The 57,671-nt window shown below is 47.2% G+C and carries 54 protein-coding genes (2 of these 54 running past the window's edge); 43 read left to right on the plus strand and 11 right to left on the minus strand.

The features are described 5' to 3' along the window. Positions 1 to 1,214: the 5' portion of an oxidoreductase gene (locus tag DXD02_RS07670; RefSeq protein ID WP_118666659.1), read on the minus strand. 808 nt of this gene lie to the left of the window's left edge; 1,214 of the gene's 2,022 nt are visible here — the first part of the coding sequence; the start codon lies at positions 1,212 to 1,214; the stop codon falls past the left edge of the window. A 71-nt stretch (positions 1,215 to 1,285) separates the two neighbouring features. Continuing rightward, positions 1,286 to 2,233 (minus strand): LysR family transcriptional regulator, encoded by a 948-nt coding sequence (locus DXD02_RS07675; protein ID WP_118666660.1) that lies wholly within the window; start codon positions 2,231 to 2,233, stop codon positions 1,286 to 1,288. Positions 2,234 to 2,514: 281 nt separating this feature from the next. Between DXD02_RS07675 and DXD02_RS07680 the strand changes: the two genes are divergently transcribed. From DXD02_RS07680 to DXD02_RS07720, 9 genes are all read left to right on the plus strand, one after another. Beyond that, positions 2,515 to 3,729 carry an MFS transporter gene (locus DXD02_RS07680; protein ID WP_118666661.1) on the plus strand — a complete coding sequence of 405 codons (1,215 nt, stop codon included), beginning with the start codon at positions 2,515 to 2,517 and terminating at the stop codon, positions 3,727 to 3,729. A 109-nt stretch (positions 3,730 to 3,838) separates the two neighbouring features. Further along, positions 3,839 to 4,600, plus strand: a complete 762-nt coding sequence (gene aroD, locus DXD02_RS07685; RefSeq protein WP_118666662.1) for a type I 3-dehydroquinate dehydratase — start codon at positions 3,839 to 3,841, stop codon at positions 4,598 to 4,600. Between the two features lie 104 nt (positions 4,601 to 4,704). Beyond that, on the plus strand, positions 4,705 to 5,337 hold the full coding sequence (locus tag DXD02_RS07690; protein ID WP_117761874.1) for a TRAP transporter small permease: 633 nt from the start codon (positions 4,705 to 4,707) through the stop codon (positions 5,335 to 5,337). Beyond that, positions 5,337 to 6,626 carry a TRAP transporter large permease gene (locus tag DXD02_RS07695; RefSeq protein WP_118666663.1) on the plus strand — a complete coding sequence of 430 codons (1,290 nt, stop codon included), beginning with the start codon at positions 5,337 to 5,339 and terminating at the stop codon, positions 6,624 to 6,626. Before DXD02_RS07690 ends, DXD02_RS07695 begins: the two co-directional genes overlap by 1 nt. Before the next feature lie 16 nt (positions 6,627 to 6,642). Then, positions 6,643 to 7,674, plus strand: coding sequence for a TRAP transporter substrate-binding protein (locus DXD02_RS07700; RefSeq protein ID WP_243106468.1), 1,032 nt, complete (start codon positions 6,643 to 6,645; stop codon positions 7,672 to 7,674). Positions 7,675 to 7,915: 241 nt separating this feature from the next. After that, entirely contained in the window at positions 7,916 to 9,277 is a 1,362-nt protein-coding gene (locus DXD02_RS07705; protein ID WP_118666664.1) for an IS4 family transposase, read from the plus strand. A 2-nt stretch (positions 9,278 to 9,279) separates the two neighbouring features. Further along, a complete protein-coding gene (locus tag DXD02_RS07710; RefSeq protein ID WP_243106470.1) occupies positions 9,280 to 9,660 on the plus strand; it encodes a GNAT family N-acetyltransferase in 381 nt (126 codons plus the stop codon). 124 nt (positions 9,661 to 9,784) lie between these two features. After that, positions 9,785 to 10,555 (plus strand): carbon-nitrogen hydrolase family protein, encoded by a 771-nt coding sequence (locus tag DXD02_RS07715; protein WP_015567951.1) that lies wholly within the window; start codon positions 9,785 to 9,787, stop codon positions 10,553 to 10,555. A gap of 229 nt (positions 10,556 to 10,784) precedes the next feature. Further along, the gene (locus tag DXD02_RS07720) at positions 10,785 to 11,453 is read left to right on the plus strand and encodes an SGNH/GDSL hydrolase family protein (RefSeq protein ID WP_118666690.1); all 669 of its coding nucleotides are present in this window, start codon (positions 10,785 to 10,787) and stop codon (positions 11,451 to 11,453) included. Here DXD02_RS07720 and DXD02_RS16375 read toward each other — a convergent pair. Further along, entirely contained in the window at positions 11,432 to 11,506 is a 75-nt protein-coding gene (locus DXD02_RS16375) for a DUF6783 domain-containing protein (RefSeq protein WP_442859396.1), read from the minus strand. The two genes, DXD02_RS07720 and DXD02_RS16375, sit on opposite strands and share 22 nt — an antisense overlap. Positions 11,507 to 11,903: 397 nt before the next feature. Between DXD02_RS16375 and DXD02_RS07725 the strand changes: the two genes are divergently transcribed. The 3 genes from DXD02_RS07725 (at position 11,904) to DXD02_RS07735 (ending at position 15,721) form a co-directional block, all read left to right on the plus strand. Then, on the plus strand, positions 11,904 to 13,586 hold the full coding sequence (locus tag DXD02_RS07725; RefSeq protein WP_118666665.1) for a phospho-sugar mutase: 1,683 nt from the start codon (positions 11,904 to 11,906) through the stop codon (positions 13,584 to 13,586). A 123-nt stretch (positions 13,587 to 13,709) separates the two neighbouring features. Further along, positions 13,710 to 14,270 (plus strand): RNA polymerase sigma factor, encoded by a 561-nt coding sequence (locus DXD02_RS07730; protein WP_118666666.1) that lies wholly within the window; start codon positions 13,710 to 13,712, stop codon positions 14,268 to 14,270. After that, a complete protein-coding gene (locus DXD02_RS07735; protein ID WP_118666667.1) occupies positions 14,267 to 15,721 on the plus strand; it encodes a serpin family protein in 1,455 nt (484 codons plus the stop codon). Before DXD02_RS07730 ends, DXD02_RS07735 begins: the two co-directional genes overlap by 4 nt. Before the next feature lie 62 nt (positions 15,722 to 15,783). On the opposite strand, the gene DXD02_RS07740 is transcribed toward DXD02_RS07735, so the two are convergent. Further along, positions 15,784 to 16,968, minus strand: coding sequence for an MFS transporter (locus DXD02_RS07740; RefSeq protein ID WP_022461454.1), 1,185 nt, complete (start codon positions 16,966 to 16,968; stop codon positions 15,784 to 15,786). 207 nt (positions 16,969 to 17,175) lie between these two features. Between DXD02_RS07740 and DXD02_RS07745 the strand changes: the two genes are divergently transcribed. Continuing rightward, entirely contained in the window at positions 17,176 to 18,114 is a 939-nt protein-coding gene (locus tag DXD02_RS07745; RefSeq protein ID WP_118666668.1) for an AraC family transcriptional regulator, read from the plus strand. Positions 18,115 to 18,188: 74 nt separating this feature from the next. Here the strand turns inward: DXD02_RS07745 and DXD02_RS07750 are convergent, their stop codons facing one another. Further along, positions 18,189 to 18,884 carry a hypothetical protein gene (locus DXD02_RS07750; RefSeq protein WP_118666669.1) on the minus strand — a complete coding sequence of 232 codons (696 nt, stop codon included), beginning with the start codon at positions 18,882 to 18,884 and terminating at the stop codon, positions 18,189 to 18,191. A gap of 201 nt (positions 18,885 to 19,085) precedes the next feature. Between DXD02_RS07750 and DXD02_RS07755 the strand changes: the two genes are divergently transcribed. The 10 genes from DXD02_RS07755 to DXD02_RS07800 all read left to right on the plus strand — a co-directional run bounded on the left by DXD02_RS07755 (position 19,086) and on the right by DXD02_RS07800 (position 33,900). Further along, positions 19,086 to 19,532, plus strand: coding sequence for a MarR family winged helix-turn-helix transcriptional regulator (locus DXD02_RS07755; protein ID WP_118666670.1), 447 nt, complete (start codon positions 19,086 to 19,088; stop codon positions 19,530 to 19,532). Between the two features lie 45 nt (positions 19,533 to 19,577). Continuing rightward, on the plus strand, positions 19,578 to 21,899 hold the full coding sequence (locus DXD02_RS07760; protein ID WP_118666671.1) for an ABC transporter ATP-binding protein: 2,322 nt from the start codon (positions 19,578 to 19,580) through the stop codon (positions 21,897 to 21,899). Further along, complete coding sequence (locus DXD02_RS07765; RefSeq protein ID WP_118595787.1) at positions 21,892 to 23,745, plus strand: ABC transporter ATP-binding protein; 1,854 nt, start codon at positions 21,892 to 21,894, stop codon at positions 23,743 to 23,745. The genes DXD02_RS07760 and DXD02_RS07765 overlap by 8 nt, the downstream gene beginning before the upstream one ends. A gap of 236 nt (positions 23,746 to 23,981) precedes the next feature. Then, positions 23,982 to 24,281, plus strand: a complete 300-nt coding sequence (locus tag DXD02_RS07770) for a cupin domain-containing protein (RefSeq protein ID WP_118666672.1) — start codon at positions 23,982 to 23,984, stop codon at positions 24,279 to 24,281. A 15-nt stretch (positions 24,282 to 24,296) separates the two neighbouring features. Beyond that, positions 24,297 to 25,238 (plus strand): AraC family transcriptional regulator, encoded by a 942-nt coding sequence (locus tag DXD02_RS07775; protein WP_243001870.1) that lies wholly within the window; start codon positions 24,297 to 24,299, stop codon positions 25,236 to 25,238. Between the two features lie 203 nt (positions 25,239 to 25,441). Further along, positions 25,442 to 26,818 carry an ABC transporter substrate-binding protein gene (locus DXD02_RS07780; RefSeq protein WP_118666673.1) on the plus strand — a complete coding sequence of 459 codons (1,377 nt, stop codon included), beginning with the start codon at positions 25,442 to 25,444 and terminating at the stop codon, positions 26,816 to 26,818. A gap of 212 nt (positions 26,819 to 27,030) precedes the next feature. Further along, positions 27,031 to 27,894: a carbohydrate ABC transporter permease gene (locus DXD02_RS07785; RefSeq protein ID WP_243105421.1), complete on the plus strand. Its 864-nt coding sequence runs from the start codon at positions 27,031 to 27,033 to the stop codon at positions 27,892 to 27,894. Continuing rightward, positions 27,894 to 28,700, plus strand: coding sequence for a carbohydrate ABC transporter permease (locus tag DXD02_RS07790; RefSeq protein ID WP_243026074.1), 807 nt, complete (start codon positions 27,894 to 27,896; stop codon positions 28,698 to 28,700). The genes DXD02_RS07785 and DXD02_RS07790 overlap by 1 nt, the downstream gene beginning before the upstream one ends. Before the next feature lie 97 nt (positions 28,701 to 28,797). Further along, a complete protein-coding gene (locus DXD02_RS07795) occupies positions 28,798 to 31,836 on the plus strand; it encodes a glycoside hydrolase family 2 TIM barrel-domain containing protein (protein WP_118666674.1) in 3,039 nt (1,012 codons plus the stop codon). Between the two features lie 18 nt (positions 31,837 to 31,854). Next, positions 31,855 to 33,900 (plus strand): beta-galactosidase, encoded by a 2,046-nt coding sequence (locus tag DXD02_RS07800; RefSeq protein ID WP_118666675.1) that lies wholly within the window; start codon positions 31,855 to 31,857, stop codon positions 33,898 to 33,900. A gap of 67 nt (positions 33,901 to 33,967) precedes the next feature. Here the strand turns inward: DXD02_RS07800 and DXD02_RS07805 are convergent, their stop codons facing one another. After that, positions 33,968 to 34,336: a winged helix-turn-helix transcriptional regulator gene (locus DXD02_RS07805; protein ID WP_117801881.1), complete on the minus strand. Its 369-nt coding sequence runs from the start codon at positions 34,334 to 34,336 to the stop codon at positions 33,968 to 33,970. Positions 34,337 to 34,601: 265 nt separating this feature from the next. Between DXD02_RS07805 and DXD02_RS07810 the strand changes: the two genes are divergently transcribed. The 5 genes from DXD02_RS07810 (at position 34,602) to DXD02_RS07830 (ending at position 37,801) form a co-directional block, all read left to right on the plus strand. After that, complete coding sequence (locus DXD02_RS07810) at positions 34,602 to 34,997, plus strand: pyridoxamine 5'-phosphate oxidase family protein (RefSeq protein WP_117801882.1); 396 nt, start codon at positions 34,602 to 34,604, stop codon at positions 34,995 to 34,997. Between the two features lie 46 nt (positions 34,998 to 35,043). Next, positions 35,044 to 35,655 (plus strand): pyridoxamine 5'-phosphate oxidase family protein, encoded by a 612-nt coding sequence (locus DXD02_RS07815; RefSeq protein ID WP_117801883.1) that lies wholly within the window; start codon positions 35,044 to 35,046, stop codon positions 35,653 to 35,655. 79 nt (positions 35,656 to 35,734) lie between these two features. Continuing rightward, complete coding sequence (locus DXD02_RS07820; RefSeq protein WP_118601282.1) at positions 35,735 to 36,517, plus strand: protein-ADP-ribose hydrolase; 783 nt, start codon at positions 35,735 to 35,737, stop codon at positions 36,515 to 36,517. 52 nt (positions 36,518 to 36,569) lie between these two features. Continuing rightward, entirely contained in the window at positions 36,570 to 37,475 is a 906-nt protein-coding gene (locus DXD02_RS07825; RefSeq protein ID WP_243106590.1) for an SIR2 family NAD-dependent protein deacylase, read from the plus strand. A 62-nt stretch (positions 37,476 to 37,537) separates the two neighbouring features. Then, the gene (locus DXD02_RS07830; protein ID WP_118666676.1) at positions 37,538 to 37,801 is read left to right on the plus strand and encodes a hypothetical protein; all 264 of its coding nucleotides are present in this window, start codon (positions 37,538 to 37,540) and stop codon (positions 37,799 to 37,801) included. A gap of 44 nt (positions 37,802 to 37,845) precedes the next feature. On the opposite strand, the gene DXD02_RS07835 is transcribed toward DXD02_RS07830, so the two are convergent. The 3 genes from DXD02_RS07835 to DXD02_RS07845 form a co-directional block, all read right to left on the minus strand. Further along, a complete protein-coding gene (locus DXD02_RS07835) occupies positions 37,846 to 38,265 on the minus strand; it encodes a MerR family transcriptional regulator (protein WP_238046113.1) in 420 nt (139 codons plus the stop codon). 85 nt (positions 38,266 to 38,350) lie between these two features. After that, positions 38,351 to 38,893 carry an EAL domain-containing protein gene (locus tag DXD02_RS07840; RefSeq protein ID WP_118666677.1) on the minus strand — a complete coding sequence of 181 codons (543 nt, stop codon included), beginning with the start codon at positions 38,891 to 38,893 and terminating at the stop codon, positions 38,351 to 38,353. Next, complete coding sequence (locus tag DXD02_RS07845; RefSeq protein ID WP_118660577.1) at positions 38,893 to 39,075, minus strand: FeoA family protein; 183 nt, start codon at positions 39,073 to 39,075, stop codon at positions 38,893 to 38,895. Before DXD02_RS07845 ends, DXD02_RS07840 begins: the two co-directional genes overlap by 1 nt. Positions 39,076 to 39,300: 225 nt before the next feature. On the opposite strand from DXD02_RS07845, the gene DXD02_RS07850 reads away from it, so the two are divergent. The 11 genes from DXD02_RS07850 to DXD02_RS07900 all read left to right on the plus strand — a co-directional run bounded on the left by DXD02_RS07850 (position 39,301) and on the right by DXD02_RS07900 (position 51,440). Continuing rightward, positions 39,301 to 39,774, plus strand: a complete 474-nt coding sequence (locus tag DXD02_RS07850) for a hypothetical protein (RefSeq protein WP_117510953.1) — start codon at positions 39,301 to 39,303, stop codon at positions 39,772 to 39,774. A 219-nt stretch (positions 39,775 to 39,993) separates the two neighbouring features. After that, entirely contained in the window at positions 39,994 to 41,595 is a 1,602-nt protein-coding gene (locus tag DXD02_RS07855) for an ABC transporter substrate-binding protein (RefSeq protein ID WP_199691640.1), read from the plus strand. Between the two features lie 64 nt (positions 41,596 to 41,659). Beyond that, on the plus strand, positions 41,660 to 42,676 hold the full coding sequence (locus tag DXD02_RS07860) for an ABC transporter ATP-binding protein (RefSeq protein ID WP_118666695.1): 1,017 nt from the start codon (positions 41,660 to 41,662) through the stop codon (positions 42,674 to 42,676). Beyond that, positions 42,666 to 43,571, plus strand: a complete 906-nt coding sequence (locus DXD02_RS07865; protein WP_117801889.1) for an ATP-binding cassette domain-containing protein — start codon at positions 42,666 to 42,668, stop codon at positions 43,569 to 43,571. Before DXD02_RS07860 ends, DXD02_RS07865 begins: the two co-directional genes overlap by 11 nt. After that, the gene (locus tag DXD02_RS07870) at positions 43,568 to 44,575 is read left to right on the plus strand and encodes an ABC transporter permease (RefSeq protein ID WP_118666679.1); all 1,008 of its coding nucleotides are present in this window, start codon (positions 43,568 to 43,570) and stop codon (positions 44,573 to 44,575) included. The genes DXD02_RS07865 and DXD02_RS07870 overlap by 4 nt, the downstream gene beginning before the upstream one ends. Continuing rightward, positions 44,572 to 45,465 carry an ABC transporter permease gene (locus tag DXD02_RS07875; protein ID WP_330415444.1) on the plus strand — a complete coding sequence of 298 codons (894 nt, stop codon included), beginning with the start codon at positions 44,572 to 44,574 and terminating at the stop codon, positions 45,463 to 45,465. The genes DXD02_RS07870 and DXD02_RS07875 overlap by 4 nt, the downstream gene beginning before the upstream one ends. Positions 45,466 to 45,604: 139 nt before the next feature. Next, positions 45,605 to 47,347, plus strand: coding sequence for a dihydroxy-acid dehydratase (gene ilvD / locus DXD02_RS07880; protein WP_118666680.1), 1,743 nt, complete (start codon positions 45,605 to 45,607; stop codon positions 47,345 to 47,347). Positions 47,348 to 47,520: 173 nt separating this feature from the next. Further along, entirely contained in the window at positions 47,521 to 48,099 is a 579-nt protein-coding gene (locus tag DXD02_RS07885; protein WP_147399066.1) for a hypothetical protein, read from the plus strand. 35 nt (positions 48,100 to 48,134) lie between these two features. Further along, positions 48,135 to 48,896 (plus strand): endonuclease/exonuclease/phosphatase family protein, encoded by a 762-nt coding sequence (locus DXD02_RS07890; protein WP_117801891.1) that lies wholly within the window; start codon positions 48,135 to 48,137, stop codon positions 48,894 to 48,896. A gap of 200 nt (positions 48,897 to 49,096) precedes the next feature. After that, entirely contained in the window at positions 49,097 to 50,275 is a 1,179-nt protein-coding gene (locus tag DXD02_RS07895) for a trans-sulfuration enzyme family protein (RefSeq protein WP_117510969.1), read from the plus strand. Beyond that, a complete protein-coding gene (locus DXD02_RS07900) occupies positions 50,256 to 51,440 on the plus strand; it encodes a MalY/PatB family protein (protein ID WP_117510972.1) in 1,185 nt (394 codons plus the stop codon). Before DXD02_RS07895 ends, DXD02_RS07900 begins: the two co-directional genes overlap by 20 nt. A 76-nt stretch (positions 51,441 to 51,516) precedes the next feature. Here the strand turns inward: DXD02_RS07900 and DXD02_RS07905 are convergent, their stop codons facing one another. After that, on the minus strand, positions 51,517 to 52,245 hold the full coding sequence (locus DXD02_RS07905; protein WP_022462534.1) for a hypothetical protein: 729 nt from the start codon (positions 52,243 to 52,245) through the stop codon (positions 51,517 to 51,519). Positions 52,246 to 52,527: 282 nt separating this feature from the next. Next, the gene (locus DXD02_RS07910) at positions 52,528 to 53,268 is read right to left on the minus strand and encodes a hypothetical protein (RefSeq protein ID WP_022462533.1); all 741 of its coding nucleotides are present in this window, start codon (positions 53,266 to 53,268) and stop codon (positions 52,528 to 52,530) included. 389 nt (positions 53,269 to 53,657) lie between these two features. Between DXD02_RS07910 and thrH the strand changes: the two genes are divergently transcribed. The 4 genes from thrH to DXD02_RS07930 form a co-directional block, all read left to right on the plus strand. Next, the gene (thrH, locus tag DXD02_RS07915) at positions 53,658 to 54,266 is read left to right on the plus strand and encodes a bifunctional phosphoserine phosphatase/homoserine phosphotransferase ThrH (protein ID WP_055227856.1); all 609 of its coding nucleotides are present in this window, start codon (positions 53,658 to 53,660) and stop codon (positions 54,264 to 54,266) included. Positions 54,267 to 54,338: 72 nt separating this feature from the next. Further along, complete coding sequence (locus DXD02_RS07920; protein ID WP_118666682.1) at positions 54,339 to 55,181, plus strand: alpha/beta hydrolase; 843 nt, start codon at positions 54,339 to 54,341, stop codon at positions 55,179 to 55,181. 168 nt (positions 55,182 to 55,349) lie between these two features. Further along, complete coding sequence (locus tag DXD02_RS07925) at positions 55,350 to 56,936, plus strand: AAA family ATPase (protein WP_118666683.1); 1,587 nt, start codon at positions 55,350 to 55,352, stop codon at positions 56,934 to 56,936. Positions 56,937 to 57,165: 229 nt separating this feature from the next. After that, positions 57,166 to 57,671 carry the 5' portion of an aldo/keto reductase gene (locus tag DXD02_RS07930; protein WP_330425998.1) on the plus strand. The gene runs 337 nt beyond the window's last position, so 506 of the gene's 843 nt are visible here — the first part of the coding sequence; the start codon lies at positions 57,166 to 57,168; its stop codon lies off the right edge, out of view.

A 57,671-nucleotide genomic window follows, 5' to 3' on the forward strand; every position in this document is an offset into this window, starting at 1 on the left:
ACTTCTGCTGCGGTGCAGGCTGCTTCCATACCGGCAGTACCGGCGCCGACAACAACAACGTTGCAGTTTTTGTTTACTTTCAGTGCTTTGTAAATATCGCCTTCCGGAACAGCCGGGTTTACGGTACAGCGGATCGGGCGGTTGACGCCGATACGGTTTCCAGCACATCCAACGTTACAGGAGATACATTTCCGAAGAAGATCTTCCTCGCCGTTTTCAACTTTTTTCACCCAGTTCGGCTCAGCGATCAGGCCGCGTCCCATGCCGACGATATCCACATCGCCGCTTTCGAGAACTTTTTCAACGACCTTCGGATCACGGTAGTTACCAGCATTGATAACCGGTTTTTTGAATTTATCTTTTACGGCTCTTGCCATGTAGGAACGCCATCCATCCGGCAGGAAGTTGGAGTCAATCTGATACTGCAGGGATGGGTTGAGGCCGCAGGATACGTCATACATATCTACGAACTCATCCAGGTACTCGAGGTACTCGAGGGTATCTTCCAGAGTATTTCCTCCCGGAACACGCTCCTCAGCAGAGATACGAACGATGATCGGGAACCACGGTCCGACGTTTTTGCGTACTTCTTCGAGAACCATACGCGGGAAGCGCAGGCGGTTTTCTACAGAACCACCGAATTCATCGGTTCTTTTATTGTAATACGGGGAGATGAACTGGCTCATCAGGTAGGAGTGGCCGCAGTGGATTTCAATGGCATCAAAGCCGATGGCCTGCACACGTTTTGCAGCCTCGCCGTATTTTTTCACGGTTGTCATGATTTCTTCTTTTGTCATCGGGCGAGGGGTTTCTCCGCCGGCTTTTGTCGGGATGTTGGAAGAAGAAACGGTTTCCATACCGGTTCTTGCGGAAGATGCGGAAGCTCCGGCGTGGTTGATCTGAATTGCTACGGTAGCACCGTTTTTATGAAGGTTTTCGACTAACTGATAGTAGCGCGGCATAAAGCTGTCGTGGTCGATACGGATCTGGCTGGTTCCGTTGGAACCGACCGGGTACTCGATGTTGGCGTTCTCCAGAATAATAAGACCAACGCCGCCTTTTGCGCGGAGAGAGTAGTAGTTCATATGACGGTTACTCATTTCACCGCTTGTCTCACCGTAGTTGGTTCCCATCGGGGTCATTGCAATACGGTTTTTAATCGTTGTTCGTTTGATGGTAATTGGCTCGAAAATTTTTGGGTAAGCACTCTTCATGAAAATTTCTCCTTATTCATTACATGAGCGGTAATCCTCTGTTTGTGACAAATCCATCATAACTCTTTCGACTAAAAATTAACAATATCTTTCAGATAAACTTTCGATACGTTTTCGCTATCATTTTCGGTCTCTTCAATAATGTCAGCGTGCTGTTTCATATATTCGGTAAACCGTTCGACAGCCGGAAGCCGGTAGCGGTTCTTCATCCAGAACATAAAGGTCTGATGATAAATCTCGAGACCGTTCAGTGTGTGGATGCGGATGCCGTCTGCCTGTTCCAGAATATCGGTTCGCGGCATAAGCGCGATGCCGAAGTTTTCGCGTACCAGTGCCACAATCGAATATTCATCCGGACATTCCATGATAATATTCGGATGAAGCTGATATTTCCGGTAGAGATGATCGGTGTAGACACCGAGCCAGGAGGTGCGGTCGTAGCCGATCACCGGATAACGGGTAAGCTTTACAAGCGGAACTTCCGGTTCATCGGCAATCGGATGATGTTCCGGGGACACGATGACAAGCGGCTGCTGGATCAACGGAAAAAACTCCATGTCGTCGCGCTTTAAAAAGCCGCCAAACCCAAGATCGAGTTCACCGGATTTCACCTTCTGTGCAATGGCAGGGGTATGGTTCTGCCAGAAGCTAAAGGCAACGTTTTTATTTTCTTCTTTGTCCAGAAAAGTGCGGACATTGTGCGGAATATAATGTCCTGCAAGTGGAAAAATATAACCGATGTTGATTTTACCGCCACCGGAGGCGAGCTCTTTCATTTTACCTGTCGCAATATCACAGTCACCTGCGATCCGGTCTGCATGCTCCAGAAAAAGGCGGCCGGCATTGGTAAGGACAACACCGCGCCCTTTCTTTTCAAACAGTGTGATCCCAAGCTCGCTTTCAAGGGCGGCCATGGAACGGCTCAGGGATGGCTGGGAAATATAAAGCTCCTCCGCTGCCTGGTGATAATTTTCCAGCCGGGCAACCTTTCGGAAATAGAGAATCTGATTCAGTGTCATGTGGTTTTTCCTCCTGAAAAAATGGTTCCGTAAGAAAGTCTTTGCTTCCTCTTATTATCATGACTCAAGTATACCACATCAATGCATTCAATGCATTGGTTTTTTCCTTTAAAAGCATTAGACCGTACACGCTTTCACTGCTAAAATAAAGACAAATGTTATTTTTTTAACATTCACGAAACTGGTAATCTGTTGTTTGTGACAAAACAAAAGGATGAACCGAACAGAGGAAAAAGACAATTTGACCTCAACACATGATCTATTTAAAAAGGAGAGAAACCATGAACAAGAAATACCTGCCAAGTGCATTAATTTTGTACTTGAACTACTTTATCCACGGTGTTGGATGCTCTATTCTGGGCCAGGCAGTCATCAAAGAGGCTCTGGCAGCAGCATGGGGAGTGGAAGCAATGGCAATCACTGCTATTTCTGCAGCACTCGGACTTGGACGTCTGATCGCACTGCCATTTGCAGGTCCTCTGTCCGATAAACTCGGACGCCGCATTTCCACTGCAATCGGAAGTGCTTCCTATGCAATTTATCTGATCGGCCTTGCTCTTGCATTTCATGCAGGAACACACGGTGGTTATACCATCGCTTACGTATGCGCCATTATCGGCGGTATCGCAAACTCCTTCCTGGATACCGGTATTTACCCGGCAGTATCCGAGATTATTTACAAAGCTCCTGGCGTTGCTACCATGGGAATCAAATTCTTCATCGCAATCGCTCAGATGCTGCTTCCATTTGTTCTTGGTGTAGCGGTTACTTCTACCGCAGCCGGCCTTACCTCCTACAATCCGTTATTCTATGGATGCGGAATTGCGTATATCGTACTTTTTGTACTGGTATTCCTGTTCCCGCTGCCAGACGCTGACCAGAAAGCATCCGGCAAAAAAGAGGGCCTGATCGACAGTCTGAAACATACACATTTCTCCTTCGAGTCCATCGCTATGATCCTGATCGGATTCACCTGCACCGGTACCTTCCAGCTGTGGCTGAACTGTGCACAGAACTTTGCAAAAGAGAATGTAGGCTGGGCTGATCCGTCCATCATGCAGACCTACTATTCGGCAGGAACCATGCTGGCACTCGTTGTAACCGCGTTCCTGACCAGAAAAATCAAAGATGTTCGTTTCATCGTTGTTTACCCGGCCATTTGCCTTGTAACTATGATTGCTGTCCTGATGGGACAGAGCAAACCGCTGATGATTGCAGGTGCTTTCATTATCGGATGGGCAGGCGCAGGCGGACTGCTTCAGATCGCAACTTCCGTTTGCAATATGCTGTTCCCGAAAATCAAAGGAACCGTAACCGCATTGGTTATGATTGCATCTTCTCTTTGCAACTATACCATCCTGACCGCAGCATCTAAAATGCAGCCGTCCGGCGTTATGACCATGAACATCGTTCTGACCGCAGTTGGCGTTGCACTTGGACTGTTTGTAAACATTCGCTATAAAAAAATGGTTGAACTTGCGCAGCAGGACAACTAAAATGAGATTAAGGATTGCGGAGTACGAAGAACCAGGTAATCCGGGCGTGAAAAAGAAAAGCCTGCAAAAGAAAAGTCAGGGTTAATATTGAAGAAAGAAGGAAAAACACATGAATACAGTAAAAGTTCGTGATATTGAAATCGGTGCCGGTGCACCGAAGATCATCGTTCCGATCGTAGGAGTTACCAAAAACGATATCATCGAAGAAGCAAAAACCTTCCATTCGATTCCGGTTGACGTTGTAGAGTGGCGTGTAGACTGGTTTGAAGGCGTATTCGACTTCGCACAGGTAGAGGACGTGTTAAAAGACCTCCGCGAAGCACTCGGCAATATTCCGCTTCTGATGACATTCCGTACCTCCAAAGAAGGCGGTGAAAAAGCGATTGAGCCGGCAGCCTATGCGGAGCTGAACATCAAAGCAGCACAGACCGGATATGTGGATCTGGTGGATGTTGAGATCTTTACCGGAGATGACATTGTAAAGAAGATCATCGACGGTGCACACGCAGCAGGCGTAAAGGTTATCGCTTCCAATCATGATTTCTTCAAAACTCCTGCAAAAGCAGACATCATCTACAGACTGCGCAAAATGCAGGATATGAACGCAGATATTCCGAAAATCGCTGTTATGCCGCAGAATAAGAAAGACGTTCTGACCCTGCTTGCAGCAACAGAGGAAATGACCACCAATTATGCGGACAGACCGATCATCACCATGTCTATGGCAGGCACCGGTGTAATCAGCCGTCTCTGCGGTGAGGTGTTTGGTTCTTCCATGACCTTCGGCGCGGCGAAGAAAGCATCCGCACCGGGTCAGATGGGAGTCAATGATCTGAGCACCGTTCTGGATCTGCTTCACAAAGCCATGTAACCGTTTTTTCTTTATGGGACACCGGTATTTTTAGCTTTGCTGTTGATGCCGATGTCCCTTTTGTATTATTGTTCTGTTATAAATTTAACGGAGGTATGCCTTTTATGAAGAGAGTATTTCACTGGCTGGATGAAAACTTGGAAGAATTTCTTCTTGTGATCGGTCTGATCGCCATGACGCTGATCATGGGAATTCAGGTTTTCTGCCGCTACGTCCTTGGCATGTCGCTGTCGTGGTCGGAAGAGCTGACCAGATATATTTTTATCTGGTGCGGTTTTTTAAGCGTCAGCTACTGCAGCAAAAAATGCCTTTCCATCAAGATCGAGCAGTTTGTTGCGATTTTTCCGCGGAGAGGAAAAGCCGTTTTCAAAATTGTGAATCATACGTTTGAACTGATTTTTTTCATCTATATGATTCCGTTTGCTTTTTCTTATATGATGTCGTCAGTTAAAAGCGGCCAGCTTTCCCCGGCCTGCAAAATCCCGATGTACTTTATCCAGGCAGCACCGCTTGTCTCCTTTGTACTGGTTGCATTCCGTGTTTTGCAGCGGTGGATGATCGAGTTCCGTGTGGCACGCGGTGAGAACGTTTTCGACCCGGCCCATCCGGAGCGAAATACGCCGGAATCCTTCATTGAGGCAAATGCCGGAGCAGATAACACCACAGAAAATGCTCTGAACGCGGGTATCGACAACCGCATCCATACGATTAAAAATTCGAATGAGGAGGAACGCTAATGCCGGTCGTAGTATTATTTCTGATTTTTGTTGCATTGCTGGTCATCGCTGTTCCGGTATCGATTACCCTTGGAATCACATCTGTGCTTCCGTCGGTGTTTGACCCGTCTTTTACGGTAGGAGCCAAATATCTGATCCGTGCCATGTTCGGAGGACTCGATTCCTTCCCTCTGCTGGCAGTTCCGATGTTCGTCCTCTCCGGTATCATCATGGCTAAGGGAGGCATCTCCAAAAAACTGTTTGATGTCTTTGCCTATTTTCTCGGAAAATTTACCGCAGGTATGCCGTGCGCGGTTATCGTCACCTGCCTTTTTTACGGTGCGATTTCCGGTTCCGCTCCGGCGACCGTTGCCGCTGTCGGAAGCATGACAATCCCGATTCTGACTACCCTTGGTTATGATCTGACATTCTCCACAGCGATTGTGGCAGTTGCCGGCGGCCTTGGCGTTATCATTCCCCCGAGTATTCCGTTCATCATGTATGGTATGGCTTCCGGTGCTTCGGTCAGTGACCTGTTCCTTGCCGGAATTGTACCGGGTTTGATGATTGGTCTGCTGCTGATGCTTTATGCCATCTATCACTGCAAACGGTATGGGGAGGATAGGGAGAAGATCTATGCAGAAGTCAAAGTGCTGCATGACAAAGGCCTGCTTCGCGTTTTAAAAGAGAGCTTTTTTGCACTGCTTAGCCCGGTAATCATCCTCGGCTGTATCTACAGCGGCGTTGCTTCCCCGACCGAGGCGGCTGTTATCTCCGTATTCTATGCACTGCTTGTCAGCCTTCTTGTGTACAGGAGTATCCGCATACGCGACATCTGGTCCATTCTGGTTGAGGCGATTCGTACCTTCACTCCGATCCTGTTCATCCTAGCGGCATCGACAGCATTTTCCCGTGTCCTGACGCTGATGCAGGTACCGCAGACGGTCAGCGAGTTTATCCTGAACAACTTCCACAGCCCGGTTGCGATCCTTCTGATCATCAATGTATTCCTGCTGATTGTCGGAATGGTTATGGATACGACTCCGGCGATCCTGATTCTGACGCCGATCCTTCTGCCGATCGTACAGGCAATCGGTATGGATCCGATTCAGTTTGGTGTGATCATGGTTGTCAATCTGGCAATCGGCTTCGTAACACCGCCGATCGGGGTCAACCTGTTTGTGGCAAGCTCCCTGACCGAGGTTCCGGTCATGCAGATCGCAAAGAAGGCTATGCCGATGATCGGTTTCTTCCTCGTGGCACTGCTGCTGATTACGTTTATTCCGGCGATTTCGATTGGAATTTTATAGGGAGGAGCGAAGAACAATGAAAAAGATGACAAAAAAGAAAAAGCTTTTCCGAACAGCAACGGTACTTGCTGCTGTCGTTGCACTTGGCGCATCGCTTGCCGGCTGCGGTTCTTCCGGGGAAGAGACGACACAGCGCTATTCCTGGCCGCTGGCAACGGCGAGCCCGGAGGATACGGTAACACAGATTTTCGCCGAGAAGTTTGCGGAAGAGATTTCGGAGCTGAGCGATGGAAGGATGAAAATTCAGGTTTACGCAAACTCAACGCTCGGCGGCGACCGCGATCTGCTCGAAACGTGTGCCGATGGTGATATTCCGTTTGTCGTACAGAATACGGCGCCGCAGGTTTCCTTTATGGGTGATCTTGCCGTGTTCGATCTGCCGTGTGTGTTTGATTCGCTCGATGAATGCCGTGAGAAGATTGATGATCCGGAGTTTTACGATCTGATCAGCAATGTTTACACAGAGGGCGGCTATCACCTGCTCGGTATGGCGGATCAGGGATTTCGTGTCATGAGTACGAATAAGCCGGTTTACAGCTTTTCGGATTTCAAGGGCCAGAAGATCCGTACCATGGAGAACAGCTACCATCTGGCATTCTGGAAAGCCATCGGTGCCAACCCGACGCCGATGAGCTTCAGTGAGGTTTACATCGGCCTGCAGCAGCACACGATTGATGCGCAGGAGAACCCGTATGAGGTCATCGTTTCGAATAATCTGTATGAGCAGCAGGATTACGTAGTGGAAACGAACCATCTGCCGCATCTGATTTCCCTGATTGTCAACGACGATTTCTTCCGGGATCTGCCGGAAGACGAGCAGGAGATCATGACAGAGGCCGCAAAGATTGCGACCGAGTACGCAAGAGAACAGTCCGATGCCCGTATCGCCGACAAGATCGCGACAATCGAGGAGAGCGGAACGAAGATTCTGACACTCGATGACCAGACAAGAGAGGAGATCCGAGAGGCATCGAAGAGCGTGTATGCGTCGATTAAAGAGAACATTGACCCGGCGATTTACAATGCTTATATGGATGGGATTGAATAAGAAAAGAAAATGAAATTCCCGGCTGCGGGGCACTGAAAAACAGTGTTTCGCGGCCGGATTTTTTTACACAAAATTTGCCTTGCACAGTCGAAACTGTAAGACTATAATGGGGTTCAGAGGGTTTTTCTAAATTTATCCAATGTGTCGTAAAACCCCTTGCTTTAGCTCTTAACTTGACCCATAAGTAATCATAGATATTTATATGTTCCCATGTTATACGAAAGAAAAAGGGGAGATCCAAATGACGGCGGAATACAAGAACTGGCAAGAAGAGTTTGTGGACATAAATTTTACTGACCAGCGTTTGAAGTCACGTTTCTTCAAGATCATAGACGCTTTTGCAGCATCGCCCGGAAAATCTACTTGGGCAGCTACCGGCTCCAGAAGTTCTGCCAAAGCGGCATACCGTTTCTTTAGTAATAGCGAGATATCCAAAGATGAATTACTTGACAGCATATCCAGAGCAACTGTAGAAAAAATAAAATGTGCAGATGCAGAGTGGATCTTAGCTGTTCAGGATACTACCGCTGTTGGATTTGGAGACCGGAAAGCGATCCAGGGAATGGGATACTATTGCAGTACGGAGCAAAGGGGAATGCTGGTCCATTCTTGCATCGCCGTGACAGACCAGGGGATCCCTTTGGGTATTATCTACCAGGAGACAAATACACGGGAAAAGCCGAAGGACGATTCCCAGACAAAAGAGCAAAAACGTTCCAGACCAATAGAGGAAAAAGAAAATTTCCGATGGCTGGACAGCATGTGTGAGACACTGCTGAGAATGCCAGCGGATATCCCAATATTAACAGTATGTGACCGGGAAGGTGATTTCTATGAATTTTTCTCAGAAGCAGCGGATCTGAAAGCAAATTTTCTGATCCAGATCGTACAAAATCGTATGGTAGATGATGGGAAAAAGATCTTTCATGAATTACGTAGTTCCCCAGTGGCAGGAAGCATGGTTGTCCGGATGAGCCGGAATCCCAAAGAGCATATCCCATCAAGAAATATAAAAATGGATTACCATTGCAAAAAGGTTACAATCTACCGTCCTCAAAGGAGAAAGGAAAAGCATTTACGGGAAAAGCTGGAGCTGACAGCGATCTATGTGCATGAATCCGGGAAAAAGGGGACAGAATGGTTTCTGCTGACAACGGTAACGGTAAAGAGCGAAAAAGAAATAGAAAAGCTGGTACAGTGTTATGCACACAGATGGAAGATAGAACGGTTTCATTTTATATTAAAGAGTGGGTGCAAAATAGAAAAGAACCAGGCAAGGGAATATGGGAGATTAAGCTTTCTAACGTTATTATATTCTGTCATTGCAATGCAGATATTAAATCTGACTTATCTTGGTAAAATATGTCCGGAAATTTCAAGTGGGATCGTATTTGTTGAAGAGGAATGGAAAGTATTATGTTGTTGCGCAAGAAAAAGCAAGGAAATTCCTGAATCGTATTCACTTAAAGAAGCAATTTATGATCTGGGAGTTCTTGGAGGGACGAAAGGTGCACCGAGCGATGGTATGCCCGGAGTACGTTCTATCTGGCAAGGACTGGATGTACTATATTCATTGCTTGCTTATCGAAATTATCTTGTATAAATATGGGTCAAGTTAAGGCTTTAGCTGTGGGGAGTGTCAATCCTGAAGGTGTTCCTGTACCGTCCAAAGATATCATTAACAAACCAGATTTGCAGGTATATGTAAAAGACTTTGGTGAGAACAAGGGAGACTTATGTTTGGTTGCTCAAGTTGCGGATGAGATTGTTGGTGCTGTATGGGTTCGGATTATGAATGATTACGGGCATATAGATAATGAAACACCGTCTTTTGCAATTTCACTTCTTAAAGAGTATAGAAACTATGGTATCGGAACAGAATTAATGAAACAGATGCTAACAAAACTAAAACTAGAAGGATATAAACAAGCATCATTATCAGTTCAAAAGATGAATTATGCTGTCCGTATGTATAGGAAGATATGATTTGAAATTGTTGATGAAAATGATGAAGAATATATTATGATTTGTAAATTATAGATACTTGTAAGTTCCAGCTTATATAGCTGTAAATGTTTTATCTTACTGCGGAAAAGGAGATGATTGATAAATGAGAATTGGAGCGTATCAATTTGCGATATCTGGAGATGTAAATGAGAATTATAAAGAAATAGAAAAAGCAATATATTTAGCAAAACATAAAGATGTTCAATTACTGATATTTCCAGAATGTTCATTAACAGGATATCCACCTAGAGATATATCAAATTCATCATGTGTCAATTTTAACCTTGTGCAGTCAATGTGTGATAGACTTCAATCGGTAGCTGACCAAAATGATATTTCTTTTATTGTCGGAACCATATTTAAAGAAAAAGAAATATATAATAGAGCATTACTATTTCAGCCTAATAAACAAATCAAGTCTTATGACAAGCGGGCTTTATGGGGATGGGATAATGATAATTTCGCAAAGGGGAATAGTGATGGAATAGTTGAGATAGATGGGGTTGTATTTGGAATTAGAATTTGCTTTGAAATAAGATTTCCCGAATTTTTCAGAGAATTGTATAAAAGAAATACCGACATAAATGTGGTTTTGTTTTATGATGTAGCGGATACGGACGACAAGGAGCGATATAGTATGATTAGAGGACATCTGCAAACTCGTGCAGTTGAAAATGTTACTACTACTATTTCAGTAAATGCTACCTCGCCTTTTCAAACGGCACCGACAATGGTTTTTGGAAAATCTGGGCAATGTATCAAGGAATGTGTTAGAAATAAACCGGAACTATTGATTTATGATTTTGAAAAGACTGTTAATGATTTCGGAGAAAATGGAAGAACATCAATATCTGATTCATTGATTAACTGGTAACTGATTCTTTTAGCAATTTCTTATTTATTGTGAATGAGCTTACATGTGCTATAATAAAACAAATTAATAGATCGGAATTTGGAAGTGTGAAAGGAATAGAAATGGATAAATACCTTGAACTAAAAGAAAAATTTGAAGCAAATAGAGATGATGAAAATGCTGTAAAAATGGCGGCGTATATGAGGAATTTGTTTTCATTTTATTACTCATGATCAAGGGAGGCAAAAAAATGATTTTTAAACACATGGACCGGATTGTATTTGCAGGAGATTCCGTAACGGATATGGAGAGTGCACAGCCGGTGGGGGAAGGTTTATTTGAAAATGTCGGAAAGAGCTACGTCAGAATTGTTGAGAACATGCTGTCTGCATTTTACCCGGAGGTATACATTCGTGTAACAAACTCCGGTATCAGTGGAAACACAAGCCGCGACCTGCTGCAGCGGTTTGACCGCGACGTTGTTTCCCTGAACCCGGACTGGGTTTCTATCTGTATCGGTATCAACGATGTCTGGAGACAGTTCGACAGCCCGGCTATGCCGGATGTCCAGGTATCTCCGGAGGAGTACCGTTCTAACGTCGAACAGATGATTCTCTCCGTAAAAGATAACGTAAAAGGTGTTTTTCTCATGACCCCATATTATATGGAGTCAAATGCAGAGGACTGGATGAGAAAACGTATGGATACGTATGGGGCAATCTGCCGTGAGCTGGCCGAAAAATATGGCTGCTGTTTTATCGATCTGCAGGCTGTTTTTAATGATTATTTCCAATACCGCCATTCTTCTTACATCGCCTGGGACAGAATCCATCCGAATCAGATCGGGGCAACGGTGATCGCGCGGGCGTTCCTGGAAAAATGCGGATTTGACTACAATCACGGACCGGAGCATGCTTGAAAAACCATTTCCGCAATCTGAAAGCGCCACTTTGCGGTATGGCTTGCCCTCATAAGGCAGACAAAAAGCGGGAATCGTTATTGGGGTCCTCGCTTTTTCTTTGTCCTGTTCTGTCTGAAAACAGCGGATAGAGTCGAAAAACAGAGAAAAATCGAGGCAAAATTTTGCTTAAATTACCAAAAATAATTGCTGTTTTGGGGCGGTTATGGTATATTGTGACTATACATACATTTATGTGGCGCTGAATGGGGACATAAGAGTGAGACATAAAAGAAAGGTAACTATTCAGAACCCCATCTCGATTCCGCTTGCGCTGCATTTCGATGTTGCTTCTCGCCATATGAAATTCCAGAAAACCGCGCATTCATGCAAGCATGATTCGCGATTTTCTTCCGTTTCGCATGGCTCTGAATAGTTACAAATAAAGAATAGAACAGGAGAGAAAAAGATATGTATCTGGAAGAGTATAAGAGATGGCTGGAAGCTGACCTGGAAGACGCAGACCTGAACCCGGAGTTGGCACGGATTGAAGGAAACGATGAGGAGATCAAGGACCGTTTTGCAGTATCTCTGAAATTCGGAACCGCAGGACTTCGTGGAGTGCTTGGCGCAGGAACAAACCGTATGAATATCTATGTAGTACGTCAGGCAACACAGGGTCTTGCAAACTGGGTAAAAACACAGGGCGGAAACCAGACGGTAGCCATCAGCTATGACAGCCGTATCAAGAGCGATGTATTCGCAAAAACAGCAGCAGGCGTTCTGGCAGCAAACGGAATCAAAGTCAGAATTTACGACGCACTGATGCCGGTACCGGCACTTTCCTTTGCAACCCGTTACTACAACTGCAACGCAGGTATCATGGTCACTGCATCCCACAACCCGGCAAAATACAACGGCTACAAAGCCTACGGTCCGGACGGATGCCAGATGACCGACGATGCTGCTGCAATTGTATATGCAGAAATTCAGAAGACCGATATCCTGACCGGCGTAAAATATATGCCGTTCGCAGAGGGCGTGGAAGAAGGACTGATCCGTTTTGTCGGAGAAGACTGTAAGAATGCCCTGTATGAAGCAATCGAATCCCGTCAGGTTCGTCCGGGTCTGTGTAAAACCGCCGGACTGAAACTGGTTTACAGCCCGCTGAACGGATCTGGTCTTGTACCGGTTACGCGCGTATTAAAAGACATCGGCATCACCGATATTACCATCGTTCCGGAGCAGGAGTACCCGAACGGATACTTCACAACCTGCAGCTATCCGAACCCGGAAATCTTTGCAGCACTGGAAAAGGGACTGGATCTTGCAAAAGAGACCGGCGCAGACCTGATGCTGGCTACCGACCCGGATGCAGACCGTGTTGGTATCGCGATGAAATGCCCGGATGGAAGCTATGAGCTGGTAACCGGAAACGAAGTCGGCGTTCTGCTTCTCGACTACATCTGCGCAGGTCGCATCGAGAAAGGCACCATGCCGGAGAAACCAGTTGCTGTAAAATCCATCGTATCCACACCACTGGCAGATGCTGTTGCCGAGCACTACGGCGTGGAACTTCGCAGCGTTCTGACCGGATTCAAATGGATCGGCGATCAGATTGCAAACCTGGAAGCAGACGGCGAAGTAGACCGCTTCATCTTCGGATTCGAGGAGAGCTATGGATACCTGGCTGGTCCGTACGTAAGAGATAAAGACGCAGTCATTGGTTCTATGCTGATCTGCGAGATGGCAGCTTACTACAGAAGCATCGGTAGCTCCCTGAAACAGAGACTGGAAGAGATTTATGCGGAGTATGGCCGCTATCTGAACAAAGTAGACAGCTTCGAGTTCCCGGGACTTAGCGGAATGGACAAGATGGCCGGTATTATGGATGGCCTTCGAAAAGAGCCGCTGACCGAGATCGCAGGTTCCGCTGTTGTCAAAGTAACCGATTACGAGAAACCGGAAGAAACCGGACTCCCATCCGCAAACGTTCTGATCTACAAGCTGGCAAACGGTGAAACCGTCATCGTCCGCCCGTCCGGAACAGAGCCGAAAATCAAAGTATACTACACAACACTTGGCAAGGATCTGGCAGAGGCAGAAGCAGAGAAAGAAAAACTCGCAGAGGCTTTGAAACCGATTCTGGCATAAAGAAAATAAAAGAATGGAAGGGCGTGGCTTTAGTCACGCCCTTTTTTGAACCGAAATTTCTTTTGAAAAGTGTAAGATTTTCTGCAAAATGGCGTGATGATAGATGAAAGGGGGGATTTCCATATGGAAGATACTCATATTGTCCAAATGTACTGGGACAGGAACGAAACAGCGATCAGCGAGTCTGCGATGAAATATGGTACATACTGTACGTCCATTGCACAGAATATTCTGCAGAATCCGGCGGATGCAGAAGAATGTGTCAACGACACCTGGCTTCACGCGTGGAACGCTATGCCGCCGCACCGGCCGTCTCTGTTATCCACATTTCTTGGAAAAATAACGAGAAATCTTTCGTTTGATCTGTATCGAAAAATGCATCGCAAAAAACGCGGAGGAAGTCAGATGGATGCAGTATTGGACGAGCTGGAAGAATGTGTTTCGGGGAAAGATGATATTGAGCGGCAGTGGGAGATGAAAGAACTGATCGCGGAGATCAATCAGTTTCTGCAGAAGCTGCCGGAGGAGAAACGATGCATGTTTGTCCTGCGGTACTGGTATGTAGACAGTATCGGTGAAATCGCGGAGCGGCTGGGAAGAAGTGAAAATTATATTTCAGTTTCATTAAACCGGATCCGTGGAAATTTGCATACACACTTGACGGAAAGGGGGTTCGAATTATGAAGAAAGAAGAATTGTTTGAAGTGCTGGGAAATCTGGAGCCTGGTATGGTGGAAAAAGCACGGAGTGATCGCCACCCACGGAGAGGCGTATGGAAAAAATGGACGGCCGCCGCAGCCTGCGCGGTGATCATCGGCGGAGCTGTGCTGGGGGTTGCGACATGGAGAAACGGTCGGGAGGGTTCTGCAGTCCGTTATCCGTCGGGGGTAACGACGGTTCTGGCGGCTTATCCGGCATCTGTGGAGCGGACAATGGATGCACAGAAATTCATGGAAAGCGATGCACACTGGGACTGGTGGGATTCGTACCGGGAGTTGACAGCAAAATCAGCAGAACTGCAGTCGGGAATGGATGCATATTATCAGAACCTGATGAAACAAATGCTGGTTTCAGAAGATGAAAATACCGTCTGCTCGCCGATCAATCTGTATATCGCGTTTGCGATGCTGGCGGAAACTTCGGATGGAAATACGCGGCAGCAGATTCTCGACATGCTTGGCGCTCAGGATATGGATACGTTGCGGGAAAATGTTTCTTCACTCTGGGAAAGCAATTATGCAGACACGCCCGCGCTGAACAGTGTGTTGGCAAATTCGCTGTGGCTGGATGGTGAGGAAACATACAATGACACAACGCTGCAGCGGCTGGCGGAACAGTATTATGCATCGACCTTCCGTGGGACTCCCGGATCGGAAGAGATGAATCAGGCTCTGCGGACCTGGACGGATGATAATACCGGAGGGCTTTTAAAAGAATACACCGAAAATATGGCGATCGCCCCGGAAACGGTATTTGAACTGGTATCAACCATCTATTATAAGGCGATGTGGCGGGAGAATTTCTGGGAAGTAAATACAGAGAAGGAAACCTTCCACGGAGCTGCGGGAGACACCACTGTGGACATGATGAAGAAAACGGAATGGATGGATGTCTACCAGGGCGAACATTTCCGTGCAGTCAGCCTTAGCCTTCAGGACAGCGGCTCCATGTATTTCCTGCTTCCGGATGAAAATACCGATGTCAATGAACTGGTATCGGATCCGGATCTGATGAAGGTTATACGGCGGGATGAAAGCAGTGATAACTGGTATTCCCCTATGGTGAACCTGTCTGTTCCTAAATTTAAAGTATCGGAGAAAACAGACCTGATCGAAACGGTGCGCGCACTGGGTGTAACGGATGCACTGGATGCGGATCTGGCAGATTTCAGCCCATTAACAGGGGACAAAGAGAATTTATACCTGAGCAAAGCAGACCACGCCGCCATGCTTGAAATCGACGAAAACGGAGTAACCGGAGCAGCGTATACAGAACTCGGCGTTTCAGAAACCGCAGCAGAAATACCGGACGACGAAATCGACTTCGTACTGGATCGTCCATTCCTGTTTCTTGTCACGGGGCAGGACGGATCGATTCTGTTTTCGGGAGTTGTGAGAAATATTGCAGAGACATGAAAAAAAGGAGCCGGACTGTCCGGCTCCTGTGTCTGAGACACGTTACAGTATCTCTTCGGTGCTTATTTTTGCTCTGCGTTCCTTTGTCGGAGCAGAAAAACAGACAAAATCAGTACAGCAGGGAAAATGCAGCCGGCCAGCATACCTGCCTTCAGATCGTCGCCGGTGTTTTGTGTGACAAATCCAATAACAAATGGGCCAATGGAACCGCCCATATCTCCGGCCATGGCGAGAAGTGCAAACAGTGCAGTTCCGCCGAGTGGAATTTTAGAGGATGAAATACTGATGGTTCCCGGCCACATAATTCCTACAGAGAAACCACACACAACGCAGCCTATAAGATTTAAAAGAGGATATGGTGCGAGAGCTGCAGCCAGATAACAGATCAGGCAAAGTGTACCGGATGCGATCATAAATTTTGTTAAGTCAATTTTTTCCCCGTATTTACCATAGAAGGTTCTGCTGATGCCCATCATCACAGCAAACAGGCACGGTCCTGCAATGTCTCCAATGCTTTTTGAGAGACCTAATGCAGACTCGGCATAAGCGGAAGCCCATTGCGCCATCGAAATCTCGCTTGCTCCGGCGCAGACCATAAGAACAAGGGAAATCCAGAAAATGGGAAGACGGCACAGCTGACGAATGGTAAGTCCTTCTTCGCTTCCGGTGAGTGATTCAATCGGGCAGGAAAGGAAATTAAACGTATTGTACAGTGGAAGTACAGCCCAGATACATGCGAGGATCGGCCAGCGTTCCATACCAAAAACTGCCAGAAAAGCAGTGGAGAGTAAGATGACACCTACAGACCCCCAGCAGTAAAAGGAGTGAAGCAGACTCATAACGCTGTCCTTATTGTCAAACGGACAAGCCTCTACGATTGGGCTGACAAGAACCTCAATCAGTCCGCTTCCGGCGGCATAGATCATGGCACTGAGCAAAATTCCTGCATAGGCATTTGGCAGAATATTGGGCAGAAAGGCAAGTCCAATCAGGCCGCAGGCGGAAAGAATCTCAGAAGCAACGACACACCTGCGATAACCGATTTTATCGACATATCTGGCACAGAACAAATCGACAAGAAGTTGTGTGAAAAAGAATATTGTCGAGATAAACGCAATTTTTCCAAGAGAAATATGGTAAGTTCTGTGAAAGGTAAGAAATAGTAAAGGTGCAAAATTTGCAGAAATTGCCTGCGTGATAAATCCAAGATAACAGGCAATTAAGGTTTTGTGGTAGTTCTTTTTCATGATGATATACTCCGTTTTTTAAAATGGCAGAACTGCTGCGGCCGTAGTGTTCGTTTCGTTGCCGTTCACCGTGTTCCATGGAGCGACAACGATTCTTTTTGTATAATAACGTAAAATGGTGTCGCTTTCACTGGAATATATCGTCTGTTTATTGTATAATATCGCAAAATAGAGAGGGTCGTGCCTGAAAAACGGAGGCGGGGAAAGATGGAGTTTAATACATTTTATAACAAGATCCAAACGGATGAAACCATGATGGAAACGATACAGCATGGAAACAGTGAATATCCGTTTCAATTGTATTACGACGATCTTGCGTTGTTTGATTTTCATTGTGTAGAATGGCACTGGCATGTGGAGTTTGAGTTTGTTTTTGTACAGGAGGGAACAGCAACCTTCTGGGTTGGCGAAAAGCAGTTTTCACTGGGACAGGGAACGGGCATTTTTATTAACTCAAAGATTTTGCATCGCTATTTTTCTGAAGGCCATGCGATTGTGCCAAATTTCGTTCTGAAACCGACATTTCTTGCTCCGGCAGACAGCCTGATTTACAAAAAATACATTGCACCGATACAGGCGTGTAAGGTGGACTGCATTGTCTTTTGCAGGGAAATAAAATGGCAGGCAGAAGCACTGGAGCTCATGCAGAAAATTCTCAAAGCGCAGGAATCAGACAAAGACCGGGAACTGGTTACTTTATTTCTGACGCAGGAATTGTGGCACTTGCTTTATTTGCACATGGATTCGGAAGTGCTGCAGAAAAAAAGAGAAAATACGGCATCCTCACAGGGAAGAACACAGCTGATGATGCAATATATTCATCAAAATTTCCGACAGAATCTTACCTTGGAGGATATTGCCGGGCAGGCTATGGTGAGCAAGAGTACGGCATTGAATCTGTTCCGAAGATATCTTCACGATACGCCGGTGCATTATCTGGTGAAGTATCGTCTGCAGGAGGCTGCAAAGCTTCTGGCTACGACGGAGAAAAAGATAACTGTAATTTCCGGCGAGACGGGATTTGAAAATATGGATTATTTTTGCAAGACATTTAAGAAATATTATGGGAGGACACCGACGGAATATCGAAGAAAAAAACAAATGGATACGGATGACAGAGAAGGGATCGTTCAAGATGTAGTGTAAGAGAAAACGGAAAAATTACATTCTGAAAAAGGAGCGGAATCCGGTGTGGGTTCTGCTCCTTTTTGAATGGAAAATTATGGAACATACTTATTCGGCACAGCCAAAAACTCTTCTACATATTGCTCCAGTGCCGCAAGCAGCTCTTCAAGCGGAAAGACCTTCAGATCCTGCGCGGCTTCTGGCGGGACGGAGAGGAAGTGATGGAGGAGGTCAAGTACCTGTTGGACGTTCTCATACGGAATTTCTGCGATTCCAGGGTTCGTGACGTTAGGATTGAGATCGAGCGGGATGCAATAGCGGTTGACAAGATATGTATTCATTCGTGTATAGTCCCCGTAATAATACTCCTCCGTGAGATATCTGGAAAAAGGAATGGATGTCCGCGATTTTTTGATATAAACCGTTGCAATCTCATCTCTCATATCTGTAATTTCTCCATCCGCATTATAAAATTCCACAATCTGCGGAATGAAATCCTTAAAAAATTTCCGGTCAATATAAAGATGAAAATAATATCCCAGTGCGCTCGAATCTGGCAGAAGTGAACGGTATTTCGCTGTAAACCGTGTAAGATCCGGGAATACCATCATTTTTTCGCGGTAAAGCGGGTCGCGGAAATGGGAGGATTCTTTCTGCTGCGTCGCATCCGGCAGAAGATTTCCGATTAGGAAATCATTTACCGATGAAATCGGATATGGAAAATCCGGGTGGGACGGGAGGTGCTTTAACAGCATTTGGGCTGCGGTGAGATGTAAGATAAAACCTGGCATGGGAATGAAGGTGTCCTTTCGTATTTGCTTCTAATCTAAACAAAATGGCAGCGTTTGTCAAATTCTATTTGAGTAGCGTAAATTCTAAAAAAAACATAAACACTGGCAAATTTCTTGACATGGAAATTTGCCGGTGTTATTATTTAACACGCGTAAATAAATAACACTGTTAAGTATTTGCACAAAAAGGAGGGGGATAATATGAAGGATGCATTTGAAAAACTGTTTCGTGCGGTGCACCAGTTTAAAAAACTGAACGTATCAGACCTGGTTCCGGGACTCAGCAGTTCCGAATTTTCCGTTATGGGTGCGATTTTGCAAATGGGAGAAAACGGAAAAATTACAAGCTCAGAGCTGGCGGCGAAGACCAAAACACTTCCGCCGGCTGTGTCGCGCACACTGCGCGGACTGGAAGAAAAAGGATATGTAGAGCGGAGCGTTGACAAAAAAGACCGCAGAAATACGTATATCAGTCTGACAGAGAAGGGCTGGAAAAAGGGGGAAGAGGTACGGGACAGAATGCAGGACTTTGGCTGCTCTGTGATGTCACAGTTAAAGGAAGAGGATATAGATCAGCTGGTTGATTATCTGGATCGTATCTATGAGATCGCAGAAAAAGAAATTGACACCCGAAAACGACAGAATTAGTGTGCCGGCAAGCTGGTACACAAAAAAAGACAGAAAGGGGAAAAAATGAGTAAGATTTTCAAGAATATGCTCCCGTACTGGAAATCGATTCTCGTGATTCTTATGCTTTTGTTTGTCCAGGCGTGGTGCGACCTGTCGCTCCCGTCGTATACATCCGACATCATCGATGTGGGCATTCAGAACAGCGGTGTTGAGCACGTTACACCGAAACGAATCACAGAGGAAGAATTTCAGACGGCCGAGTTTATCATGACGGATGATGAGGTGGATTTATGGGAAAGCCTCTATACGAAAAAGGACGGCTATTATGAACGGAACAAAGCTTCTGAAAAAGAACTTGATGAAACAGACGATACACTGACCGTTGCACTGCTGATGAATTACCAGATGGGTGCGATGGAGGAGGATACCTTTAAACAACTCATGGCACAGCAGACCGGTCAGGATGCGTCGGTGTTTGAAAACATGACGATTGAGCAGATCGGCGAGATGATGCATGTGGAGCTGAAGAGCTTCCAGCAGGAAAAAGAGGATGACGATGGAAACAAAGTCGAAGTCACCTGTGTGGATGTCCGTCCAATCTTTGCAGCGATGCTCGAGAGCGGACAGATGGATAAAGACACCGTGCTCTCGATGCGCGACAGCATGGAAAAAACGCTTGATACGATGGGAAGCTCCCTGGTAAAATCGATGGGCATTGCGTATGCAGTTTCCGCAGACAAAGCGGTGGGCCTCGATGTAGACCAGATTCAGAAAACGTACCTTCTGACCGCAGGCCTCAAGATGGTCGGCATGGCACTCCTGATGGGTGTGGTAACTGTTCTCGTCGGACTGTTTGCCTCCCGCGTCGGCGCCGGAATCGGCCGCGATCTGCGCGAAAAAGTATTCAAACGGGTTGTCGGATTCTCCAATGCGGAGATGGATCAGTTCTCCACCGCATCGCTGATTACCCGAAGCACGAACGATATCCAGCAGATCCAGATGGTCTCCGTCATGGTGCTGCGAATGGTTGCCTACGCTCCGATCCTTGGCATCGGCGGTGTGCTGAAAGTCATGAAAACGGGAGCCGGTATGGAATGGATCATTGTTCTTGCGATCATCGTCATTCTCGGATACGTGATGCTGCTTGTCTCCCTTGCGATGCCGAAATTCAAGCTGATGCAGAAACTGGTCGACAACATCAACCTCGTATCGCGTGAAATCCTGACCGGACTCTCTGTCATCCGTGCGTTCGGAAGAGAGGACAAAGAGGAAGAGCGCTTCGACGGTGCGAATAAGGAACTGACCAAAACAACCCTGTTCACCAACCGCGTCATGACCTTTATGATGCCTGGTATGATGATGATTATGAACGTGCTGACCGTCGGAATCGTATGGTTCGGTGCACATAAAATCGATGCCGGCACGATGCAGGTCGGTGCAATGACTGCATTTATTACCTACGCCATGATGATCGTCATGTCTTTCCTGATGCTGACAATGATGTCAATCATGCTGCCGCGTGCCGCTGTTGCCGCCGGCCGTATCGATGAAGTCATTCAGACAGAATCCTCCATTCAGGATGTCAAAAATCCGGAGCAGCTGGAGGTTCATAACGGAGTTGTCCGCTTCGATCACGTCAACTTCCGTTATCCGGGCGCCGAGGAGGATGTGCTGCATGACATCGACTTTGTTGCCGAGCCTGGCAAGACGACGGCGATCATCGGAAGCACCGGCTGCGGTAAATCGACGCTGGTCAACCTGATCCCACGTCTCTATGATGTGACGGGCGGAAAGATTACGCTCGACGGAAAAGATATTCGAAACATTACGATGAAGGATCTGCGCGATGAGATCGGTTTCGTGCCGCAGAAAGGTGTGCTGTTCTCGGGAACGATCGCATCCAACCTGCGCTTCGGAAAAGACGATGCGACGGATGCGGAGATCGAAAAGGCAGCCGCAATTGCGCAGGCAACCGAGTTTATCGAGGCAAAAGATGACAAATACGAAACCGCGATTGCACAGGGCGGAACGAACGTATCCGGCGGACAGAAACAGCGTCTGGCGATTGCGCGTGCGATTGCAAAAGACCCGAAAATCTTTATTTTCGACGACAGTTTTTCTGCACTTGACCTGAAAACGGATGCGGCGCTTCGAAAAGCACTGGCGGAGAATGTCAAAGACAGCACCGTGATCATCGTGGCACAGCGGATCAGCACGATTCTCCATGCGGAGCAGATTCTGGTGCTCGATGACGGAAAGGTAGTCGGAAAAGGTACGCATGAGGAACTGCTGAGAAGCTGCGAGGTTTACCAGGAGATTGCGAAATCCCAGCTGTCAGAGAAAGAGCTTGGACTGAAGGAAAGTGAGGTGGCTGACCATGAGTAATAAAATGAACCAGCAGCCGCGCAAAAGAGGACCGATGGGACGGATGGGCCGCGGCATGCAGCCGGGCGAGAAGCCGAAAGATCTGAAAAAATCGATCAAACAGCTCGCTCAGTACATCGGAAAATATAAAATTGCGATTTTTATTGTTATGATCTGTGCCGCATGCTCAACGGTGTTCAATGTTGCCGGACCAAAGATTCTCGGAAAAGCTACGACCGCACTGTCCGAGGGACTGATGGAAAAGATCCGGGGCACAGGAAGCATTGATTTTGCAAGAATCGGAACGATTCTGCTGTTTGTACTTGGCCTGTATCTGATGAGCGCCCTGTTCAGCTTCATCCAGGGATGGATCATGACGGGCGTGACGCAGAAGGTGTGCTATCAGCTTCGAAAAGAGATTTCGGAGAAGATCAACCGTATGCCGATGAAATATTTTGAGAGCCGCACGTACGGTGAAGTGCTCTCACGCATCACAAATGATGTTGATACGCTTGGCCAGGGACTGAACCAGAGTATCACGACGATCATCACCTCGTTGGCAACGCTCATCGGTGTTCTGATCATGATGCTGAGTATCTCCCCATTGATGACGCTGATCGCGCTTGTGATCCTGCCGATTTCAATGGGACTCATCGGACTCGTGACAAAGAAATCACAGAAATTCTTCCGTGCCCAGCAGGAATATTTAGGCCACATCAACGGTCAGGTTGAGGAGGTTTACGGCGGCCATCTCGTCATCAAGGCATTTAACCGCGAGAAGGATACGATCGAAGAGTTTGAAAAAACCAACAATATTCTTTACGATTCCGCATGGAAATCCCAGTTTTTATCCGGTATGATGCAGCCGATTATGATGTTTGTCGGAAATTTAGGCTACGCCTGCGTGGCATTGACCGGCGGACTTCTGGCGATCAAAAACGTGATCACGATCGGTGATATCCAGGCATTTATCCAGTATGTGAAAAACTTTACCCAGCCGATTCAGCAGATTGCGCAGGTTATCAACATGGTACAGTCGATGTCGGCGGCATCCGAGCGTGTCTTTGAATTCCTGAACGAGGAAGAGGAAGACCAGATTGTCGAGAATCCGGCAGCAATCGAGACTGTGACAGGAGAAGTCACCTTCGACCACGTACATTTCGGCTACAACCCGGAGCAGATCATCATCAACGATTTCAGCGCCAAAGTAAAACCGGGCCAGAAAACCGCGATCGTCGGCCCGACCGGAGCCGGAAAGACGACGATGGTCAAACTGCTGATGCGCTTCTACGATGTCAACAGCGGAGCCATTCTGCTGAACGACCACAACATCAAAGACTTCAACCGCAGAGAGCTGCGCGATGCCTTCGGTATGGTCCTGCAGGATACGTGGCTGTTCAAGGGAACCATCATGGAAAACATCCGCTACGGCCGGCTCGATGCGACAGATGAAGAAGTCATCGCAGCAGCAAAAGCCGCAAGGGCCCACCACTTCATCCAGACCCTGCCGGGCGGCTATCAGATGGAACTGAATGAAGATGCCAGCAATGTGTCGCAGGGACAGAAACAGCTGCTGACGATTGCACGCGCAATCCTTGCTGACAACAAGATTCTGATCCTCGACGAGGCAACCTCATCCGTCGACACCAGAACCGAAATCGAGATCCAGAAGGCCATGGATAACCTGATGAAGGGCAGAACAAGCTTCGTCATCGCCCACCGGCTGTCCACGATTCGTGATGCGGATCTGATTCTCGTCATGAAAGACGGAGATATCATCGAGCAGGGAAATCACGAAGAACTGCTCGCGGCAAACGGGTTCTATGCAAATCTTTACAATTCGCAGTTTGAGGATGTGGTGGCGTAAGAGAAGAAAAATTGACTTGACATATCTTCGGAATTTCTGTACAAAATAAGTAAGAGCACTGGCTCCGTTATAAAAGCATTGGTCCCTACTGTGAGTGGGAATTGTTGTTATTTACAATTCAAAAAAGAAAATGAATGCCTGAGCTTAAGTGTTCAGGCATTTTTTGCTTTCGTGGTAGAATATCTAAGCAATCTGGAGTAAAATAAACAGCAGAAAAAAGAAAGTGAGAACAAAAAATGGCAGACAGACACACAACAGAAAAATTACTGGAGGGCGAGCGTCTTTCCGGAAAGGTGACATTATTTGCGAAAGTAACAATTTTACCGGGCGACGAGCTTCCGTATCATGAGCATCACGGAGAGACAGAAACGTACCACATCTTATCCGGCGGGGGAATGTATCAGGATAATGACAAGACCTATCCGGTACAGGCTGGCATGACGACGTTCTGCGAGGACAGCAGCGGACATGCGATTTCCTGCCTTGGGGAAGAGCCGCTGGTCTTTCTGGCGATGATTCAGAAAAAAGCAGAGTAACCGGAGCGGACGGCCATGAGCAGAAAGAAAAAGCCCAGGATGGAATACCGCTACTACGAAGCGCCGGAGAAATGTCCGGTGCTGGCGCTTCTGGGCGAAAAATGGGTACAGAACTACGGTTATCAGATTGATTACCTGCATTTTCATAATATGATGGAGATCGGCGTCTGCTATTACGGTGAGGGGACAATTGTCCTGGAAGATAAAGAAATTCCGTACGACGGGGGGGCATTTACGGTAGTACCAAAGAACTTTCCACATACGACAAACTCAAAGGAAAACAGTCTGTGCTCCTGGGCATGGCTGTTTATTGATGTGGAAGGCTTTATCACAAAGCTGTATAAGGATAATTCGCGTATGGCACAGAAGCTGATTTCCCGCATCAACCAGAGAGCTCATTACTCGAAAAATGAGGACAGACCTGAAGTGGCGGAGCTGATCAAACTGATTATTAAATGCATGGATGAAAAAGAGGAATTTTATCTGGAAGAAGTAAAGGGGCTGACGCGGGCGCTTCTGATGCAGATTGCGAGATGGAATGAAAAAGATGAGACGCAGGAAAAGAATGCCATTCTGGATGATGCCAGCATTGCCCTGATTCTTCCTGCGCTCAATTATATCGGGGAAAATTTCCACGAGAGCATCCGGATTGAAGAACTTGCGGATGTGTGCCACATCAGTGAGACACATCTGCGCCGTATTTTTCAGGAATCCATGCGGATGCCGCCGGTGGAATATATCAACTGGGTTCGGATCCGGGCAGCGTGCAAAGAGCTGAGAAAGACAAATGCCTCCGTAAGTGACATTGCACTGCACTGCGGATTCACAACAATATCCACTTTTAATCGTAATTTTCGAAAGATTCTCGGCGTTTCGCCCCAGCAATGGCGGAGGGCACCGGAACATTACGAGCAGAATTTGTTGAAATTTGACATAAAAACACAGGAAGGATGGTGAAACAAAGTGAAAATATCTATAGATAGTTGAAAATGCATAGGATAGAGTCGAATATGCGCACAACCGACGAAAGAATGTTGTTATAATTTGTACATGTTGAGGGGATAAAAACCTAAAAAATGTACAAAACAACCAAAAGACTTTTAGGCGATATATGTGAAAAAGTCAGGTTGTAAAATAACATCTTAAGGAGGATGTGCAATATGAGAAGAAAAATTGTATCAATCGTAATGGCATCAGCAATGGTACTTGGACTGGCTGCATGCGGATCCAGCGGAGGAACTACAACAAGCTCCAGCAACGGCGGAAACGATGCATCAGCAGCAGATGACACCACTGCAAAATCAGAGAGCAGCGACGTAGTAGAAGGTGGTTCAGATGATGACAACACCTTAACCGTATGGACCTGGGACCCGAACTTCAACGTTTATGCGATCCAGAAAGCAGCTGAGATTTACGCACAGGATCACGAAGGCTTTAAAGTAGAAGTCAGCGAAGTACAGTCCGATGACATTGAAACCCGCCTGACCACAGCAGTTTCTGCAGGAGACTTAAGTACTCTGCCGGATATCTTCCTGATGCAGGACAACTCCTTCCAGAAATATGCAACCAACTACCCGGACATTTTCACAGATCTGACCGATTCCGGTATCGACTTTGGTGAATTCTCATCCGCAAAAGTTGCTTACTCTACACTGGATGGAAAGAACTACGGAATTCCGTTTGACAATGGCGCCGTGATCGAGTGCCTGCGTACCGATATGCTGGAAGAGGCAGGCTTTACCGTAGATGATTTCACAGACATTACCTGGAATGACTTTATGGAAAAAGCAAAAGTTGTCAAAGAGAAAACAGGTCAGTCAATCCTGACATCTCAGGCCGGATCTCCGGACCTTGTTATGGAAATGCTGCAGTCCTGCGGCGAGTCTCTGTTTAATGAGGATGGATCCGTAAATATCGTAGACAACAAAGCATTAAAACCAATCCTTGAGATCTACAGCCAGATGGTAAAAGACGGTACTCTGGTAGAAGTTACCGACTGGGATCAGTACATTGCATCCATCAACAACGGAACCACAGCAGGCGTTATCAACGGATGCTGGATCATGGCTTCCATCACAGCAAACGACGATCAGTCCGGTAAATGGGCGCTCACCAATATGCCAAAACTGGACGGCATCGACGGAGCAACCAACTACTCCAACAACGGTGGTTCTTCCTGGGCAATTTCTTCCAACTGCAAGAAAACCGATCTTGCCATTGACTTTATGAAATCTACCTTCGCAGGCAGCACAGCTCTTTACGATGACATCATCGCAAAAGGCGCTCTGGCAACCTGGGCACCGGCAGGAGAGTCCGAAGCATATGCACAGCCAGTTGCATTCTTCAGTGATGACCCGGTTTATGCAAAAATCGTTGATTTCGCAACCAAGACTCCATCCAACATCACTGGAGCATTCTACTACGATGCACGCGATGCTGTCGGAACCGCACTTTCCAATATCATCCAGACAGGAGCAGATATGGACAGCGAACTCCAGACTGCACAGGAAACCGTAGAGTTCAACATGGGTAACTAAGATTTCTCATATTGTAAAAAAGTAGGAGGATAAGAAACGGGTCTGCTTCTAGACAGACAGAAGCAGGCCCGTTCTGTATCTGCCCCGGGGTGGGCTTGAAAAATGATTTCTGCAGGAGAACATGCAATGTTGTCTGCAAAAAGATTTTTTCAAGCGTACCTCGCAGCGAAAAAAGAAAGGAAGATTCCATGAGCAGCCAGAAGAAAAAAGGAATGAACTTGGAAAGAAAACAGAATTTTACCGGATGGGTTTTTCTGCTTCCGGCAACGATTCTGATCGCATGGATGAGCTTTTATCCGATGATTCAGGCATTTATCCTGTCTTTGCAGACCGGTATGGGCATTAACCTGAAATTCAACGGATTTGCAAACTATGCGCGTATTTTAAAAGACCCGACTTTTAAACAGACTTTAAGTAACACCTTCCTCTACCTGATTATTCAGGTGCCGATCATGCTGATCCTTGGTCTGATGTTTGCATCGATGCTGAACAACAAAGATCTGCGTTTCAAGGGACTGTTCCGTACCTGCATTTTCCTGCCGTGCGCAACATCGCTGGTCTCTTACGCAATGATTTTCCGTTCCCTGTTTGCAAACGATGGTTTTATCAACACTGTTTTGCGCGGACTTGGCATGCATCCGATCATGTGGTTCTCCAATGCCTGGACAGCCCGTGCCGTTATCATCATCGCATTGGTCTGGAGATGGACGGGATACAATATGGTATTCTACCTCTCCGGTATGCAGAACATTGAATATTCGATCTACGAAGCAGCAAAAATTGACGGCGCAAGCCCGCTGCAGACCTTCTTCAAGATCACCGTTCCGCTGTTAAAGCCGATGATCCTGCTGACCACGATTACCTCTACCAATGGTACGCTGCAGCTGTTCGATGAGTCCCTGAACCTGACAAACGGAGGTCCTGGAAAATCAACCATGACCATGTCTCATTACATTTACAACATGTCCTTTGTACAGAGTCCAAACTTCGGCTATGCGGCAGCAATGTCGATCCTGATCCTGATTATGGTTGCCATTCTGGCACTGCTTCAGATGAAAGTAGGTGACGAGCGATAATGGGAAAAACAAAGAAATTCTTCATGTATCTGGTTTTAACGGTAGCATCCCTCCTTTCTGTATTTCCGCTGTACTATATGTTCTGCGCGTCTACGAACAGAAGTATTGATGTTATTGCCGGAAAACTGATTCCGGGTACTTATCTGATGGAAAACTTCAAGTCACTGATTGCGCAGCAGAACCTGCGTCTTGCACTGTGGAACTCGTTCCGGAATGCAACGGTACTGACGATCCTTTGTCTTCTGGTCTGCTCAATCGCAGGTTATGGATTTGAAATTTATCATGACAAAGCGAAAGATGCGGTATTTACCGTGCTTCTGACTGCGATGATGATCCCGTTCGCAGCAATCATGATCCCGATGTTCCGTATGTTTTCACAGTTAAAAATGGTCAACACGATGGCAGCATTTATGCTTCCTTCGATTTCCACTCCGTTTATGATTATGATGTTCCGTCAGGCTTCCCGTTCTTTCCCGCACGATATCATCGAAGCGGCAAGACTGGATGGTTTAAGCGAGACAGGAATTTTCTTCCGCATGTATATGCCGACCATGAAATCGACCTATGCGGCAGCAACGATCATCACCTTCATGAATGCATGGAACAACTATCTGTGGCCAAAGGTTATCTTACAGAACAATGATTCCATTACCATGCCGATGCTGGTAGCGAACCTGCTCGGCGGCTACACTGTAGATTATGGCGTGCTGATGCTCGGCGTATTCATCTGTACGATCCCGACAGCAATCATTTTCTTCTGCTTCCAGAAGAGCTTCACAGAAGGTATCACAGGTGCTGTAAAATAAGAAAAAGAATCGAACAGAAAAGGTGGATATTTGGATGAATATCCACCTTTTTTCAAAAGATCAAAGAAAATAAAATTCCAGAAGGAGGAAAATAAAAATGGGTGTATTTCAGTATGAAAAAGTGAAGGACCCGACGTATTATGGAGAGAACCGGGTACCGGCGCATTCCGATCACAGGTATTATGGATCGGTGGAAGAAATGGAGCAGCATGTGGAAAACTTCCGTCACAGTCTGAACGGACTGTGGAAATTCCACTACGCAAAGAACTACGAGAGCACGATTCCGGGATTTGAGACACCGGAGTATGACTGCACAAAATGGGATGATATCCGCGTGCCGGCGCATATCCAGATGGAGGGATACGACGCACCGCAGTATGCCAATGTGCAGTATCCGTGGGAAGGAAGAGAAGAAATCCAGCCGGGCGAGATTCCGGAGCGGTTCAATCCGACGGCTTCCTATGTGAAATGTTTTGAAGTGCCGGATCAGATGAAAGGAAAACGGCTTTTTGTTTCCTTCCAGGGAGCAGAGAGCGGTATTGCCGTATGGCTGAACGGAACGTTCCTTGGCTACAGTGAGGATACGTTTACTCCGTCCGAGTTTGAACTGACCCCGTATCTGAAAGAGGGCGAAAATAAACTGGCTGCGCAGGTTTTCAAATGGACGAGCGGAAGCTGGTGCGAGGATCAGGATTTCTTCCGTTTCTCCGGTATTTACCGTGATGTGTATCTGTACACGATTCCAGAGGTTCACGTTTCGGATCTGAAAGTACAGACGCTGCTGGATGATACGTTTACGAAGGCAGATCTGGTCATTGATACGAAAACGATCGGAAAAGGAAAAGTGAAAATTACCCTGTCAAAAGACGGAACGGCACTGCAGAGCACCGAAGGTGTGCTGGATGGGGAAACACAGTTTGTTCTGAAAGTCGATCACCCGGAACTGTGGTCCGCAGAGACACCGGTGCTGTATGATCTTCTGCTGGAAGTCACCGCAGAGGATGGAACGGTGCAGGAACTGATTCCGCAGAGAGTCGGATTCCGCCGCTTTGAGATGAAAGACCACATCATGATGCTGAATGGAAAACGCATTGTCTTTAAAGGCGTCAACCGCCACGAGTTCAGCTCCGTATCCGGCCGTGTTGTTTCGAGAGAAGAGCTGATCAAAGACCTGACAACGATGAAACAGAACAACATCAATGCAATCCGTACCTGCCATTACCCGGATGCGGTCGGCATTTATGATCTGTGCGATGAATACGGTCTTTACATGATCGCGGAGTGCAACATGGAGTCCCATGGAACGAGAGATACGGATGCGGTACGAAACGGAGATTTCTCCGGTGTTGTACCATGCGACCGCCCGGAGTGGATGGACTGCATGCTCGACCGTGTGAATTCGATGTATCAGAGAGACAAAAACCATCCGGCGATTCTGATCTGGTCCTGCGGAAATGAATCGTTTGGCGGAAAAGTTATTTTTGAAATGTCCCAGCTGTACCGGAAGATGGACCCGACCCGTCTTGTTCATTATGAAGGAGTTAATGACGACCGCAGATACAACGACACCAGCGATATGGAAAGCCGGATGTACACGACGGTCAATGAAATCCGTGAATTCTTGTCGAAAGACAGAAGAAAACCGTATGTCTGCTGTGAGTATGCGCATGCGATGGGAAATTCCTGCGGCGCCATGAAGAAATATATGGATCTTGCCGAGGAAGAACCGCTGTTCCAGGGCGGCTTTATCTGGGATTATATCGACCAGTCAATCTACAAAAAAGACCGCTACGGAAAAGAATTTCAGGCGTACGGCGGCGATTTTGACGATCATCCATGTGATTACAATTTCAGCGGAAATGGTATTGTATACGGCGGCGAGCGCGATGCTTCCCCGAAGATGCAGGAAGTAAAATTCTGCTATCAGAACATTGCTGTGGATGTACAGAAAGACAAAGCAGTTGTAAAAAATAAGAACCTGTTTGTGAATACTGATGCGTTTGACTGCGTGGTAATTCTCGAAAAAGAAGGAAAGAAACTGAAAGAAGTGCCGATGGAAGTTTCCGTGGAACCGCTTTCCGAAAAAACAGTGGAGCTTCCGATTGCCGTACAGACACTTCCGGGCGAGTATGCGGTGACCGTTTCCTTCCGCCTGAAAGAAGATAACGTATGGGGCAAGCGCGGCCATGAAGTTGCATTTGGACAGGGCGTTTATGAAGTGGAAGCACCGGCGAAAGCAGAAAAACCGGCGAAATTTGAAGTGATCCGTTCCAACCATGATTTTGGTGTGCGCGGCGAGAATTTCGATGTGATGTTCTCCGATCTGAACGGCGGACTCGTATCGTACCGTTACGGCGGCGTTGAGATGATCAAAATGATTCCGAAACCGAACTTCTGGCGTGCGCCGATCGACAATGACTGCGGAAGCCTGATGCCGATGCGTTACAGCCAGTGGAAGATTGCTTCGATGTATCTGTCCCACAAATATCCGAACGGCAGCCATTATCCGGGACTGTATGCACCGGAAATCGAAGTACACGAGGACTGCGCAGAAGTCAGCTACCGCTATGTAATGCCGACCACACCGGCGAGTGAGTGCCGTCTGACCTACCGTGTCTTCGGCGATGGAAGCATTCAGACGACGCTGACGTATGATCCGGTGAAAGAGCTCGGCGATATGCCGGAATTCGGCGTGATGTTCAAGCTGGATGCCGATTACGACCACGTTACCTGGTATGGCATGGGACCGGAGGAGACGTATGTGGACCGCTGCGCCGGAGCAAAGCTTGGCGTTTATAAGAATAAAGTCGAAGACAATATGGCGAAATATCTCGTTCCGCAGGAGTGCGGCAACAAGGTTGGTGTACGCTGGGCAACCGTGACGAACCGCAAGGGCCGTGGTATGATGTTTAGCGGCGACAAGATGGAATTTTCCGCACTGCCGTACACACCGCACGAGCTGGAAAATGCGATGCATCCGTATGAACTGCCGCAGGTACATTACACCGTTGTGCGCGTGGCAAAACAGCAGATGGGTGTCGGAGGAGACGACAGCTGGGGTGCACAGACCCATCCGGAATACCTGATTCCGGTTGACCAGAAACTGGAATTTACCTTTACATTCCGAGGCATTTGAGAATAAAAGGAGATTTTCATGAGACAGAATATAAATTTTGGAAAACTTCTGCATGGCGGAGATTACAATCCGGAACAATGGCTGGAATATCCGGAAATTCTGGAACAGGATCTTGCGTATTTCAAAAAAGCGAAAATAAATGAAGTTTCCCTCGGCATCTTTTCCTGGGCATTCCTGGAGCCGGAAGAAGGCGTGTTTGATCTGGAATGGCTCAAAAAAATGGTAGACCGTCTGTATGAAAATGGAATTTCTGTCATGATGGCTACACCGACAGCGGCAAGACCGCGCTGGATGGCACAGAAATATCCGGAAGTACTCCGCATGGATGCGATGCGGCAGAGAAATCTGTACGGAGAGCGTCATAACCATTGCTATACCTCGCCGGTGTACCGGGAAAAAACGAGAAAGATCAATACAAAACTGGCAGAAGCGTTCAAGGATCATCCAGGTGTCATTGCATGGCATATTTCGAATGAACTAGGCGGAGAGTGCCATTGTCCGCTCTGCCAGGAGGCATTTCGGAACTGGGTAAAACAAAAATATGGCAGTTTACAGGCCTTAAACCATGCATGGAACACGGCGTTCTGGAGTCATACATACCAGAGTTTTGATCAGGTGGAGAGTCCGTCGCCAAAAGGAGACGCATCGCTGCACGGACTGAATCTGGACTGGAAACGATTTGTAACAGATCAGACAGCCGATTTTGTGAAATGGGAGATCAGCGCGCTGCGGGATGCCGGTGCCAAACAGCCTACGACCATCAATATGATGTATGATTTCAAGGGACTGGATTATCACAAGTTTGCCGACATTGTTGATTTTGTTTCCTGGGACAATTATCCGACCTGGCACAAAGAAGCGGAAGCAGTTACGGCAGCAGATACGGCGATGCAGCATGATATCATGCGCAGTATCCAGAAAAAGCCGTTTTATCTGATGGAGAGCTGTCCGTCCGCAACAAACTGGCAGCCGGTCAGCAAACTGAAAAAGCCGGGCATGCTGCATGCCGCATCCATGCAGGCCGTGGCGCACGGATCAGACAGCGTCCTGTATTTCCAGATGCGCCAGAGCCGTGGAGCTTCCGAAAAGTTTCATGGAGCGGTGATAGACCATTATGGAGGAGATGACACCCGTGTATTCCGGGAAGTGACAAAGGTAGGAGAAACCCTGGCGCAGATGCAGGAACTTTCCGGTGCCATCTGCAGTCCGAAAGTGGCTGTGATTTATGACACCGAAAACCGGTGGGCACTGGAAGATGCGGCAGGGCCACGGAATCAGGGCCTGTTTTACAAAGAAACCGTGGAAAAATCATACCGCGCCTTCCGCAGACTCGGCCTGGATGTTGATGTCATCGATGAAACGCAGGGCCTTTCGGACTATCAGATCGTGGCAGCGCCTGTGGTTTATCTGCAGCGGGAAGGATGGGTGGAAAAAGTACGGCAGTTTGTGGCCGGAGGCGGCACTTTTCTGGCAACGTACTGGTCCGGAATTGTAGATGAGACGGATCTTTGTTTCCTTGGCGGAACGCCGCACGGACTGCTGGATGTAATGGGACTTCGGAGCATGGAGATTGACGGCCTGTACGATGGGGAATGGAACGAAGGAGTTCCGGTCCCGCAAAACCGTCTGCATCTGACCCGGACGTACCGGTGCAGCAATCTCTGTGAACTGGTGAAACCATCGACTGCAGAAGTGCTGATGACTTATGGAAAAGATTTTTATGCAGGAATGCCTGCACTGACAGAAAACCAGTATGGCGCAGGAAAAGCATATCAGATCTGTGCCGGTTTTGAACAGGGTCTGTACGATGAGCTCTGCGGAAAACTGGCAGAAGAAGCAGGTGTCACATCGGTGGTGAAAGAGATTCCGGATGGCGTGGAGGTTACAACGCGCGAAAAGAATGGAATCCGGTATGTGTTCGTACAGAACTTTAATCGGAATGCCGTGGAAATCAAACTTCCGGTCGAACAGTATCCGGTGTGGAACGGACAGTATGATGGAACAATCGGAAGCTGGGAAACAGTGGTGCTGAAAGAAAACAGTCCGAATTTCCGGGAAAAATAGAAAATAAAAATGTCTCAAAACAAAAGACTGGTTTTGAGACATTTTTTTTGCAAAAAACAAACGAATATCAGGCGGTTTCGGATTCTTCGGCGGAGAGTTTTTTCTTATAATTTTCTCCCCAGCTCCACATGGCATCCATGATTGGCTGTAGGCTGTAGCCCAGGTCGGTGAGGGTATATTCTACCCGCGGCGGAACTTCTGCATAAACTTTACGGCTGACGAGCCCGCTCTGTTCCATCTGACGGAGCTGGCTCGTCAGAACTTTCTGGGAAACGTGACCGATGGATTTTTTTAGTTCGCCAAAACGTTTGGTGCCCGGCATCAGATCACGGAGAATCAGGACTTTCCATTTATCACTGATTAAGGTTAAGGTAGTCTCTACCGGGCAGGCCGGGAGATCGGCTAAAGATATTGCGTTTTTTTCAGAAACTGACATAAAAAACCTCCATTTCATAAAGATTTTCTTGTAAAAGTAAGCACGGAAAACCTTGTATTTACACAATAGTTTCCTTTTGGTAACTACAGCATAATATTGTGCTTACTTTACGTTAAGACGCTTTGGGCTTATTATAAAGCCATCGAAAGAAAAAAGCAATCCTTTCGAGAAAAAAGGTCTGGAGCGCATTCGAAAAAGGCCGAAACCAAATCATAAGAAACAAGCTCAAAAACAAAATCAAAAAACGAAAATGGAGGACATCATCATGAGTAAAGTAGTAGAATTCTTAAAAGAAAACCCGGTACAGTATTTAGCAACTGTAGGACGCGATGGAAAAGCAAAATGCCGTCCGTTTATGTTTATTGGCGAAATGGAAGGAAAACTGTGGTTTTGTACCAACAACACAAAAGATGTTTATAAAGATATGCTGGCAAATCCGGAAATTGAAATTTCCACTTCCAGCCCATCCTATGCATGGATCCGTCTGAACGGAAAAGCTGTATTTGAAAACAACATGGCTGCAAAAGAAATGTGCATGGGAAATCCGATTGTAAAAGGCCAGTACCAAACCGCTGACAACCCGATTTTCGAGGTATTCTATCTGAACAATGCACACGGTGTAATCGCAGACTTTTCCGGAAACCCGCCGTACGAGTTTTAATCTGTCGCTATGAATTTGAAGTAAAAAGAGAAAGGAATCTGCCGCTATGGAGAGAAATGATTATCTGAAGATGTTAGTAGAGGAGATGCACTCAACCACGATGGCGACGATCGGTGCAGACGGTCATCCACAGACCCGTGTGATCGATATGATGCTGTGGGACAAGAAAGGAGTGTATTTTCTGACGGCAAAAGGAAAAGCCTTTTATGCACAGCTCATGGAGCAGGGCTATGTGGCAATTTCTGCGACGAAAGATAAAAAAGCAGTCTCTCTCCGCGGCAGAATCCAGAACATCCACAGTGAAAAGCTGGATGAAATTTTCGGAAAAAATCCATACATGCAGAAAATTTATCCCGGCGATACACGCGCGGCACTTGAGGTGTTCCGCGTGTACGAGGCCGAGGGAGAATACTTCGACATCAGCGATCCGTCGCATATCGTGCGGGACACGATCCTGATCGGCGGCGCAGAGCAGTCGATGGCTGGGTACGAGGTGGGAAACGAATGCATTGGCTGCAAGCTCTGTTTTTCAGTCTGTCCGCAGAAATGCATCGACATCACCCGCATCCCGGCCGTCATCGACCAGCACCAGTGCCTGCACTGCGGCCGATGCGCGGAGACGTGTCCGAGAGGAACGATTCGCAAAAGAGGGCAGTAGTCCCCTTATTTTAGCTACAGATTTTATGGGAATAGTGATAAGATAAAGTCTATAGAAACGATGGAAATGAGGGAATAACATGAACCAGAGTGAACGAAGAAATTTTCTGATCCAGTCATTGCTGGAAGAGAGCCGGGAGTACCGCGGAATGCAGATTCCGTCTGACAGCACCGGGCAGAGACAGCTTCTGCGGGGGCTGATGAATGTGCGCATGGTGAAAAAGAGCAGTGCAGAATTTCTGAACATTCAGGATGCGTATCTGCAGGAGGAGACGGCAAAAAAGGGCGTGACGAATGTCGACGACCTTACGCCGGTGCAGCAGGGGCTGTATCTCTGGCAGGGCGATATCACCGCGCTCCGGTGCGATGCGATTGTGAATGCGGCGAACAGCGGGATGACCGGCTGTTACGTGCCGAATCACCGGTGCATTGACAACTGCATCCATACGTTTGCGGGTGTGCAGCTTCGGCTGTACTGCGAGGAGATGATGGAAGCGCAGGGCCATGCGGAGCCGACGGGGCAGGCGAAAATCACGCCGGCGTATAATCTGCCGTGCCGCTATGTGCTCCACACGGTTGGACCGATTGTGGGCGGCCATCTGACGGAAACACACTGCCGGCAGCTGGCGGACTGCTATCGGTCGTGCCTGTCACTTGCGGCGGAGAACGGACTGAAAAGCGTGGCGTTCTGCTGCATTTCCACTGGAGAATTTCATTTTCCGAACGAGAAAGCAGCGGAGATTGCCGTTGCGACGGTGAAAGAGTTTCTGGCGCAGAAAGAGACGAGCGTGGAGAAGGTCATTTTCAACGTGTTCAAGGACCGCGACAGGGAGATTTATGAGGAGCTGCTGGGAGAAAAGTAATCGCTGAAGAATGGGGAACAAAAGCAGAAAGAAAAGAAGAGGTGAATTTGTGATGTTTGAAAGTTGGAAAGAAAGAGAATTTGAAAAAAAGATGGAGCGTTTTCGCACCGCACTGCAGGAAAAAAACACGATTTTAATAGGAGCCGGGGCTGGGCTTTCGATATCGGCCGGATTTACCTACAGCGGTGAGCGGTTCCGGAAATATTTTGCAGATTTTGAACAGAAATACGGTTTCCACGATATGTATTCTGGCGGCTTCTACCCTTACGATACGCTGGAAGAATACTGGGCGTACTGGAGCAGATACATTTACATCAACCGTTATCAGGACGCGCCAAAACCGGTTTACCAGAAACTGCTCAGCCTGATGAAAAATAAGAGCTATTTTGTCATCACCACAAATGTAGACCACTGCTTCCAGAAAGCCGGATTTGATAAAAACCGTTTGTTTTACACGCAGGGAGATTACGGCCTGTTTCAGTGCTCTGAGCCGTGCTGCAAGGAAAAGTATGACAATGAAGAAATCATTCGAAAGATGCTGCTTGCCCAGGGGTATCAGATCCTGGAAGACGGAAGCCTTGTTCCGCCGGAGAACGGAAACCTGAGCATGCGGATCCCATCCGAACTGGTGCCGTACTGCCCACACTGCGGAAAACCGATGAGCATGAATCTGCGCGCGGATGACACGTTTGTGGAAGATAAAGGCTGGCATGAGGCATCCAGCCGACGCATCGATTTCCTGCTTCGTCACAACAGAGGCCATATCCTGTATCTGGAACTCGGCGTGGGATACAACACGCCGGGAATCATCAAATATCCATTTTTCAGCATGACAGCAGAAGATAAAGATAATCTTTATGTCTGCATCAACACCAGCGATATGCGTGTCCCGGATCTGATCCGTGACAGAGCGGTGTGCATTAAAGGGGATATTGGGGAAGTGCTGGATCGGATCTGAGACGGAAAAACATATAATATTCGAGAAAATTAATCACGTCACTTACGTGACGAGATGATGACATGATTGACGAGATAAATTCAACAGAGTTGCATACCTGCCTGCTGGAAATCACATTGCTGCCGCTGGCACATTACTGGCATTTCTGGTACGGCCCGCTGGATGCAGCCATCTACGGATCCTTTATCCTGGGAGCAAAAATCCTGTGGCACATCGTCGATTTCGGACAGAGTATGCGGACCGCAGCCGAAGTAAATGAACAGCTCCACAGACGACGCATGGAGACGGTGGAGGAAAGAAGAGAAAAAATGAGAAAACGGCACTGATCTGTAAAAAGATCGGCGCCGTTTTTTGCATAGGATAGGAAGGACTACTGTGCCTTCTGTGCAATCTCTTCATCGGAAATCAGATTGCTGTGATATTCGATTTTTCCCGACAGGACATCATCGTAAAAATTCTGTTTCCAGTCGATATAATCGATGGCTTTCTGCAGTTTTTCCATCGATGCGAGCAGCGCTTCTTTTTTTACCGCGAGAATTTCTTTACGCTCCGGAATGGAGGATGGACCTTCGAGGCAGTAGGCGAGATATTCTTTCATTTCCGCCAGCGTCATGCCGCAGCGCTTCAGGCAGCCGAGGCTCTGGATCCATTTGATGTCGCGGTCGTCGAAAACGCGGTAATTGTGGCTGTCACGTTTTACGTTCGGGACGAGGCCTTCTTTGCAGTAAAATTTCAGGGTTTCATACGACATGCCTGTCTGGATGCAGGCTTCTTTCATGGAATACATCATGCATACCTCCCAACAAAGTTCATAACAGAATTGAATCGGTAGTAACTACCGGGTAAGATAACCATAGTATAGAATTCGAACTTTGTCAAGCGATCAGCTCTTCAAATTTTTTCTGTTCCATCGGTTTATAATAATAGAATCCCTGCAGCTCGTCGCATCCTTTGGCGATCAGAAAATCTACCATCTCTTTCGTCTCCACACCCTCGCAGACAATCCATTTGTCTGTGCGTTTTAAAAGATGGAACATCTCTTCCAGCACAATTTTTCCTTTTTCGGAGAGGCCCGCCGAGAGGAAATGTTTGTCAATTTTAACTTCATCAAACAGAATATCCTTCAGCGAATTTAAGGACGAATATCCAGACCCAAAATCGTCCATGGAAATGCGGATATTCCGGTCGTGGAAGAAGCGGATCGCCTGCTTGTGATAGGCGGAAATCTTTTCCCGCACCACGGCCGGATCCTGCCAGGTGATATCGATAATGCCGACAAAGATATCGGAGTGATAGCGGTTCACAAAGAGTGTCTGCGGAAAGAGTTCCAGCTTTTTCAGGATGAAATTCAGAATGTTCGTACCCGTCTCATAACCCCAGTAATCGTTGAGCAGATGAAAATTGTCGACATCCGTCATCAGAAAGGCGTACTGTTTTTCTTCGCTTCTGTTATTGAGAAGCGTAAAAATTTTTTCTTTAGAATCGAAATCCTGGCCCCGGGAACAAACCCCAGCGACTCCAGATAATGGCGCTGTTTTTCCTGGCCGCAGATTTTATTGATGACGTAAAACTGATTGAAATCGGTTAAATTTAAAGGCATGCAGTTCCTCCTTTATTACGAGAGTACATCGAGTTAGAATTGCCTAACGGACAGTATAGCATAACATATTTGGAACAAAATAGAAAACTTTTTCATTGAGAAATTTTTTCAAAAAGGTTTTACGGGGGCGGATGCATTTTTGCGTTTCTTATTTTGGGGGAATCATATATAATGGAAATGAAACATCAGTGACAAACTATGACATGGGAAGAGGAAGAGAAAACAATGAAACATAGAATAAAAATCCTGCTGCTTGCAGTTCTGATCGCAGCGCTCTGCAACTGTATGCTGATGATCGGGATGACCAAAACGAAAGAGAAGAATACCATTCCAAAAGATGCAAGCCTGATCTGCGAAGAAACCGTATCGCCGAACAAGGACTATATTACGGATGAAAAAGACCTGGTAAATTATACCGTGCGCGTCTATCAGGAAAAAAACAACGACATCATCGTCTATGCGGAATCCAATTCGCCGCTGTTCGATGAAGCACAGTACATCGTAATATGCGACCACGCCATCACCGCCGACGATGTCCATATCAAATGGACAACCCTCATGGGCAGCACCGAAGCGAGCGAGAAAGATGAGATCGGACTCGCACATGTTTCGATTTCAAAAGACGGGGAAGTGTTCAATGAAAAGACGATCAGCTTTGTGGCGAAAGCGGTGAATGCGGTTACGGATGTGATAGGGTAAAGAAAATAGGATAACAAAAAAGAAACGGGCAACTCCCTCTGCATGAGACGATTAACTTTACAAGAAAAGAAAAAAATATCCCCCCACCCGGCTTGTGAGAGCTTGAAATATCAAATATAATGAACGAACAGTACATGGATCAGGCGCGCAGATCATGGGAGTACAAAGAAAAAAAGCGGTCAGTCCGGGTAAAAACGGTCTGAAAATGGGAGGAAAAGGATGAAAAAGAAAATATTATCTTTGATGCTGATGGTGTCTCTTGCAGCATCCCTTGCGGCATGCGGTCAGGACAGCGGGAAAAACAGCAACAGTACAGATTTGTCGAAAACAGAGACGGAAGCTTCTTCCGGCCAGACAGGGGAGGAAGAGACGACCCTGGTTTACGGTTCTGCTGATTATACCAGGATTAATCCGGCGATGGATGAGCACGGTGAAATTAATCTACTGCTGTTCAACGGACTGACCGCACACGATGCGGATGACAACATTGTTCCGGGTCTGGCAGAAAAATGGGAGTACGATGCAGAAACCTGCACCTACACCTTTCATATCCGGGACGGCGTCCAATGGCATGATGGAGAAAAATTTACGGCGGACGATGTGAAATTCACCATCGAAGCGATCATGGATCCGGAAAACGGATCTGAAAATGCACCAAATTATGAGGATGTAGAAGAGATTACAGTTATAGATGACAGCACCGTTTCCTTCCGCCTTTCCGAGCCGAACGTGGCTTTCCTGGAATACATGACGATGGCCATCCTGCCGAAGCACCTGCTGGAAGGTGAAAATATGCAGGAGTCGGATTTCTTCCGAGCACCGGTCGGAACAGGTCCGTACAAGCTGGAAAGCTGGGATGAAGGCCAGTCGATCGTTCTGACAAAAAATGAAAATTATTACCTCGGTGCACCAAAGATTGACAAGGTCATTTTCAAAATTGTACCGGATGATAATGCACAGGCAATGCAGCTGGAATCCGGCGAACTGGATCTGGCGCTGCTTGACCCGAAAAATGCACAGAATTTCAAAGAAAAAGACGGTTTTACCTGCTACGATATGACAACGGCAGATTACCGCGGAATTTTATTTAACTTTGCAAATGATTACTGGACGAAAAACAGAGACATCATTCCGGCGGTATGCTATTCTATTGACCGTCAGGCGATCATTGATTCTGTACTTCTTGGCGAGGGAATGCCGGCATACAGTCCTCTGCAGCGTAACATTTATAATAACGAAAATGTAGAACATTATGATTACAATCCGGAAAAAGCACAGGAAATTCTGGAAGCGGCCGGATGCACCAGAAACAGCGATGGTTTCTATGAGCGGGACGGCGAAGAAATCGGTTTTGTCATCAGCGTAATGTCCGGCGAGCAGGACCGTATTGATATTGCCCAGGCAGCAGCACAGCAGCTCCGGGAAACCGGAATCAACTGTACCGTAGAAATTCCGGCACAGATGGACTGGGGCGGACAGATGGCCTGTCTGATCGGCTGGGGAAGCCCGTTCGATGCGGACGATCATACATATAAGGTTTTCGGCACGGACAAAGGGGCGAATTATTCGAGCTATTCCAATGAAAAAGTAGATGAGTATCTGTCTCTTGCCCGCCAGAGTGACGATCCGGAAGTGCGGAAAGAATATTACGGAAAATTCCAGGAAGAACTGGCAGAAGATCCGGCCTATGCATTCATCTGTTATATTGATGCAAATTATGTGGCAGATTCCGGTATTCAGGGAATTTCCAAAGACACGGTGCTGGGCCACCACGGCGTTGGTATTTTCTGGAATATTCAGGACTGGACAATCGAAGAATAAAAACAAAAAAGCAGACGAAGGAGGTATGGTTACCTCCTTTTTGTCTGTACAGGAGAAAAACGGAATGAAGGAACGATTAAAAGTGGAACATCTTTCCGTCAGCTTTTTTACAGATGAGGGGGAAGTACAGGCGGTCCGCGATGTCAGCTTTTCCCTGAATGCAGGTGAGGTGCTCGCTGTTGTAGGCGAGTCAGGCTGCGGAAAAAGTGTGCTCTGCAAAAGCATTATGAAGCTGCTGCCGGAGAATGCAAAGATCAAAAACGGAAAAATTCTGGTCAATGGAGAAGAAATTGCAGGATACGGGGAGCGAAGAATGCGGGAACTGCGGGGAAAACTGTTCTCGATGGTTTTCCAGAATCCGATGACTTCCTTAAATCCGACGATGACAGTCGGAGCGCAGATTGCAGAGGCAGTGCGGGCGCATCAGAAAGACATGGGAAAAGAAGAAGTGGAACAGAGAGTGACAGAACTGATGCAGCTGGTGGGAATCGAGCAGGCAGAAGAGCGGAAAAAGGCATATCCGTATCACTTTTCCGGCGGAATGCGGCAGCGGATCGTACTGGCGATTGCGCTGGCGGGCGATCCGGAAATTCTGTTTGCTGATGAGCCGACGACAGCGCTGGATGTGACGATTCAGGCACAGATTCTGGACCTGCTTCGGGAAATTCAGAAAAAACTGGGAACGGCGACGGTCTTTGTCACACATGACCTTGGCGTTGTAGCGCGGATCGCAGACCGGGTAGCGGTCATGTATGCGGGAAAAATAGTAGAGATTGGAACCGTGGATGAGATTTTCTATGATCCCCGTCATCCGTATACGTGGGGACTGCTGCGTTCCATACCGGCGTTTTCGAGGGGAAAAGAAAGCCTGCCGTCTATCCCGGGAATGCCGCCGTCTCTTCTCCATCCGCCGAAGGGCGATGCCTTTGCCAGCCGCAATGCTTATGCGCTGGAAATTGATTTTGAGGAGGAGCCGCCGATGTTCCGGGTCACAGACAGCCATTATGCGGCAACATGGCTGCTGGATGAGAGAGCACCGAAGGTTGTGACGCCGATAGGAGGAAATACAGATGGAACATGAGATTTTGCTGGATGTGCGTCATCTTACCCATATTTTTCCACTGTCCCGGAAAACAGCAGTCAAGGCAGTCGATGATGTATCGTTTCAGATTCGAAGAGGAGAAATTTTTGGACTGGTAGGAGAATCCGGTTCCGGAAAATCTACCGCTGCACGCTGTGTGATGAATATTTATCAGCCATATGCCGGCCAGATTTATTATAAAGGGATTGATACCTGCGACAGAGGCCAGTTCCGGAAAAATAAAAAAATGCTGCAGACGACACGCCAGATGATTTTTCAGGATTCCGGTTCCAGTCTGAATCAGAGGATGAAGGTCCGTGACATTATTGAGGAGCCGATGCGCGTGCAGAAAATCCGGCCGCTGCGGGGAAGCTATGAGGAGGAAGCCAGATTCCAGATGAAATACGTGGGGCTGGATCCGGAATATCTGAAAAAATATCCGGGAGAATTGTCCGGCGGACAGCGGCAGCGCGTTGCGATTGCACGGGCACTGACGATGGAGCCGGAGCTTCTGGTGGCGGATGAACCGATTGCATCGCTGGACGCGTCGATACAGGCACAGATTGTGAATCTGTTCCGTCATCTGCAGAAGGAGCACGGTTTTTCGTTCCTGTTTATTGCGCATGATCTGGATATGGTCGAATTTCTGTGTGACAGAGTAGGTGTGATGTACCATGGAAAACTGGTGGAGACCGGCCCGGCGCGAGCCGTGTTTGAAAATCCGCTGCATCCATATACGAAAGCACTGATCGCGGCCATTCCGATTCCGGATCCGCGAAGGGAAAGAGCGAGAGCTGTACCGGATTTTTCCAATACAGAATTTCCCAGGACGGGAACACTGCGGGAAGTGGAAAAAGATCATTTTGTGCTGATGGAGGGAGGCGATGCAGGATGAAAAGCCGGAACAGAGTGCTTTACTATGGAAAAAAAGCAGCGGCATTTCTGGCAAGTGTTCTGCTGCTGTCTGTGCTCGTATTTTATATTTCAAGGCTTGCGCCGGGAGATCCGCTGGTATCATATTACGGAGACCGCGTGGAAAAAATGGCGCCCGAAGAAAGAGCGTGGGCCGAAGAAAAATTGGGACTGAAGGATCCCATTTCCGTACAGTATATCCGCTGGGCAGGCAATGCGCTGCAGGGGGATTTCGGAATTTCGTACAAATATAAAATGGATGTAACGCGCGTGATCGAGGGAAGAATTGGAAATACGCTGGTGCTTGGCGGCATTGGATTTCTGCTGATTTTCACCCTCGCGCTGCTTCTTGGAATTCTCTGTGCATGGAAGGAAGATATATGGCTGGACCGCATCATCTGTAAGGTGGGAACCATCACGGGATGTATTCCGGAATTCTGGCTGTCGCTGCTTCTGATTCTTGTTTTTTCCATGCAGCTCAAATGGCTGCCGAGTTCCGGTGCCTACTCTGTTGGAAAACAGGCAGATTTTTCTGACCGTGTCTGTCATCTGATCCTGCCGATGACGGTCGTAGTGCTGAGTCATTTGTGGTATTACGCATACATGATCCGCAATAAAATTCTGGATGAAGTGCGGGAAGAGTATGTGCTTCTGGCAAGAGCCAAGGGGCTGAAACGAAAGACGGTTCTGTTCCGGCATTGCCTGCGGAATACGATTCCGTCGTATCTTGGCATCATGGCCATTTCTGTTCCGCATGTGCTGGGGGGAACCTATATTGTAGAAACGGTTTTCTCGTATCCCGGTATCGGAACGCTGGCGTATGAGAGCGCACGGTACAAAGATTACAATCTTCTGATGCTGCTTTGCCTGATGTCCGGAATCGTTGTGATTCTGTGCAATATGGCGGCACAGATCATCAACGAGAGAATTGATCCGCGGATGCGGGAGAAAGAAGCGGCAGAAACATCGGAGGTAATGATGCTGTGACAGAAAAAACACAATTATTTCAATTTGCAGGAGAGAGGCCTGCAGAAAAAACAGAAGCAGAAAAAAAGAAAAAATGGTATCAGGACCGGCCGGTGGCAGCAGAGTTTTTTCTGGGTCTTCTTGTGCTGGGCTGTCTTTTCTGTGGGCAGATTATGACGAAGGATCCTTCGTATATGGATCTGAAAAACTGTTCCGTCATGCCGTGCCGGGAATTTCTGTTTGGAACCGATACGATGGGAAGAGATATTTTCTCGATGATCTGGTACGGCGGCAGAATATCGCTGGCGATCGGTCTGCTTTCTACGCTGATTTCCACTGTGATTGCCGTTCTCTTCGGCGCAGTCAGCGGATGTGCACCGGCGTGGCTGGACGCGCTTCTGATGCGGCTGACCGAGATCTTTTTGTCGGTGCCGAATCTTCTTCTTGTCATTTTTCTTCTGGCCGCTGCGGGAAAATCCAATGTGATTACGATTTCTGCCGTGATCGGAATGACAAGCTGGACAAGCATTGCAAAGGTTGTGCGGACCGAAGTACGGCAGATCCGGAACAGTGAATACGTGATTGCGTCGCGCTGTATGGGAGGCAGTTTTTTCTATATTTTATGGCACCATCTGGCACCGAACTTTTTTTCGTCTATTATGTTTATGGTGGTTATGAACATCCGAAGTGCGATTGTAGCAGAATCCACGCTGAGTTTTATGGGAATCGGTCTTCCGCTGGAGGTGATTTCCTGGGGCAGCATGCTGTCACTTTCGGAAAAAGCGCTGATGACAAAGGCATGGTGGATCATTCTGATCCCGGGTGTTTTTCTGATTGTGACGCTGCTTAGTTTTACAAGCATTGGAAATTATCTGCGGAAGCAGGCAAACAGAAAACAGAGAAATCTGTGAGCTGTTCAGAGAGGCTGCGGTCTGTGGGGAATCCCTGCAGACTGCAGCTTTTTTGTCTTGCAATCAAATACAGGGATTGCTATAGTGAAAAGCAGAAAGAGTATTTTTAATACCTAAAAAACAGCGGGAGGAGAAGGAAATGCTGAAGAGTCAGGAAATGCGGAAACTTGCACCGGAGATGGATCCGCTCCGGATTGGAACAGGATGGAAAAAAGAGGATCTTGAAAAACCGCAGATTATGGTGGAGAGTACGTACGGGGACAGCCACCCGGGAAGCGGCCACTTAAATCTGCTGGTCGAGGAAGTGCGGAAAGGCGTTGCGGAAGCGGGGGGCTTCGGGGCGCGGTATTTCTGCACCGACATCTGTGACGGCGAGAGCCAGGGAACGGACGGTATCAACTACAGTCTTGCGAGCCGCGAGATGATCGCCAATATGATCGAGATCCACGCGAATGCGACACCGTTTGACGGCGGCGTCTATCTGTCGAGCTGCGACAAGGGTATGCCGGGCAATCTGATCGGCCTTGCGCGTGTCAATATTCCGGCGGTTGTTGTGCCGGGCGGAACGATGAATGCGGGACCGGAGATGCTGACACTGGAGCAGCTTGGCATGTACAGCGCAAAATTTGAGCGCGGTGAGATCGACGAGGAGAAGCTCGACTGGGCGAAATGCAATGCCTGCCCAAGCTGCGGTGCCTGTTCGTTTATCGGAACGGCATCCACGATGCAGATCATGGCGGAGGCACTCGGCCTCGCCCTGCCTGGAAGCGCTCTGATGCCGGCGACAAGCCCGGATCTTCTGGCATATGCACGGGAGGCAGGCCGCCAGGCGGTAAAACTGGCACAGATGGAGCATATGCGGCCAAGCGATCTTGTGACGAAAGAGAGTTTTGAGAATGCGATTCTTGTCCACGCGGCAATTTCGGGAAGCACAAACTGCCTGCTGCACATCCCGGCCATTGCGCATGAGTTCGGCATCGAGATTACCGGCGACACATTCGATCGTCTGCACCGCAACGCAAGATATCTGCTCGATGTCCGCCCGGCGGGAAGATGGCCGGCAGAGTGCTTCTATTATGCGGGCGGCGTTCCGGCGATTATGGAAGAAATCAAAGATCATCTGCATCTCGATGTGATGACGGTGACTGGAAAGACGCTCGGAGAAAATCTGGCGGAGCTTCGTGAAAATGGATTTTATGAGAAGTGCAGCGGATGGCTCGCAAAATTCAATGAGCGGTATGGAACTTCGATTACAAAAGAAGATATTATCCGCCCGTATGACAAGGCGATCGGAACGGACGGCAGCATCGCTGTTCTGCGCGGAAACCTTGCGCCGGAGGGAGCCGTCATCAAGCACACGGCCTGCCCGAAAGAAATGTTCCACGCCGTCCTCCGTGCCCGACCGTTCGACAGCGAGGAGGAGTGCCTCGATGCCGTGCTGAAACATAAGGTTCAGAAAGGCGACGCCGTCTTCATCCGCTACGAAGGCCCGAAAGGCAGCGGTATGCCGGAGATGTTCTATACTTCCGAGGCAATCAGCAGCGACAAAGAGCTTGGAAAGAGCATCGCGCTTATCACCGACGGCCGTTTTTCCGGCGCCTCCACCGGCCCGGTTATCGGCCACTGCAGTCCCGAAGCTGTAGACGGCGGCCCGATCGCACTCGTCGAGGAAGGGGATTTGATTGAGATTGATGTGAAGGAACGAAAACTTAACATCATCGGAATCGCCGGTGAGCGCAAGTCCATGGAAGAAATCGATGCGATCTTAAAAGAACGCCGCCAAAACTGGAAACCGCGCGAGCCGAAATACAAAAAAGGCGTACTCCGTCTTTTCAGCCTCCACGCAGCAAGCCCGATGAAAGGGGCGTATCTGGAGTACTAAAAATACTTGCGTTTTTCTGGGATGGTCTTTAGAAGTTAAGGCAGAGCAAAAATGGAGGAAGGAGCAACAGAAAAACAAGTGAAAGAAAATACCTAAAAAACAAACTGTTCCTGTATAATGTTGCATCTCTTCAGAAAATGGTCGGAAGTCCAGATTCTGTACAGAAGAATGTGGTGCTGGAGAACAATTCGCTGTCGGCGGAGCAGATTACCGGTGTGGAAAACCGAAAGAGCAAGGCAGGCGAAGCCGTTCTCCCGGTACTGCGCAGTGTTTCGCTGTTTCTTCTCGGGCTGCTTGGCGTGCTTCTGATTCTGCTGACACTGCTTGTGATTGCGGCGGAGGCGGCGCGGATCATCTGCCTTGGACCGGCGGCAAAGAAACAGCAGAAGGAGCGGCCGGGCGGGCGGATCCGAAGAACGGAAGCAAGAATTTATCAGTATCTTTGTCTGTGGGGCATAGATGCCGGTCTTGGATGGGAAACGGCAGCAACCGATGCAGAACTCGCCCGCAGATTTCCGGCGGTCGAGCCAGGCGAATATACGCGTGTCTGCCATCTGATCGAGAAACATATCTACGGTGAGATTCTGCTGTCTCCTTATGAGGAACGTACGCTGAACCATTTTCTGGAAAAGCTGATGGAGCCGGTACCGGGCTGCAGCTGGAAAATGCGGCTGAAGCTGCGCTATGCGTGTCTGCGCCGTGTGAATACGAAGAAAAAGGAGAGAAAGCATAGCGCTTTCCAGCAAAAATAAGGGTTAGGAAAACAAATGAAAAGAGGGATTTTACGATGAAATTTGTAACATTTAATATTCGCTGTGATTTTGGCCAGGATGGAGCCAATAATTTTATCTACCGCAGACCTCTGATTCTGGAAAAAATCAGACAGGAAAAGCCGGATATCATCGGTTTTCAGGAGGTACTGCCGCATGTGGCTGCCTGGCTGAAGGAAAATCTGACAGAATATTACATTGCCGGATGTGGAAGAGAAAAGGATCTGACCGGTGAGGCAATGATCATTGCCTATCGGAAAGAACGTTTTCAGAGTGTGAGCCTGGAAACCTTCTGGCTGTCACCGACACCGTACGTGCCGGGATCCCGCTATCCGGTACAGAGTATGTGCCCGCGTACTGCGACGGATGTGGTATTTGAGGATATGGAGACCGGAAAAGTGTTCCGCGTCATCAACACCCATCTGGATCACGAGTGCGCCGGGGCGAGAAAGCTTGGCCTGGAGCAGATTCTCGCACATCTGAGAGCAGAGAAAGCATTTGCCGATGTGCCGGTGATTCTTAGCGGCGACTTCAATGCCGAGCCGGACAGCGAAGAGATGAAACCGCTGAGGGAAACTGCCGGTCTTGTGAATGCGACGGAAGGAATCGGCATTACCTTCCACAACTATCATCGCGATGATCCGAACGATCCGCAGTGCTCGATTGACTACATCATTCTCAAAGGGGACTGGGAACTGAAAAAGGTGGAAAAATGGACGGAGCAGAAGGACGGTGTGTGCCTTTCTGATCATGATCCGATCTGTGCGGAACTTATTTAAAATATGGATGCAAGAGGCGGCCGCCGGGAGAAAAATCTTCTGGCGGCGTTTTTTTACGATAGTTATAGGAAAAACTTATAACAAGTCAAAGAAAAAAGGGAATATACAAACGCCGCATTTTCTGTTATGATAGGTTACGTTACAAAACCTATCAGATTAGTATAGAAAGAAAAATTACGAAATAACAGGAGATTATTCATATGGCAAGAGGAATTGACACAAAATGTATCCATTTAGAAGAGGACGAGGGACAGTGTAGCCACTACGGCGCACTCAGCTACCCGATTTATCAGACCGCAACGTATGCGCATCCGGGCGTAGGACAGAGCACCGGATTTGATTACAGCAGACTGCAGAACCCGACCAGAGAGCATCTGGAGAAGATGGTGGCTGTGCTGGAAAACGGAATTGATGCGTTTGCATTAAGCTCCGGCATGGCAGCGATCTCACTTCTGATGGAGCTGTTCCGCCCGGGAGACCACATCATTGCGGATTCCGATTTGTACGGCGGAAGCATTCGTCTGTTCCACCATGTGAACGAGAAAAACGGCGTCGAATTTTCCGGCATCGACTGCTGCCGTGATGACGTGGAAAGCTATGTGAAAGAAAATACAAAAGCCATCTACATCGAGACCCCGACGAACCCGATGATGAACGTAACCGACATCCGAAAGATGGCGGATATTGCAAAACGCCACAACCTGATTCTGATCGTGGACAACACCTTCATGTCTCCGTACTTCCAGAACCCGCTCGATCTCGGCGCGGATGTTGTCATCCACAGCGGCACGAAATACTTAAGCGGCCACAATGATACGCTGGCAGGCTTTATCGTGACAAACCGTGAAGACATTCAGGAAAAACTGCGTTTCCTGATTAAGACAACAGGTGCAGGTCTTGCTCCGTTTGACTGCTGGCTGGTGCTGCGCGGCATGAAAACTTTAGGCATCCGCATGGAGCGTTCCCAGGAGAATGCAGAGCAGATCGCTGCATGGCTGCAGAAGCAGAAAGCAGTCACAAGAGTGATCTATCCGGGACTGCCGGATCACCCGGGCCATGAGATTATGAAAAAACAGGCAAGAGGCTTCGGTGCTATGCTGACAATCCAGCTCGAGAGCAAAGAGTTTGCCCTTGCCATTCTGGAGAAGGTAAGAATGATCCGTTTCGCAGAGAGCCTCGGCGGCGTGGAGACACTCGTTACGTATCCGACGACGCAGACACATGCCGATGTGCCGAAGGAAATCCGTGAGCGGAACGGAATTACGGAGAGCACCCTTCGCTTCTCCGTCGGAATTGAAAATATCGAGGACCTGATCGGCGAGCTTGAGAAGGTTTTTGCAGAAATTGAGGAAGAGAAAAATGACGGAAAGAAATCTTGATTTTGACAGAATCATCAACCGAAAAAATACAGACTGTTTAAAATATGACTTCGCAGTAAAACGCGGTATGCCAGCTGACGTGCTGCCGCTGTGGGTGGCGGACATGGACTTTGAGACATCCTCCTACATCGAGGATGCGCTGGTGGAGCGTGTAAAAATGGGCATTTACGGCTACAGCGATGCGCAGACTCCATATTTTGAGGCAGTTGCGGGGTGGATGAAACGCCATCACAACTGGGAGCCGAAAGAAGAATGGCTGATCAAAACGCCAGGCGTTGTGTTTGCACTTGCGATGGCAGTCAAAGCTTACACCGCGCCTGGGGATGCCGTGCTGATCCAGTCACCGGTTTACTATCCATTTTCGGAAGTCATTGCGGATAACGGCAGAAGAGTTGTCAGCAGCACGCTGGTGCTCGGCGATGATAACCGCTATCACATGGATGTGGCGGATTTCGAGGAGAAGCTGAAAGCTGAAAACGTGAAGCTCTTTTTCCTCTGCAATCCGCACAACCCGGTCGGAAGAGTCTGGACGAAAGAGGAGCTGACGGCAATCGGAGATCTCTGCATAAAGTATGGCGTGACGGTTGTAAGTGATGAGATCCACGGAGATTTCATCTTCAAAGGCGAGCATCAGGTGTTTGCCGCAATCAAAAAAGAATACGAGGATATCACGATCACCTGCACGGCACCGAGCAAGACGTTCAATCTGGCAAGTATGATGATGTCGAATATCTTTATCGCCAACCCGGAACTCCGTGCAAAATTCCGGAAACAGCTTGACGCAGCCGGAACGAGCCAGCTTGGCGTGATGGGGCTGGTGGCATGCGAGACGGCATATAACAAGGGCGAGGAGTGGTATGAGGCAATGCTTTCCTATGTGAAGGCAAATGCAGAATTTACAAAGCAGTATGTGGAGGAGCAGCTTCCGGGCGTGAAGATGATCGACCTGGAGGGAACATATCTCGTATGGCTCGATTTTCGCGAGACGGGGCTATCCGTTGATGAACTGGAAGACCTGATTATCAACAAGGCGAAGCTGTGGCTTGACAGTGGCAAAATCTTCGGAGACTGCGGACGCGGTTTCCAGCGGATCAACATTGCCTGCCCGCGCGCAACCCTGACCGAGGCACTGGAGCGGATTCGGGATGCAATGAAAAGCAGATAAAGCCACACCGATGAGATGCGTAGCATTTTGGAAGTTGGCTCTGAACAGTGACGAAAACATGTTGAAAAGGCGCAGCTTACGGAACATCTTTTTGGGAGATATGATTTTTTTTGTGTCTCCGGTAGAGAAAGAAGAAAGCTGCGCCTCCGCATATCAAAACGAGTACTTTCACCGGAATCTGATATACCGGATACACAGAGGTATAAATGCAATGATATTCTGGCGAAGAAACTTCGCTTTCCTCAGCAGGGCTCGGGCTCCAGGAAAAAGATGCCAGAATTCGAAAATATTTTTTATCAGAAGAAAACTGGCTATAAGGAAGATAAAAATCTGGGTTTCCAGGCGTTGTGATTTTCCGTTCCAGCGTCCAGGGTTCTTCCGTGCTGTTCCGAGTCCACAATTCTGCTTTTTCTAATTCAAAAAGATACATCAGTGGATCTGTCTCCAGACGGATAAAGTCTTCTTTCGCAGTTCTTACCTGGGTTATATTTTGAAAATCGAAAACTGTCTGATATAACAAAGAACGATCTGATTTTTCCTGATAGGTGAGTACATTTGCGGCATACAGATCTTGGAAACTTTTTGTCTTTTCAGATCGTTTAAAAAAATAGAAATCGATAGGTTTGGAAGAAGTTTTTCGATACTCGTTTTCTAAACTGGATTCTATTGGCGAAGCATTTTCTGGTACGTTTTCTTTTAAAAAAGAGCACAATACCGTATCGTCATTTTCGAATGCAGTGTCTGCTTTGACTGGAACAGAAAAACAGAATAACAGGGTGAAAAATAAAAATTTGATTTTTTTCATAATGAGTTACCTCTTATTTATGGCTTTATTCAGTTGATGCCGGATTTAAAAGTTTTTTTGAATGGTTGTTCTGTACTTTTTGTTCCTGCAATTCCTAAAACATTCATAATCTGCCCGTTTTTCTACGAGTAATGGCGACTTGCTCATGATTTTACTTAAATTACTTGAAAATACCTTAAACACAATTTGCCTATCAGAGAAATTTGTGCTTCTGGATAGGCAAATTGTTACTTTGAAAGAGTAATTAGAAATTAAATGTACTTGTATGTGGTGAATGAAAGTTTAATAACTTAGGTTCATTGTTTTATATGCAGTATAGGCTGTTCCTGATGGAGAGTAGCTAATTCCACCACCGTTGTAGGAAAAAGAGATACTGTAGCCGGTTTTCTGGGGATTATATAAGTATCCCATTACAATTCTTTTATCACTGCTATTACCTGCAGTAGCGTGACAGTATGTAACACCTTTAAGCTTCATGGCATAGTCGGGTGTTCCTAGTTGACTCCCTGAAAATTCAGCACCAGATAATTGCTGATTATTTGCAGTAAGAGTTCCACCGACTTTCCAATCGTTCATAGTATTATCTTTGTACCATAATTTTCCACCATATTCATACGGTCTCATAGCAGCGCCTAATTGAAAAGAAAAACTGTCTTTTCCGCGAGGTTGTTTATTAGAAGTAAACTCGTATGTTGGATAGATATAAATGGTTGATGCATTTTTAAAAGCTGATGCAGTAAAGGAAATACCGGTTAAAGTTTCGCTACTGAGTATCGATATTTGATTTTCGATATTTGAATTAATATATTCAAAATGTTTACCTCCACTTTTTAAGTCATCCACAATGAACTGCATGACGTCATCATCCAGCTTTTCTATTTCCTTTTGTGGCATTCCGGTTTTTAATAGATATGCTTTGTTAGATAGAACAACATTATTATCTGCCTTTACATTGCAAATTACCATATTTAAGGACAGAATACAACAAATAAAAAATGCAAGACATGTTTTTAATTTTTTCATGATGAGTGGTCTCCTTTCATAAGTATTGTTGGATGGTTTTAGTTTTTTATTTATCCTTAGATTAGTGCACTATCTGAAAAGTAAATTCGTTCGTTAATATGGATGATAAAATAGAAAATTAATAAAAATGCTTGTAATTATTATATAAATATATGAAAAATAAATCAATAGTCAAAAAACATATAAATAAATATATGAATTTGTAAAAAACAACGATTTTGTAAAAAGAATGTAATTTTAGAGAGATATATACGTATAAAAAAATAAAACGTGATTTTAATTTGCAGTGATATGGATTCTATGATATAGTGTGGTAAAGTGATGCTGTGAAAAAAAACAAAACCCCGTCGGCAAACAAGGCGGGCAGCGCAGGAAAGGGGATCATAACAATGTATATTACATGTCTGGATGTAGAAGGAGTACTGGTACCGGAAATCTGGATCGCGTTTGCGGAGGCAAGCGGAATCCCGGAACTTAAAAAAACGACACGCGACGAGCCGGATTACGATAAACTGATGAGATGGAGACTTGGAATCTTAAAAGAGCATGGCCTTGGACTGAAAGAAATTCAGGCTACGATTGAAAAAATTGATCCGCTGCCGGGCGCAAGAGAGTTCCTCGACGAGCTGCGCACCTTCTCCCAGGTGATTCTGATCAGCGACACCTTCACGGAGTTTGCCGCACCGCTGATGAAAAAACTGGGCTATCCGACCCTGTTCTGCAACTCCCTGGAAGTCGCAGACGACGGAGAGATCACAGGTTTTAAGATGAGAGTCGAGCAGTCGAAGCTCACCACCGTAAAAGCACTGCAGTCCATCGGATTTGAGACGATCGCAAGCGGCGATTCCTACAATGACCTTGGCATGATTCAGGCAAGTAAGGCAGGTTTTCTGTTCCGCTCGACCGATAAAATCAAAGCCGACTATCCGCAGATCCCGGCGTATGAGACGTATGAGGAGCTGCTTGGCGCGATCAAAAAAGCAATGGATGAGAAGTAAACAAAAAAGGTGATTTCCGGCCAGAGGCTGCGACAAACGGTCAGGAAAACAGAAATATGGGGGTTTTATTACATGAGAAGAAGAATTCAGGTAGAAGCAGAAAAACCACAATTCTGCGTCACAACAGGAATTACATTTGCACAGGCGGATGCCTGGTTTGGAAACACGGTGCAGGATTTGAAGCTGGATTTGATTTACCCGCGGGATAACACCAGAAAATACCCGTGTGTGGTATGGATTTGCGGAGGGGCCTGGATCCAGATGGACCGCTCGGCACATCTTGCCTATCTGTCCGTACTGGCACAGCAGGGATTCGTTGTTGCATCGGTAGAATACCGCACGAGTAATGAGGCAAAATTTCCGGCACCGCTGCAGGATGTGAAAGCAGGAATCCGTTATCTGCGTGCACATGCCGATCGCTTCAACATTGATCCGGACCGCATCGGTGTGATGGGAGAGTCTGCGGGCGGTTATCTGACCTGCATGGCAGCGCTTGCGACAGATCCCGTTTATGATGTGGGAGAAAATCTGGAATATTCCAGTGCCGTACAGGCCGCCTGCCCGTGGTACCCGCCGACCGATTTCCGCGGATTCCCGTACAGTGATCCGGAGCAGTGTGCGGCATCTCCGGAATCCCTTCTGATGGGCAAAAACGTGATGCGCCATCCGGAAGAAGCACTCGCATGCTGTCCGGTCAGCTTCGTGACAAAAGCCGCACCGCCGTTTCTGATCATCCACGGAGAGAATGACCATACTGTTCCGTTCGGACAGGGAGAGGAACTGCACGACGAACTGGAAAAAGCGGGATGTGACGTCACACTGCTTTCGATCGAGGATGCCGACCACGCAGATCTTCGTTTCTTCCAGAAGGAAGTGTGGGACGAAATCTGTGCGTTCTTCCGCGCAAAACTGTAAAAGAAGCAAAAGCAGAGTGAAAGTCCAGGAGATTTTCGCTCTGTTTTTTGATTGTTTGGGAGAATCTGTGGTGCAGCATTTTTTGCAGGATAAAGTCTACCCATCGGAGTTCTTTCCGTGTATAATGAATACAGGAAAGATCACAATGTGAACAGGAAGGAGGCCGCCATGGGAAGATTTTTAAATCCGGGAAATGAAGCATTTTCGGAAGTCATTCATTCAGAAATCTATGTAGATAAAACACCGCTTCTGGAATATACCAACAGAGTGATCAGTACTACATCAAAATTTATCTGCAGCAGCCGTCCGAGGCGTTTCGGAAAGTCAATCACAGCGGAGATGCTGTCGGCATATTACAGCAAAGGAAGTGATTCCAGAGAACTGTTTGCGGACTATGCGATTCATAAGGCGGAGTCCTTTGAAAAACATCTGAATCAGTATGATGTGATTCATTTTGATGTCCAGTGGTGCATGATGGATGCCGGAAATGCGGATTGCGTTGTGGAATATATCAATAACGGAATTCTGCAGGAACTGAAGGAAAAATACGGAGAACTGATTCCGGATACTGTGAAGACGGTTTATGGGGCGATGTCCTATATTAAGGCTGCTGCGGGAAACAAATTTGTTGTCATCATCGATGAATGGGATGTACTGATCCGAGATGAAGCGCAGAACCATAAAGTGCAGGAAGAATATATTGATTTTTTAAGAGGCATGTTCAAAGGATCGGAACCGTCAAAATATATTGCACTGGCGTATCTGACAGGAATTCTGCCGATCAAGAAATTAAAGACACAGTCCGCCCTCAACAATTTCGAAGAATTCACCATGCTGGATGCAGGAAGAATGGCACCGTATGTTGGCTTTACAGAAGCGGAAGTGCATGATTTATGCGACCGGTACGGACAGAACTATGAACAGGTGAAATCATGGTATGATGGATATTCTCTGGAAGGGTATCAGGTATATAATCCCAAAGCCGTTGTCAGCCTGATGCTGAACGGAAAATATAAAAGCTACTGGTCCAATACCGGCAGCTATGAAGCAATCGTGCCACTGATTAACATGAATTTCGACGGACTGAGGGCAGCTATCATAGAAATGATGTCGGGGGCCGCCGTGGATGTGGATGTGACGTCTTTCCAGAATGATACTGTAAGCTTTGCCAACCGGGATGATATACTGACGTATTTGATCCATCTCGGATATCTGGCTTACGATCAGGACAGGCAGCAGGTTTTTATTCCGAATGAGGAAATCAGACATGAACTAAACAATGCGGTGAAACGCAACAAATGGAATGAAATGATTACTTTTCAGAAGGAATCCACAGATCTGCTGGATGCAACCCTGGATATGGATGAAAAAGCGGTAGCGGATGACGTAGAGAGAATTCATCAGGAGTACAGTTCGGTGATCCAATATAATGATGAAAATTCCCTGAGCAGCGTGCTTACGATAGCATATTTAAGCTCTATGCAGTATTATTTCAAACCGATAAGAGAGCTGCCGGCTGGGCGCGGTTTTGCAGATTTTGTTTATCTTCCGAAACCGGAATACAAAACAAGTTATCCGGCGCTGCTGGTAGAACTTAAGTGGAACAAAAGCACAGATACAGCTATGGAACAGATCCGGGACAAAAAATATCCGGATTCTATTCTGGAATACACAGGAGATCTTCTTCTTGTGGGGATCAACTATAATAAAAAGACGAAAGAACATGAATGCAGGATTGAAAAGATAAAAAAATAGAAAACAAAATGCAGAGAAGAAAAACGTCATACTATGGATAAGGGATTCATGGTATGACGTTTTTGCAAACATTTGAGTCGATCCGAAATAGGAATGAACGATTAGATTTTAGGGATTTTTTTCAAAAAAGTCCTTGATCGGTAGCAACTCCCGGGTGATAAACTAAAGCTACAAAGACAGGGAAATAACAAAATATCACACATCAAAATAAAACAGGGAGGTTATGATGATGAACTTTACATTAAGCAATCAGATGCAGATCCCGGCAGTGGGAATCGGAACTTTTATGATGACACCGGATCAGGCAGAGCAGGCGGTTGTGGACGCATTAGCATGCGGATACCGCATGATTGATACTGCACAGGCTTATATGAACGAGCGTGCAGTTGGGCGCGGAATTAAAAGATCCGGTGTGGCAAGAGAGGACATTTTCATCTCGACCAAAATATGGGCGAGCCAGTATCTGACAGAAGGAACGGTAGAAAAGAGCCTGGAACTGCTTGGAACCGACTACATCGATCTGATGTTTATCCATCAGCCGGCAGGCGACGTCATGGCAGGCTACCGCAAACTGGAAAAAGCGTACAAAGAGGGCAAAATCAAAGCTATCGGTATTTCCAATTTCCAGGGTGAAAAGTTGAAAAAACTGCTGGAAGAGTGCGAAATCAAACCGCATGTGATCCAGATGGAAGCGCATCCGTATTACCGCGATGAGGAGACTATTTCCGCACTTGC

This window comes from Blautia sp. TF10-30, from assembly GCF_003481245.1.
In the GTDB taxonomy this organism is placed as follows: domain Bacteria; phylum Bacillota; class Clostridia; order Lachnospirales; family Lachnospiraceae; genus Fusicatenibacter; species Fusicatenibacter saccharivorans.

What these genes read in the sequence shown, in the direction of transcription:
- DXD02_RS07675 (WP_118666660.1), bottom strand. Translation starts at nt 2,233, where the DNA reads ATGACACTGAATCAGATTCTCTATTTCCGAAAGGTTGCCCGGCTGGAA.
- DXD02_RS07680 (WP_118666661.1), top strand. Translation starts at nt 2,515, where the DNA reads ATGAACAAGAAATACCTGCCAAGTGCATTAATTTTGTACTTGAACTAC.
- aroD (WP_118666662.1), top strand. Translation starts at nt 3,839, where the DNA reads ATGAATACAGTAAAAGTTCGTGATATTGAAATCGGTGCCGGTGCACCG.
- DXD02_RS07690 (WP_117761874.1), top strand. Translation starts at nt 4,705, where the DNA reads ATGAAGAGAGTATTTCACTGGCTGGATGAAAACTTGGAAGAATTTCTT.
- DXD02_RS07695 (WP_118666663.1), top strand. Translation starts at nt 5,337, where the DNA reads ATGCCGGTCGTAGTATTATTTCTGATTTTTGTTGCATTGCTGGTCATC.
- DXD02_RS07700 (WP_243106468.1), top strand. Translation starts at nt 6,643, where the DNA reads ATGAAAAAGATGACAAAAAAGAAAAAGCTTTTCCGAACAGCAACGGTA.
- DXD02_RS07705 (WP_118666664.1), top strand. Translation starts at nt 7,916, where the DNA reads ATGACGGCGGAATACAAGAACTGGCAAGAAGAGTTTGTGGACATAAAT.
- DXD02_RS07710 (WP_243106470.1), top strand. Translation starts at nt 9,280, where the DNA reads ATGGGTCAAGTTAAGGCTTTAGCTGTGGGGAGTGTCAATCCTGAAGGT.
- DXD02_RS07715 (WP_015567951.1), top strand. Translation starts at nt 9,785, where the DNA reads ATGAGAATTGGAGCGTATCAATTTGCGATATCTGGAGATGTAAATGAG.
- DXD02_RS07720 (WP_118666690.1), top strand. Translation starts at nt 10,785, where the DNA reads ATGATTTTTAAACACATGGACCGGATTGTATTTGCAGGAGATTCCGTA.
- DXD02_RS07725 (WP_118666665.1), top strand. Translation starts at nt 11,904, where the DNA reads ATGTATCTGGAAGAGTATAAGAGATGGCTGGAAGCTGACCTGGAAGAC.
- DXD02_RS07730 (WP_118666666.1), top strand. Translation starts at nt 13,710, where the DNA reads ATGGAAGATACTCATATTGTCCAAATGTACTGGGACAGGAACGAAACA.
- DXD02_RS07735 (WP_118666667.1), top strand. Translation starts at nt 14,267, where the DNA reads ATGAAGAAAGAAGAATTGTTTGAAGTGCTGGGAAATCTGGAGCCTGGT.
- DXD02_RS07740 (WP_022461454.1), bottom strand. Translation starts at nt 16,968, where the DNA reads ATGAAAAAGAACTACCACAAAACCTTAATTGCCTGTTATCTTGGATTT.
- DXD02_RS07745 (WP_118666668.1), top strand. Translation starts at nt 17,176, where the DNA reads ATGGAGTTTAATACATTTTATAACAAGATCCAAACGGATGAAACCATG.
- DXD02_RS07750 (WP_118666669.1), bottom strand. Translation starts at nt 18,884, where the DNA reads ATGCCAGGTTTTATCTTACATCTCACCGCAGCCCAAATGCTGTTAAAG.
- DXD02_RS07755 (WP_118666670.1), top strand. Translation starts at nt 19,086, where the DNA reads ATGAAGGATGCATTTGAAAAACTGTTTCGTGCGGTGCACCAGTTTAAA.
- DXD02_RS07760 (WP_118666671.1), top strand. Translation starts at nt 19,578, where the DNA reads ATGAGTAAGATTTTCAAGAATATGCTCCCGTACTGGAAATCGATTCTC.
- DXD02_RS07765 (WP_118595787.1), top strand. Translation starts at nt 21,892, where the DNA reads ATGAGTAATAAAATGAACCAGCAGCCGCGCAAAAGAGGACCGATGGGA.
- DXD02_RS07770 (WP_118666672.1), top strand. Translation starts at nt 23,982, where the DNA reads ATGGCAGACAGACACACAACAGAAAAATTACTGGAGGGCGAGCGTCTT.
- DXD02_RS07775 (WP_243001870.1), top strand. Translation starts at nt 24,297, where the DNA reads ATGAGCAGAAAGAAAAAGCCCAGGATGGAATACCGCTACTACGAAGCG.
- DXD02_RS07780 (WP_118666673.1), top strand. Translation starts at nt 25,442, where the DNA reads ATGAGAAGAAAAATTGTATCAATCGTAATGGCATCAGCAATGGTACTT.
- DXD02_RS07785 (WP_243105421.1), top strand. Translation starts at nt 27,031, where the DNA reads ATGAACTTGGAAAGAAAACAGAATTTTACCGGATGGGTTTTTCTGCTT.
- DXD02_RS07790 (WP_243026074.1), top strand. Translation starts at nt 27,894, where the DNA reads ATGGGAAAAACAAAGAAATTCTTCATGTATCTGGTTTTAACGGTAGCA.
- DXD02_RS07795 (WP_118666674.1), top strand. Translation starts at nt 28,798, where the DNA reads ATGGGTGTATTTCAGTATGAAAAAGTGAAGGACCCGACGTATTATGGA.
- DXD02_RS07800 (WP_118666675.1), top strand. Translation starts at nt 31,855, where the DNA reads ATGAGACAGAATATAAATTTTGGAAAACTTCTGCATGGCGGAGATTAC.
- DXD02_RS07805 (WP_117801881.1), bottom strand. Translation starts at nt 34,336, where the DNA reads ATGTCAGTTTCTGAAAAAAACGCAATATCTTTAGCCGATCTCCCGGCC.
- DXD02_RS07810 (WP_117801882.1), top strand. Translation starts at nt 34,602, where the DNA reads ATGAGTAAAGTAGTAGAATTCTTAAAAGAAAACCCGGTACAGTATTTA.
- DXD02_RS07815 (WP_117801883.1), top strand. Translation starts at nt 35,044, where the DNA reads ATGGAGAGAAATGATTATCTGAAGATGTTAGTAGAGGAGATGCACTCA.
- DXD02_RS07820 (WP_118601282.1), top strand. Translation starts at nt 35,735, where the DNA reads ATGAACCAGAGTGAACGAAGAAATTTTCTGATCCAGTCATTGCTGGAA.
- DXD02_RS07825 (WP_243106590.1), top strand. Translation starts at nt 36,570, where the DNA reads ATGTTTGAAAGTTGGAAAGAAAGAGAATTTGAAAAAAAGATGGAGCGT.
- DXD02_RS07830 (WP_118666676.1), top strand. Translation starts at nt 37,538, where the DNA reads ATGATTGACGAGATAAATTCAACAGAGTTGCATACCTGCCTGCTGGAA.
- DXD02_RS07835 (WP_238046113.1), bottom strand. Translation starts at nt 38,265, where the DNA reads ATGATGTATTCCATGAAAGAAGCCTGCATCCAGACAGGCATGTCGTAT.
- DXD02_RS07840 (WP_118666677.1), bottom strand. Translation starts at nt 38,893, where the DNA reads ATGACGGATGTCGACAATTTTCATCTGCTCAACGATTACTGGGGTTAT.
- DXD02_RS07845 (WP_118660577.1), bottom strand. Translation starts at nt 39,075, where the DNA reads ATGCCTTTAAATTTAACCGATTTCAATCAGTTTTACGTCATCAATAAA.
- DXD02_RS07850 (WP_117510953.1), top strand. Translation starts at nt 39,301, where the DNA reads ATGAAACATAGAATAAAAATCCTGCTGCTTGCAGTTCTGATCGCAGCG.
- DXD02_RS07855 (WP_199691640.1), top strand. Translation starts at nt 39,994, where the DNA reads ATGAAAAAGAAAATATTATCTTTGATGCTGATGGTGTCTCTTGCAGCA.
- DXD02_RS07860 (WP_118666695.1), top strand. Translation starts at nt 41,660, where the DNA reads ATGAAGGAACGATTAAAAGTGGAACATCTTTCCGTCAGCTTTTTTACA.
- DXD02_RS07865 (WP_117801889.1), top strand. Translation starts at nt 42,666, where the DNA reads ATGGAACATGAGATTTTGCTGGATGTGCGTCATCTTACCCATATTTTT.
- DXD02_RS07870 (WP_118666679.1), top strand. Translation starts at nt 43,568, where the DNA reads ATGAAAAGCCGGAACAGAGTGCTTTACTATGGAAAAAAAGCAGCGGCA.
- ilvD (WP_118666680.1), top strand. Translation starts at nt 45,605, where the DNA reads ATGCTGAAGAGTCAGGAAATGCGGAAACTTGCACCGGAGATGGATCCG.
- DXD02_RS07890 (WP_117801891.1), top strand. Translation starts at nt 48,135, where the DNA reads ATGAAATTTGTAACATTTAATATTCGCTGTGATTTTGGCCAGGATGGA.
- DXD02_RS07895 (WP_117510969.1), top strand. Translation starts at nt 49,097, where the DNA reads ATGGCAAGAGGAATTGACACAAAATGTATCCATTTAGAAGAGGACGAG.
- DXD02_RS07900 (WP_117510972.1), top strand. Translation starts at nt 50,256, where the DNA reads ATGACGGAAAGAAATCTTGATTTTGACAGAATCATCAACCGAAAAAAT.
- DXD02_RS07905 (WP_022462534.1), bottom strand. Translation starts at nt 52,245, where the DNA reads ATGAAAAAAATCAAATTTTTATTTTTCACCCTGTTATTCTGTTTTTCT.
- DXD02_RS07910 (WP_022462533.1), bottom strand. Translation starts at nt 53,268, where the DNA reads ATGAAAAAATTAAAAACATGTCTTGCATTTTTTATTTGTTGTATTCTG.
- thrH (WP_055227856.1), top strand. Translation starts at nt 53,658, where the DNA reads ATGTATATTACATGTCTGGATGTAGAAGGAGTACTGGTACCGGAAATC.
- DXD02_RS07920 (WP_118666682.1), top strand. Translation starts at nt 54,339, where the DNA reads ATGAGAAGAAGAATTCAGGTAGAAGCAGAAAAACCACAATTCTGCGTC.
- DXD02_RS07925 (WP_118666683.1), top strand. Translation starts at nt 55,350, where the DNA reads ATGGGAAGATTTTTAAATCCGGGAAATGAAGCATTTTCGGAAGTCATT.